The 57671-nt window shown below is 70.7% G+C and carries 54 protein-coding genes (1 of these 54 running past the window's edge); 28 read left to right on the top strand and 26 right to left on the bottom strand.

All coding sequences use genetic code 11. The features are described 5' to 3' along the window. From BGN98_RS12245 to BGN98_RS12210, 8 genes are all read left to right on the top strand, one after another. Positions 1-514: the 3' portion of a hypothetical protein gene (locus BGN98_RS12245; RefSeq protein WP_288121536.1), read on the top strand. The gene continues 98 nt to the left of window position 1, outside the view; only the last 514 of its 612 coding nucleotides appear in the window; the start codon falls outside the window, past its left edge; the stop codon is at positions 512-514. Further along, positions 514-948 (top strand): hypothetical protein, encoded by a 435-nt coding sequence (locus BGN98_RS12240; protein WP_288121535.1) that lies wholly within the window; start codon positions 514-516, stop codon positions 946-948. The genes BGN98_RS12245 and BGN98_RS12240 overlap by 1 nt, the downstream gene beginning before the upstream one ends. Before the next feature lie 5 nt (positions 949-953). Then, entirely contained in the window at positions 954-3740 is a 2787-nt protein-coding gene (locus BGN98_RS12235; protein WP_288121534.1) for a coiled-coil domain-containing protein, read from the top strand. Then, a complete protein-coding gene (locus BGN98_RS12230) occupies positions 3740-4276 on the top strand; it encodes a hypothetical protein (protein ID WP_288121533.1) in 537 nt (178 codons plus the stop codon). The genes BGN98_RS12235 and BGN98_RS12230 overlap by 1 nt, the downstream gene beginning before the upstream one ends. A gap of 58 nt (positions 4277-4334) precedes the next feature. Then, on the top strand, positions 4335-4601 hold the full coding sequence (locus BGN98_RS12225; RefSeq protein WP_288121532.1) for a hypothetical protein: 267 nt from the start codon (positions 4335-4337) through the stop codon (positions 4599-4601). Between the two features lie 97 nt (positions 4602-4698). After that, positions 4699-5394 carry a DUF3800 domain-containing protein gene (locus BGN98_RS12220; protein ID WP_288121531.1) on the top strand — a complete coding sequence of 232 codons (696 nt, stop codon included), beginning with the start codon at positions 4699-4701 and terminating at the stop codon, positions 5392-5394. 123 nt (positions 5395-5517) lie between these two features. Beyond that, positions 5518-5862 carry a helix-turn-helix transcriptional regulator gene (locus tag BGN98_RS12215; RefSeq protein WP_288121530.1) on the top strand — a complete coding sequence of 115 codons (345 nt, stop codon included), beginning with the start codon at positions 5518-5520 and terminating at the stop codon, positions 5860-5862. 284 nt (positions 5863-6146) lie between these two features. After that, complete coding sequence (locus BGN98_RS12210; protein WP_288121529.1) at positions 6147-6464, top strand: helix-turn-helix transcriptional regulator; 318 nt, start codon at positions 6147-6149, stop codon at positions 6462-6464. Between the two features lie 9 nt (positions 6465-6473). Here BGN98_RS12210 and BGN98_RS12205 read toward each other — a convergent pair whose 3' ends face one another. The 3 genes from BGN98_RS12205 to BGN98_RS12195 form a co-directional block, all read right to left on the bottom strand. Further along, positions 6474-6719 (bottom strand): hypothetical protein, encoded by a 246-nt coding sequence (locus BGN98_RS12205; protein WP_288121528.1) that lies wholly within the window; start codon positions 6717-6719, stop codon positions 6474-6476. Between the two features lie 512 nt (positions 6720-7231). Further along, positions 7232-8107, bottom strand: coding sequence for a DUF1295 domain-containing protein (locus BGN98_RS12200; protein ID WP_288121527.1), 876 nt, complete (start codon positions 8105-8107; stop codon positions 7232-7234). Between the two features lie 35 nt (positions 8108-8142). Further along, a complete protein-coding gene (locus BGN98_RS12195; protein ID WP_288121526.1) occupies positions 8143-9897 on the bottom strand; it encodes an AMP-dependent synthetase/ligase in 1755 nt (584 codons plus the stop codon). Positions 9898-10141: 244 nt separating this feature from the next. On the opposite strand from BGN98_RS12195, the gene BGN98_RS12190 reads away from it, so the two are divergent. Then, positions 10142-11557: a D-alanyl-D-alanine carboxypeptidase family protein gene (locus BGN98_RS12190; RefSeq protein ID WP_288121525.1), complete on the top strand. Its 1416-nt coding sequence runs from the start codon at positions 10142-10144 to the stop codon at positions 11555-11557. A 10-nt stretch (positions 11558-11567) separates the two neighbouring features. Here the strand turns inward: BGN98_RS12190 and BGN98_RS12185 are convergent, their stop codons facing one another. The 6 genes from BGN98_RS12185 to BGN98_RS12160 all read right to left on the bottom strand — a co-directional run bounded on the left by BGN98_RS12185 (position 11568) and on the right by BGN98_RS12160 (position 17639). Beyond that, a complete protein-coding gene (locus tag BGN98_RS12185) occupies positions 11568-12524 on the bottom strand; it encodes an alpha/beta hydrolase (protein WP_288121524.1) in 957 nt (318 codons plus the stop codon). Positions 12525-12644: 120 nt separating this feature from the next. Continuing rightward, on the bottom strand, positions 12645-13472 hold the full coding sequence (locus BGN98_RS12180) for a type IV toxin-antitoxin system AbiEi family antitoxin domain-containing protein (protein ID WP_288121523.1): 828 nt from the start codon (positions 13470-13472) through the stop codon (positions 12645-12647). 195 nt (positions 13473-13667) lie between these two features. After that, positions 13668-15041, bottom strand: coding sequence for an FAD-dependent oxidoreductase (locus BGN98_RS12175; RefSeq protein WP_288121522.1), 1374 nt, complete (start codon positions 15039-15041; stop codon positions 13668-13670). A gap of 64 nt (positions 15042-15105) precedes the next feature. After that, complete coding sequence (locus tag BGN98_RS12170) at positions 15106-16167, bottom strand: polyprenyl synthetase family protein (protein WP_204947710.1); 1062 nt, start codon at positions 16165-16167, stop codon at positions 15106-15108. A 137-nt stretch (positions 16168-16304) separates the two neighbouring features. Next, a complete protein-coding gene (locus BGN98_RS12165) occupies positions 16305-17018 on the bottom strand; it encodes a class I SAM-dependent methyltransferase (RefSeq protein WP_036287402.1) in 714 nt (237 codons plus the stop codon). A gap of 63 nt (positions 17019-17081) precedes the next feature. Continuing rightward, positions 17082-17639, bottom strand: a complete 558-nt coding sequence (locus tag BGN98_RS12160) for a DUF402 domain-containing protein (protein WP_288121521.1) — start codon at positions 17637-17639, stop codon at positions 17082-17084. Positions 17640-17710: 71 nt separating this feature from the next. Here BGN98_RS12160 and BGN98_RS12155 point away from each other — a divergent pair, with 71 nt between their 5' ends. Then, positions 17711-18973: an isochorismate synthase gene (locus BGN98_RS12155; RefSeq protein WP_036287408.1), complete on the top strand. Its 1263-nt coding sequence runs from the start codon at positions 17711-17713 to the stop codon at positions 18971-18973. 13 nt (positions 18974-18986) lie between these two features. On the opposite strand, the gene BGN98_RS12150 is transcribed toward BGN98_RS12155, so the two are convergent. The 3 genes from BGN98_RS12150 to BGN98_RS12140 are packed head-to-tail and all read right to left on the bottom strand — an operon-like array spanning position 18987 to position 22106. After that, on the bottom strand, positions 18987-19850 hold the full coding sequence (locus BGN98_RS12150; RefSeq protein WP_288121520.1) for a polyphosphate kinase 2 family protein: 864 nt from the start codon (positions 19848-19850) through the stop codon (positions 18987-18989). A gap of 41 nt (positions 19851-19891) precedes the next feature. After that, complete coding sequence (gene menD / locus BGN98_RS12145) at positions 19892-21697, bottom strand: 2-succinyl-5-enolpyruvyl-6-hydroxy-3-cyclohexene-1-carboxylic-acid synthase (protein ID WP_288121519.1); 1806 nt, start codon at positions 21695-21697, stop codon at positions 19892-19894. A gap of 1 nt (position 21698) precedes the next feature. Then, positions 21699-22106 (bottom strand): PLD nuclease N-terminal domain-containing protein, encoded by a 408-nt coding sequence (locus BGN98_RS12140; protein WP_288121518.1) that lies wholly within the window; start codon positions 22104-22106, stop codon positions 21699-21701. A 75-nt stretch (positions 22107-22181) separates the two neighbouring features. Here BGN98_RS12140 and BGN98_RS12135 point away from each other — a divergent pair, with 75 nt between their 5' ends. Further along, positions 22182-22460 (top strand): DUF4229 domain-containing protein, encoded by a 279-nt coding sequence (locus BGN98_RS12135; RefSeq protein ID WP_036287421.1) that lies wholly within the window; start codon positions 22182-22184, stop codon positions 22458-22460. Between the two features lie 30 nt (positions 22461-22490). On the opposite strand, the gene BGN98_RS12130 is transcribed toward BGN98_RS12135, so the two are convergent. From BGN98_RS12130 to BGN98_RS12120, 3 genes are read right to left on the bottom strand one after another with little or no spacing between them, the layout of a single operon-like run. Further along, a complete protein-coding gene (locus BGN98_RS12130) occupies positions 22491-23474 on the bottom strand; it encodes a 1,4-dihydroxy-2-naphthoate polyprenyltransferase (RefSeq protein ID WP_288121517.1) in 984 nt (327 codons plus the stop codon). 55 nt (positions 23475-23529) lie between these two features. Further along, complete coding sequence (locus BGN98_RS12125; RefSeq protein WP_036287426.1) at positions 23530-24690, bottom strand: AMP-binding protein; 1161 nt, start codon at positions 24688-24690, stop codon at positions 23530-23532. A gap of 17 nt (positions 24691-24707) precedes the next feature. Then, positions 24708-25619 carry a 1,4-dihydroxy-2-naphthoyl-CoA synthase gene (locus BGN98_RS12120; RefSeq protein ID WP_036287428.1) on the bottom strand — a complete coding sequence of 304 codons (912 nt, stop codon included), beginning with the start codon at positions 25617-25619 and terminating at the stop codon, positions 24708-24710. 68 nt (positions 25620-25687) lie between these two features. Here BGN98_RS12120 and BGN98_RS12115 point away from each other — a divergent pair, with 68 nt between their 5' ends. The 6 genes from BGN98_RS12115 (at position 25688) to BGN98_RS12090 (ending at position 31952) form a co-directional block, all read left to right on the top strand. Beyond that, the gene (locus BGN98_RS12115) at positions 25688-26236 is read left to right on the top strand and encodes a hypothetical protein (protein WP_288121516.1); all 549 of its coding nucleotides are present in this window, start codon (positions 25688-25690) and stop codon (positions 26234-26236) included. A 44-nt stretch (positions 26237-26280) separates the two neighbouring features. Beyond that, complete coding sequence (locus BGN98_RS12110; protein ID WP_288121515.1) at positions 26281-29202, top strand: ATP-binding cassette domain-containing protein; 2922 nt, start codon at positions 26281-26283, stop codon at positions 29200-29202. Next, positions 29199-30233 (top strand): bifunctional GNAT family N-acetyltransferase/class I SAM-dependent methyltransferase, encoded by a 1035-nt coding sequence (locus BGN98_RS12105; RefSeq protein ID WP_288121514.1) that lies wholly within the window; start codon positions 29199-29201, stop codon positions 30231-30233. The genes BGN98_RS12110 and BGN98_RS12105 overlap by 4 nt, the downstream gene beginning before the upstream one ends. 170 nt (positions 30234-30403) lie before the next feature. Next, a complete protein-coding gene (locus tag BGN98_RS12100) occupies positions 30404-30808 on the top strand; it encodes a glucose-6-phosphate dehydrogenase (RefSeq protein WP_288121513.1) in 405 nt (134 codons plus the stop codon). A 73-nt stretch (positions 30809-30881) separates the two neighbouring features. Beyond that, positions 30882-31379, top strand: coding sequence for a hypothetical protein (locus tag BGN98_RS12095; RefSeq protein WP_288121512.1), 498 nt, complete (start codon positions 30882-30884; stop codon positions 31377-31379). A gap of 9 nt (positions 31380-31388) precedes the next feature. Beyond that, a complete protein-coding gene (locus tag BGN98_RS12090) occupies positions 31389-31952 on the top strand; it encodes a hypothetical protein (protein ID WP_288121511.1) in 564 nt (187 codons plus the stop codon). Positions 31953-31976: 24 nt separating this feature from the next. On the opposite strand, the gene metH is transcribed toward BGN98_RS12090, so the two are convergent. Further along, positions 31977-35708 (bottom strand): methionine synthase, encoded by a 3732-nt coding sequence (metH, locus tag BGN98_RS12085; RefSeq protein WP_288121510.1) that lies wholly within the window; start codon positions 35706-35708, stop codon positions 31977-31979. A gap of 69 nt (positions 35709-35777) precedes the next feature. On the opposite strand from metH, the gene BGN98_RS12080 reads away from it, so the two are divergent. Together BGN98_RS12080 and BGN98_RS12075 are read left to right on the top strand one after the other, a co-directional pair. Continuing rightward, a complete protein-coding gene (locus BGN98_RS12080) occupies positions 35778-35939 on the top strand; it encodes a hypothetical protein (protein ID WP_005049813.1) in 162 nt (53 codons plus the stop codon). Further along, the gene (locus BGN98_RS12075; RefSeq protein ID WP_005049811.1) at positions 35936-36913 is read left to right on the top strand and encodes an o-succinylbenzoate synthase; all 978 of its coding nucleotides are present in this window, start codon (positions 35936-35938) and stop codon (positions 36911-36913) included. Before BGN98_RS12080 ends, BGN98_RS12075 begins: the two co-directional genes overlap by 4 nt. A gap of 6 nt (positions 36914-36919) precedes the next feature. Here BGN98_RS12075 and BGN98_RS12070 read toward each other — a convergent pair whose 3' ends face one another. After that, positions 36920-37579 (bottom strand): TetR/AcrR family transcriptional regulator, encoded by a 660-nt coding sequence (locus BGN98_RS12070; protein ID WP_005049809.1) that lies wholly within the window; start codon positions 37577-37579, stop codon positions 36920-36922. Between the two features lie 176 nt (positions 37580-37755). Between BGN98_RS12070 and BGN98_RS12065 the strand changes: the two genes are divergently transcribed. Both BGN98_RS12065 and BGN98_RS12060 read left to right on the top strand, forming a co-directional pair. Beyond that, positions 37756-40647 carry an MMPL family transporter gene (locus BGN98_RS12065; protein ID WP_005049806.1) on the top strand — a complete coding sequence of 964 codons (2892 nt, stop codon included), beginning with the start codon at positions 37756-37758 and terminating at the stop codon, positions 40645-40647. Next, positions 40644-42605 carry a YhgE/Pip family protein gene (locus tag BGN98_RS12060; protein ID WP_005049805.1) on the top strand — a complete coding sequence of 654 codons (1962 nt, stop codon included), beginning with the start codon at positions 40644-40646 and terminating at the stop codon, positions 42603-42605. The genes BGN98_RS12065 and BGN98_RS12060 overlap by 4 nt, the downstream gene beginning before the upstream one ends. Before the next feature lie 111 nt (positions 42606-42716). On the opposite strand, the gene ccsB is transcribed toward BGN98_RS12060, so the two are convergent. The 6 genes from ccsB to BGN98_RS12030 all read right to left on the bottom strand — a co-directional run bounded on the left by ccsB (position 42717) and on the right by BGN98_RS12030 (position 48295). Beyond that, positions 42717-43793, bottom strand: a complete 1077-nt coding sequence (gene ccsB, locus BGN98_RS12055; RefSeq protein ID WP_100226809.1) for a c-type cytochrome biogenesis protein CcsB — start codon at positions 43791-43793, stop codon at positions 42717-42719. 39 nt (positions 43794-43832) lie between these two features. After that, positions 43833-45602, bottom strand: a complete 1770-nt coding sequence (gene resB / locus BGN98_RS12050) for a cytochrome c biogenesis protein ResB (protein WP_005049803.1) — start codon at positions 45600-45602, stop codon at positions 43833-43835. Then, entirely contained in the window at positions 45583-46335 is a 753-nt protein-coding gene (locus tag BGN98_RS12045) for a cytochrome c biogenesis CcdA family protein (protein ID WP_005049801.1), read from the bottom strand. Before BGN98_RS12045 ends, resB begins: the two co-directional genes overlap by 20 nt. Then, positions 46332-46943: a TlpA family protein disulfide reductase gene (locus tag BGN98_RS12040; RefSeq protein ID WP_288121509.1), complete on the bottom strand. Its 612-nt coding sequence runs from the start codon at positions 46941-46943 to the stop codon at positions 46332-46334. The genes BGN98_RS12045 and BGN98_RS12040 overlap by 4 nt, the downstream gene beginning before the upstream one ends. Continuing rightward, positions 46940-47569 carry a histidine phosphatase family protein gene (locus BGN98_RS12035; RefSeq protein ID WP_288121508.1) on the bottom strand — a complete coding sequence of 210 codons (630 nt, stop codon included), beginning with the start codon at positions 47567-47569 and terminating at the stop codon, positions 46940-46942. Before BGN98_RS12035 ends, BGN98_RS12040 begins: the two co-directional genes overlap by 4 nt. Positions 47570-47638: 69 nt before the next feature. Then, positions 47639-48295: a DedA family protein gene (locus tag BGN98_RS12030; RefSeq protein ID WP_005049797.1), complete on the bottom strand. Its 657-nt coding sequence runs from the start codon at positions 48293-48295 to the stop codon at positions 47639-47641. A 77-nt stretch (positions 48296-48372) separates the two neighbouring features. Between BGN98_RS12030 and aspS the strand changes: the two genes are divergently transcribed. The 7 genes from aspS to BGN98_RS11995 all read left to right on the top strand — a co-directional run bounded on the left by aspS (position 48373) and on the right by BGN98_RS11995 (position 56927). Further along, entirely contained in the window at positions 48373-49713 is a 1341-nt protein-coding gene (aspS, locus tag BGN98_RS12025; protein ID WP_288121507.1) for an aspartate--tRNA(Asn) ligase, read from the top strand. Positions 49714-49881: 168 nt separating this feature from the next. Next, positions 49882-51012 carry an ABC transporter substrate-binding protein gene (locus BGN98_RS12020; protein ID WP_016464306.1) on the top strand — a complete coding sequence of 377 codons (1131 nt, stop codon included), beginning with the start codon at positions 49882-49884 and terminating at the stop codon, positions 51010-51012. Next, positions 51009-51917 carry an ABC transporter permease gene (locus BGN98_RS12015; RefSeq protein ID WP_016464305.1) on the top strand — a complete coding sequence of 303 codons (909 nt, stop codon included), beginning with the start codon at positions 51009-51011 and terminating at the stop codon, positions 51915-51917. The genes BGN98_RS12020 and BGN98_RS12015 overlap by 4 nt, the downstream gene beginning before the upstream one ends. Next, positions 51914-52708 carry an ABC transporter permease gene (locus tag BGN98_RS12010; RefSeq protein WP_016464304.1) on the top strand — a complete coding sequence of 265 codons (795 nt, stop codon included), beginning with the start codon at positions 51914-51916 and terminating at the stop codon, positions 52706-52708. The genes BGN98_RS12015 and BGN98_RS12010 overlap by 4 nt, the downstream gene beginning before the upstream one ends. Further along, positions 52705-53808 (top strand): ABC transporter ATP-binding protein, encoded by a 1104-nt coding sequence (locus BGN98_RS12005; RefSeq protein WP_288121506.1) that lies wholly within the window; start codon positions 52705-52707, stop codon positions 53806-53808. Before BGN98_RS12010 ends, BGN98_RS12005 begins: the two co-directional genes overlap by 4 nt. A 116-nt stretch (positions 53809-53924) precedes the next feature. Beyond that, positions 53925-55121 (top strand): mechanosensitive ion channel family protein, encoded by a 1197-nt coding sequence (locus BGN98_RS12000; protein ID WP_288121505.1) that lies wholly within the window; start codon positions 53925-53927, stop codon positions 55119-55121. Between the two features lie 87 nt (positions 55122-55208). After that, complete coding sequence (locus BGN98_RS11995) at positions 55209-56927, top strand: AMP-binding protein (RefSeq protein WP_288121504.1); 1719 nt, start codon at positions 55209-55211, stop codon at positions 56925-56927. Positions 56928-56936: 9 nt separating this feature from the next. Here the strand turns inward: BGN98_RS11995 and BGN98_RS11990 are convergent, their stop codons facing one another. The 3 genes from BGN98_RS11990 to BGN98_RS11980 all read right to left on the bottom strand — a co-directional run. Then, complete coding sequence (locus BGN98_RS11990) at positions 56937-57239, bottom strand: Dabb family protein (RefSeq protein ID WP_121189130.1); 303 nt, start codon at positions 57237-57239, stop codon at positions 56937-56939. Beyond that, positions 57236-57505, bottom strand: coding sequence for a glutaredoxin family protein (locus BGN98_RS11985; protein ID WP_288121503.1), 270 nt, complete (start codon positions 57503-57505; stop codon positions 57236-57238). Before BGN98_RS11985 ends, BGN98_RS11990 begins: the two co-directional genes overlap by 4 nt. A 94-nt stretch (positions 57506-57599) precedes the next feature. Beyond that, a partial coding sequence (locus BGN98_RS11980; RefSeq protein ID WP_288121557.1) for a 30S ribosomal protein bS22 occupies positions 57600-57671 on the bottom strand: 72 nt, incomplete at its 5' end.

The following is a 57671-nucleotide window of genomic DNA, read 5'->3' as shown; positions in this document are numbered from 1 at the left end:
CGAGAACGCCATCGCCAGCGGCGACCGCAGTGTCGCGCTCGACGACGTCGAGAACGCCGAACGCAAGTCACGGTTCGCGAAGCTCTTCGCACAGGGCCAGCAGGCTCGCCGCGACCGGTACGTCGCCGCGATGCGCATCCGCAGCATGGAGGCGCTGCGCAAGGAAGTCCACGCGACCGCTCCCGGCGCAGGAGACGCTATGACCGCTGCGCTGAAGGCCGTGGAGGCCGCGGCGCGCGATTTCACCCGTCTCGTCGAGGAACACGACGCGATCGTCTCCGACTGGCTCCGCCGCATCGACGGCTTCCGGATCGCACACGGCACCACGGAGCGCGGCATCACGAAGTTCGGCACCCCTCGCGTCGACGGCGTCCCGATCGAACTCGTCAGCGCCCCCGCCGCACTCGCGAACGTTTTCGGCGTTGCGGACAACAGCGTCAGCGTCCGTCCGGAAGGTGACGCAGCGATCGAGAGCGTCTACCGGATGCTCGATGCGATCGGTGAGGTCCGCTGATGACCGTGCAGCGCGACCAGGCGTGGCTCGCGTCCGCGACACCCGAGCAGATCGCGGCGGCCGACGCCGCTGGCGAGCTCGACGCTCTGCAGGGCCGCGCGGTGCGCACCGACCCTGCGGTCGGCACCATCCCCGGCATCCAGCGGGATCAGGCGTGGGTGGACCAGGCGACGCCGGATCACATCGCATCTGCGTTCGCCGCTGGCGAGCTCGACGCGTATCTCGGTCGCGCTCCGTGGCCGGCGAGCCTGAGCGACCCCGCGAAGCCCGCTCAGGGCCTGTACGGCGACGGTAGCGTCGTCACCCACAGCGCGACACCGCGGGGCGACCTCCCCCGCGTCACCGGCCCCGCCACGACGATCGGCACCGGCACGGACCCGAAGGACGTCGCCGACCGCATCGCCCAGCTCTTCACCGACCCGACCAAGGGCTAACGACGATGGGCGTTGACTCCGGTCCCACCACCGTCGGCTCGATCGTCGCGAAGATCCGCGCGGACCGGGCCGAGTGGAAGGCTGCGGTCGCTCAGACGAAGGAGGATGCGCGGGAGCTCGGCGCGCTCCGCCCCGACATCCACATCAACGACAACGCGGCGGCCGTCACGGCGAAGATGGCCGCGACGAAGGCCGCTGTCGACGCTGTGGACGGGAGCACCGGCAAGCTCGCCGGCACGCAGGGGAAGGTCACGGCCGCGCAGACCCGTCTCACGGCGGCGATGTCGGCCGCCGACACGGCCTACGCGCGCGCCGCGCTCGCGCAGAGGCGGCTGAACGAGCTGGAAGAGAAGGGCATCACGACGGGGTCGCGGTACGCGTCCGCGCAGCTCGCTCTTTCCGAGGCGGTGAAGCGTCTGGACTCCGCGAACGACAAGGTGACCGCGTCGGAGCTGGCTCTCGCTGCCGCCCGCGAGGTAAACACCGCCTCGACGATCAAGGCGAACGAGGCGAACAAGACGTCCGTGACCCGCGTTGGTGCAATCGCGACGGCCGTCGCCCTCCTGGTGCCGCTCCTCGCACCGGTGGGCGCGGCGACGATCGGTCTCGCCGGCGGCTTCGCGGGCATGGGCGCGGCTGGCATCGCAGCGCTGTTCGGGATCAACCAAGAGCTGAAGCGCGGCTCCGACACGGGGCAGGACTACCGCGCCGGCATCGACAGCCTCAAGGGCTCAATGGGCATCCTCGCGCAGACGTCAGCTGTGGCGATGCTCGCCTCTTTCCGTCGTGTCGTCGCCGAAACGAACTCGGCGATGCCGGACCTGAACAAGCAGGTCGGCCAGTTCTCCACCCTGCTCGGCCAGTCCGGCGCCAACGTCTTCACGGGGGCGATCAACTCCCTCCGCGTCCTGAACCCACTGTTCCTGACCGCAGGCATCTATGTCCGCACCCTCACCGAGGGCTTCAAGGCCTGGACCGAAGGCGGCGGGATCGAGAAGTTCGGTAGCTACGCCTTGGGCATGCTTCCCCGCGTCACAGACGCGCTCGGAGCCCTGACCTCCGCGATCATGCACATCCTGGAGGCCCTCGCCCCTCTGGGCACCATCGGCCTCGGCGTGCTGACCGGCATCGGTGACGCGATCAACGGAATCCCGGTCGACGTCTTGAGCTCGCTGATCGCCGGGCTCACCTGGGGTGCGGTCGCGTTCAAAGCGTGGGGGTTCGTCGCGCCGATGCTCGCGCTCATCACCGAGAAGATGGCGTACGCGGCCGGGTCGATGACGCTCCTGAACGGTGCGATCTCGATCGGCACGGGTCCGATCGGTTGGATCGTCGCGGGCCTGTCGGCCCTTGCCGGGATCCTCGCGGTCACGATGATCAAGACGGACTCCGCGGCCGACTCGATGCGTGACTACACCGCCGCCGTCGAAGCTGACAATGGTGCCATCCGTGACAACGTGCGCCTCACGGCCGTCAAGAAGCTGCAAGACGAGGGCGCGCTCGACGCGGCGAAGCGACTCAAGATTCCCCTCGAAGACGTCACCGATGCGACCCTCGGCAACGTCGATGCCCTCGCACGAGTGAACAAGCTGATCGAAGAGAACGGGCTCCGCTGGAACGACGCTCATACGTTCGCCGTCGGCTATTCGCAGGACGCGATCCGCGTGAAGGCGGCCGTGCTCGGGGAGAACACCGCCATCGAAGGGTCGGTGAACGCCGCCCAGCAGCGCACCGAAGCCACCAAGGGCATGACCGTCGCCACCCAGGCGCAGCAGCGCGCTGACGAGGCCGTGGCAGCCGCCCTGGGCATCACCGCTGGTGCGCTGCAGGACGCGCGGGCGAAGCAGGACGACAACGCCGGGGCGACGCAACGCGCCACCGCTCAGATGTACCTCCAGAACGACGCCGCCGGCCTCCTCAAAGACGCCATGGACCGACTCAACGGGAAGGTAATCAGCGCCGAGGAAGCGCAGAACCGTTTCGACTCGTCTCTGGCGAACATGGGCGCCCACATCGACAAGACCGGCAAAGACGTGAACCGCGCGACGACGTCGCTCGAGGGCATGTCCTCGGCCGCAGTCGCCAACCGGGGCGAGCTCCTCAGCTCCGTCCGCGCCGCGCAGGATGCCGCTCAGGCGTACCGCGACAACGGCGCCTCGTCGGATGAGGCCCGTCAGAAGCTCATCGACATGAAGACGGCGATCATCGAGCACGCCGTCGAGCTCGGTGAGGACCGGGATCAGGTGCAGGCGTTCATCGACAAGCTGTTCCAGATCCCCGCGCAGGTGCCGAAGACGAAGGTCGAGGTCGACGCCGACGAGGCTCTCGCGAAGGCGCAACGTGTGAAGGACCTCATCTCCAGCATCGAACGCAACATCAACATCGCCGTCCAGATGCACGGGGCAGAGAACCTCGCCACCACAGGCGGCCTGAAGCTCGCGTACGCGAACGGCGGCACCATCCGGGGGCTCGCCGGCGGCGGCACCGGTGGAACCGTCACGGGCCCCGGCACGGCCGGCTCAGACACCGCGGGGCTGTACCGCCTCGCCCGGGGTGAGGAGGTCGTCGGCAACGTGTTCGGCCAGGCGGACCGGAACCGGGCGTTGCTGAAGCAGATCAACGCCGGGTTCACCCCGTCACCCGCGACCAGCACGCCCACTCCCACCGCGACCATCACGAAGGAGGCACCCGTGATCAACATCAACGTCACCGGCACCAACCAGGAGGATCCGCGGGTGCTCTCGATGATCATCGGCGGCGAGGTCAAGCGCGTCCTGACGGGGCTGCTCTAATGGGCAACGGCTACCGCACACCAATCGGCGAGGGCCTCGACGTCTTCCGCTACAAGCTCGGCGACATCGAACGCCGTCTCATTGAGCTGGAGAGCCCGACCGGCACGAGCATAAACAGCGCGCTCCAACAGGGCATCGAAACCGCCCGCCTCGCCGTCATCCCCGTCACGCTCTACCGGCTAGACAGCCCGTTCGTGTCCTCCTCGGTGACGGAGTTCGCGCAGATCAGCACCCCCGTTCCCGACGGGTACACGCGCGCCCTCGTGTCCGTCACGGCCGCCGCCGGCCTGAAGAGCAGCCAGACCACTGGCTGGGCTACGGTCCTCGTCTCCGCAGGCATCCAAGGCGCCGCGAGGAACACGATGCGCAACAGCGTTCCCGCGGGGCTCTACGGCTCTGTGGCGACCGCAGCATCGGCAGTGCTCACGGATCTCACTCCAGGCTCTTCCATCGCGGTGAGCGCGTTCGCGTCGTTCCCAGAGGCGTATACGGTGCCGTCGGTGAGCGTGTCAGGCTCGATCCTCTTCCTCCGCTGACCGATGTCGGCGAGAGCCCATAGCCTGAGCTCGCCGCCATCCAACCGAAGGGAACACCGTGTTTGAAGCCGAGCAGGCCAAGGCGCTCAGCGCAGCGCTCGAAGACATGACCGCGCAGCTCGAGAAGATCGCTGCCGAGGAGCTGGAGCTGCACCGGCAAGTCAATCCGGGCGGTGGGCCGACGCCCATATCGCCGGACGCTGTGGCTATCTTGTCCGCGCGCATGCAGATCGTCACTCTCACCAACGCGGTGATGACGATCGGTACGACGCTCAGGGAGATCCTGAAAGACCGGATCGCGGAGCGAGACATGGGTCTCGACTGACCGCACCACCACGTGCAGCAAACTGCCCCGCCCGCGGGGCACGTAGGTGGTCCGCACGGGCCGTCGGTGTGGGGGAGGCGTCGTCTAGGGTGGGCCCGTGCTCTTCGCCTTCATAGACGAGTCCTACACACAGGACCGCTACTACGTCGCCGCTCTCGTCATCAGCGTCGACGACATCGGGCAGATGGGCGATGCCCTCAAGGAGGCCGCTGCGTACGCCGCGGGCTTCGGAGTCGAGATGGGCACCGAGTTCCACGGGCACCGCATCATGGCTGGTCGCGACGGCTGGGAGCCCATCAGGAACAAGCACCGCGCCGCCGGCCAGATATACCGGCACGCTCTCACCAAGCTCGCCACACTCCCCGCGGTCGTCTACATCCAAGGGGTGGACGTCGCACGACTCAACGCCCGATACGCCTATCCTGACCCTCCGCACCTTGTCTGCCTCCGACACGTGCTCGAAGACGTCAACACGTACGCCGCGAGCAAGGGCGAGGAGGTCATCGTGATCTGCGACCAGGTCACCGACCAGGAAGCACACTCGCGACGGTTCGGGATCTACCAGAAGATCGGCACACCGGGCTACCGGCCCAGCAAGCTCGCCCGGATCGAGCAGATGATGTTCGCCGACTCATCCGCGTCACCCGGACTGCAGTTCATCGACCTCGCCGTCTACCTCTACCGGCGGCGGGACGCACATCAGACCCAGGACGCGAGGGCGGTGAAGCTCGTCGACACGTTGTGGTGGACTCTCCGCCCTATCGTCGCGAAGCACCGCCGATGGGACCCCTGACGCACGAAAGCCCCACATGCGTGGGGCCCTCGGCGAACAACGCTCCGGGATCCGGCTCGTCGTACTCGCAATGTAGCATCCACCGCTGACAGTCAGCTAGACGCGCGCCGCGATGCGATCGTGATGACCATGCCCCCCCCCCCCACACCACGCGAACGAGCCGTAGCAGCGATCGCTCACCACCTCGCCGAAGCGCTCCTGATCGCCCTCGAAGCCGCCCAGGACCCCCGCAAGGCGCCACCCGAACCCGTGGCAGCACCGCCGACGCCGCCGGCCGCACAACGGGCGCCAGGTGCGCTCCTGACCGTCGAGGACGTCGCGGAGAAGCTCGGCGTCGCGGTCCAGACGATCTACCGGTGGCGGACGATGCGCCCCGTCCACGGACCGCAGGCGTTCAAGGTCGGCAAGTACCTGCGGTGGAAACCAGAGGTCGTGGCCGCTTGGCTGGCGACGCACACCGAAACGTAGACGCCCGCGCGTACATCGGCAGCGGTGGTGATGAGCGTCTTCAACCGCGTGTATGTCGCGGTGGACATGCCCACGGCCTCAGCAGCGATATCCCGCGACCGGTAGCCCTCTTCCGACCCTGTGCCACCGGTGGCACAGGGTGCCTTGCCCGCAAGCATCCGCTCCATCGCGGCGGGCTTCTCCATCTCTTCGATGGCCATGCCGAGCGCAGCAGCCTCGGTCGGGAGCATCGGCTTGCGAACGGTGTTCTCGTCACGCTCGGCGACGAGGCAGAGGCTAGAGGCATGACTAGTTCCTCTCGCGAACGCGCCGCCAAGGCGATCGCACAGCACCTCGCCCAGGCAATCCTCATCGCAATCGAGACGCTCGACGACAACCGCGCCAGGACGCCCGCCGCCGCCGCGGACGCTGCAGGGCGTGCGCCCGGAGCCCTCCTTGACGTCGAGGAGCTGTCCGTGAGGCTCGGCGTGCCTGCGAAGACCATCTACGACTGGCGGTCACGTCCGGTCCCATACGGGCCGCCGGCAATCAAGATCGGACGTTACCTGCGATGGAAACCCGAGGTTGTCGAAGAGTGGCTCGCGACGCGGGAGGAGGGGTGATCCGCGCCACTATCGCGCATGGTGCACAGGCTCATCGGGGAGCGATTCGACCCAGCGACGCAGCTCTTCCGGGGTGAACAGCGGCTTGGTGCCGGCGTACTTCGGCACCAGCTCGTTGCGCCTCACTGCCTGTCGGAGCATCTCATGGCTCAGGCCCACGGCGCGCGCGGCCTCGTCGTACGGCATCGCGATCCGGCCCCGCTGGAAGGCTCGCTCGAGTTCTTCGCGGATGATGCTCCGCAGATCATCAGACATGCGCTCAACGTAGCTCAGACCCACCCCATCGCCCGAGGTCGAGTCCGCACAGAGTCCGCAAGATTCTCCCGATCCTGCGCTGACGCTGACCGTGTGAGCCGTGCGCAGCCGCGCAATTCCGCGGCTCGCGCGTTCCACACCAGCGCACCCTAGCGGCGGTGCGATTCGTCAACTACCGGTAAGCCGGGCACCGGGGCGAAGCGGCTTGCTCGGCGCAGGCGATCTGCCGAGAACAGGCCGATCTGGGCCGTCTTTGCCTGCGCCGGGCAGATTGCCTGCGCCGGGGCGACGAGGCACCGGGGCGATGAGGGCGAGGGACGGCGCACCGGGGCGACCCGGCGACCCGCCCGGCACTCACCGGGTTCATCACCGGGAACCGTAAGGTTTCGGCGTGCATGACATCCGACGACGCTCACGCCGCCTGGTAGCGGCGCCCGCGGTGACCGCGGTGACCGCCGCGGGAATGCTGCTTCTCGCAGGCTGCGGGTCTCAGGCCGCGGCCGCCCGAGGCCCTACCCGCGACCGAGACCGGGCACCAGCACCGGGGTGCGCTTCTTGTACTCCTGATAGGCCGGCTCGTCACCCCAGCGCGCGTCGGCGCGCTTCTCCAGCATCGGGAGGCCGCTCACCCGCGTCAGCAGAAGGATCACGAACAGCGGCGAGATCACGGTGACCCACTGCCAGCCCACGGCCGCCGGCAGCGCGACGATCGCGACGCCGACCCAGACGAGGATCTCGCCGAAGTAGTTCGGATGCCGCGACCACGCCCAGACGCCCGAATCGATGAAGCGCCCCTTGTTGGCGGCATCCTTGCGGAACGCCGCCTTCTGCCCGTCGGCGACGACCTCGATGAGCAGGCCCACGAGCCACACCACGGCACCGATGACGATCCAGACGTCGAGCCCACCCGCGGCGGTAGCGGTGATGCCGACCCACGCGGCCGACGACGTGACGGCGACCCACAGACCCTGGATGATCCAGACCCGCAGGAACGCCAATGGGTTGATCTTGATGTCATCGAAGCGGCCGTCCGCGCCCTGCGCGTGCACCCGCACGTACAGGAACACGGACAGCCGCACCCCCCACACGACGATCATGGCGGCCAGCACCCACGCCCGCACCGAGGCCGGGGCGACGGCCGCCAGCAAGACGATCGCGACCAGTGCGAACGTCAGGCCTCCCGTGAGATCGAAGAACTTCTCGGTACACAGTAGCGCCGCCGGAATGTAGGCGACGACCTGGATCGCGAATGCCACGACGACCGCGAGCGCGAACAGCGGGATGCCGCCCCACGATGCGCCGGCGCTTCCGCCGGCGACGGCGAGCGCTGCGCCGATGCCGAGCGCGACGAGGATGGTGACGAGGATGGCGCCCGGGCGCTGTGACATGGGAGTTCTCCGGTTGTGGGGCGTAGGAGGGCGGGTCAGAGGTAGAGGGCGTCGATGGTGCCCGACTCGCGATCGAGCAGCTGACGACGCCGGATCTTCAGCGTCGGCGTCACGACCTCGCGATCCTCGGCATCCGCGAAGACGAGCGCGAACCGTCGCACCTGCTCGCTGCGCGAGACCAGCGCGTTGGCTTCGTCGACGGCCCGCTGCACCTCTGCGCGGAGGTCGGGGTCATCCAGCGCCACGGCGCTGCCGCGTGCGGCGGTGACCGCATCCTGGTCGAGCACGATGAGTGCGGTCAGATACGGCCGCCCCTCCCCCACGGTCACCGCCGAGGAGATGACGGGGTGCTCTTCGATCGCCGCTTCCCACCGCGCGGGGGCGACGGTCTTGCCACCCGACGTCGTGACGACGTCCTTGACGCGTCCCTCCAGCACGAGACGGCCGCGCTCGTCGAGCCTGCCGAGATCACCGGTGCGGAAGAAGCCGTCGACGAAGGCGTCACGGTCGTCGTCCGCGTTGCGATAGCCGGCGAACACACCGACGCCCTTCGCGAGCACCTCGCCGTCGTCGGCGATGCGCACGGTCGAGCCGGGAAGCGGCACCCCGACGGTGCCCGAGCGGATGCGACCGGGAAGGTTGCCGGTGAGAGGCGCGGTCGTCTCGGTCAGCCCGTACCCCTCGATCACCGGAATGCCCATGCCGCGGAACAGCAGCGACAGCCGTGACGGCAGCGTCGCGCCGCCCGAGAGCACGTAGCCGATGCGCCCGCCCATGAGGCCGCGGATGCGACGGTAGAAGAGGGCGTCGAACACGCGGCGACGCAGCTCCAGGCTCCACGACGACGCGGGCCTCTCGCCGTCGTCGATCTGCTCCTCACGCCGTGCAAGCTCTGTGGCGGTGCGAACCGCGGCATCCCAGACCCGCCCGAGGTGCTTGTCGGCGGCCTTCGCCCCGGCCGCCGCGGCGATCTTCTCGAGAATGCGGGGCACGACCACGAGGAAGGTCGGGCGCAGCTCCGCGAGCGAGGCGACGACCTCCGACGGCTCCGAGAGATGAGCGATGCGCATGCCGCTGGCGAGACAGATCAGCTGCAGCCCCCGGGCCAGCACGTGCGCCAGGGGAAGGAAGATCACCGTGCTGCCGTCCGCGCGCACGATGTCGGAGTACGCGGCGGCGATGTTGAGCACCTGCCCGAGGAAGTTCTCGTGGCTGAGGACGACGCCCTTGGGCGTGCCGCTCGTGCCCGAGGTGTAGACGATCGTCGCGGGCGAGGTGGGGCCGGCATCCGTGCGGGCACGCTCGAGCGCGGCGTCGTCGACGAGGCCGCCGCGAGCGGCGAGGTCGGCCAGGCCACGCGTCAGGGACAGGACGGTCGGCACCCCGGCCGCCGTCAACGCGGACCGGGAGCGCTCGTCACCGAAGAAAGCGACACGCACGCCGGCGTCGGCGACGATCGCCGCGACCTGGCTCGGCGCGGAGGAGTCGTACACGGGCACGACGACGCCTCCCGCGAACCAGACGGCCAGGTCGGCGACGGCCCACTCGTAGCGCGTCGGGGCCATGATCGCCACGGCGTCGCCGGGTCGCAGGCCGTCGGCCAGCAGCCCCTTGGCGACCGCGCTCACTTCGGCGGCAAAGGCCGCTGTGGTCACCGGCCGCCACCGTTCTCCTTCGCGCACGTCGAAGGCGACGTGGTCGGGAGCCTCGTCGACCCGACGCGTCAGCAGGTCGGTCACATTGCGGTACGCCGACAGGTCGGCAAGCGGCGCAGTCGAGACTTCTCTCACGGACGGAGCTCTCCTTCGGGATGGGCGTAGCTGCCTCTTGTTCGGAGCCGTGGCCCGATCGGATCGGGTGTCCGCTCCAAGATCCTGCCACGCTCGCGCCCGACGCCCGGATGGGTTGCCGAAACGCCCGCCGACACGGTATGGAGGCTCTCGCCGCGTGCGCGACCGGATACGCTCGCAGAGTGAGCTCCTCCGCTGTCATGCCGCGGCTCCCGGCGCGCGCCGTCACCAGACGGGGAGGCCGATGACCATGCCGCACGACGACGGGCTCGAGGACTTCGCCGACCTGATGGCCTCGGCCCCCAGCGGTGCGCCGCACGTGTCGTTGTCCGCCGAGGATGCCGAGCGCCTGCGCCGGCGTCGGCGCCGCCGCCGCCGTGGCTGGCTGATCGCCGCAGGTGTCGTGCTCGCGATCGTCGCCGGCGCCGGCGGCTACACGGCGTGGGCCCTCTCGGCGCCGTTGCCCGCGCTCGAGACGACGACACGCGTTCCGACCGTGGCGCCGGGCGCCCCGGCAGCGCTGGCGATGCCCTCCGGACGGGCCGCCGCGATCTCGGTGGTCGGCGCCGCAGGCGATCTGGGGGCGGCGGGACTGCACGCGGTGAGCGGTGACGACCAGCCCCGACCGATCGCGAGCATCAGCAAGCTGATCACCGCGCTCGTCGTGCTCGACGCTCATCCGCTGCAGAGCGCCGACGACCCCGGTCCGACGATCACGTTCGACAAGGCCGACCACGACCTGTACGACCAGTACTACGTGCTCGGCGCGACGGTGGCCGCCATGCCGACCGGCAGCTCCATGTCGCTGCGCGACGCCCTGACCACCATGCTGCTGCCGTCGGCGAGCAACTATGCCGACGCGGTGGCGATGTGGGCCTTCGGCTCCCGTTCGGGCTACGTCTCCGCGACGCGCACGTGGCTCCAGGCTCACCAGCTGAACGGAACGACGATCGTCGAGCCCACCGGCATCGATGAGCGCAACACGAGCACACCGAGTGATCTGCTCGCCATCGGACAGCTCGCCGCGGCCAATCCCGCGCTCGCCCGGATCACGTCGATGCCGTCAGCCACCGTCCCGACGGTCGGAGAGGTGGACAACACCAACGATCTGCTCGGCAGCGACGGTGTGACCGGCCTGAAGACGGGCAACCTCGGCGCCGGGACGTTCGCACTGCTCTACACCGCGACGAGCAACCCCGGACTGGGCGAACCGCTGAAGATCGTCGGCGTCTCGCTCGATGGGCAGTCGCGGGAGCAGGTGGATGCCGATGTCACCACCGCGCTGCGCAGCGTCGCCGCCGGCGTGCACCTGGTGCCGGTCGCGAAAGCGGGAACACCGGTCGGCACGGTGACGAGCCCCTGGGGCGGGGAGGCGCAGTTGGTGCTGTCACGCGACGAGAGCCTGCTCACGTGGTCCGATACGCCGATCACCGCATCGATCACGCTGACGATTGCGCCGACCGGCCAGGACGGCCAGCAGATCGGCATCGCCACGTGGACCTCCGGCGGCCGCAGTGCCAGCGTCGCGGTGGCCGTGCGCGGAACGATCGCCCCTCCCGACGACTGGTGGAAGCTGACCCACCCCTCGCTGCTCGGCGGCCCGGCGCCGTCGCCGTCGCCGAGCGTGAGCCCGTCCCCGACTCCCACCGCCGGCGGCTGAGCGGCGCGGATCAGCCCAGCGCGCCCGAGACGAGCCACCGGCGCAGCACGCCGTACGCGGCATCCCTCGGCTTCGGCGCCGACAGGAACACGTCGTGGATCGCGCCGTCGATGTGCGCGACCGTCACGAGAGAGCCGACCCGCGTCGCCGCCCGGGCGATGTCGGCGACCACCAGCACGCTGTCGGTGGAGGTCATCTCCGGCGTCCACTGCAGCGGCGTGGTCGACGCGGCCGAGAGCAGGGTGAGCACCGGGGCGTCGATCGTCAGGCCGCCGGCGACCGTGGCGTGACCCCGCATCACGGCGGCGAGCCACCCCGGATGGGTGGGAAAGCCCCGCTCGGGACGCCAGCCTTCGGGACTGTCGGGCAGGGTCCCCAGTTCGCGCTGCGCGCGCGTGTAGAAGCCGAGATCGACGACTGGGTGCGCGCCGAGAGGGTCAAAGCGTGCCCGCATCGCGATGATCGGGGCGATGGCCTGACGCCCGATCGCACCCGTCTGCAGCTCCAGCCACGGACTGTTGAGCACGACGGCGGAGGCCGCGCCGCGATGCCGTGCCGCCCAGAGGCTCAGGGTGAGTCCTCCCGTCGAGTGCCCCAGCAGCACGAGCCGCCGGCCGCGATCGTGCGTGCCCATCGCGGCGAGGGCGGCGGCGATGTCGGGATCGTAGTCGTCGAGCGTCGTGACGTATCCGGGGATCTGCCCCGGGCGCAGGCTCCGGCCGTATCCGTGCAGGTCCAGGGCGTAGAACCGGGCACCGAGGCCCGTCCAGAAGTGCGCCAGCTCCGTCTGGAAGAAGTAGTCCGACCACCCGTGCACGTACAGCACGTCCACACCGTTCAACGGTCGCAGCCACGGCATCCGCGGGAGGGATCGCACGAGGGTGGCGGGAGCGGCGTCCACGCCGAGCTCGAGCGTGAGCTGCTCGAAGCCCGGCCCGAGGATGTCTGCGACCCACTCGCCCACCATGTCGCCAGCCTATCCGCGGCCCCTCTGTGCGGGGCGACGGGGATAGCGGAGGAGATTTCCGTTCGGGAGGACGGATGCCGCGGCAGCGACCTCCCGACGCGGCATCTCCTCCCGGGCGGTTCAGCGCGCGAGGTGGAGTCCCTGGGCGACCGCACGCATGAGCACGTCCTGCACCTGCTCCCACTGATGGATCACCTGTCGATAGCCGACGCGGATCACGTGATACCCGAGCAGCATGAGGGCGGCATCGTGCGCGTTGTCGGCATCGCGCTGCGCTCCGACATGGTGGCCGCCGTCGATCTGCAGGACGAGCCGCTCGCCGATGAGCAGGTCGACGCGGTGGCCGGCGATCCAGATCTGGCGCCGCAGCGACAGACGCATCCACCGCAACCGGGGCACGACGATCGTCTCCAATCCCGAGTCGGACCAGACCTCCGCCGCCGCGAGCACACGGCGCGCACAGGCCGGAAGGCGAAGCCGTGCCAGCGCCGGGGCGCTGACCTCTTCCTTCCGCAGAGCCGACTCCCACACCGCCAACGCGACCTCGAACGGTTGGCACGCGGCGACCGCAGCGAGCACGTTCTCGGGAGCATCGACCAGTGCATCCGGATGCCGCGGCACCACCGGCCGCGCCCAGTGCACGACCGCGGTGGCCGTCGGCGCCCTCCCGGCGTGAGCGTGAGCGGCGACGTGAACGCGCGCGTCGTCGTCGTGCACCCACCAGCCGCGCCGGCGCGCCTGCGTCACGCACGAGATCACCACGCCCGACCGTGCCGCCGCGGTCAGGTGCGGGTCGGCATCCGGTACGGCCAGCCAGCCGCGAGCCACGCGCACCAGCTCCCGCCGCGCCACCGCGCGGTCGAGCGCACCGCGCCCGTATCCGGCTCGAGCGATCCGATCGCTGCGGACCACGCCTCCGCGTGCACGGGCCCACGTCGCGGCATCCATGTGCGACATCGTGACCCGAGCCACAGCCGGCGACCCCGCGCGCCGCGGCATCCGTGCACAACCTGTCGCCTCGCCCCGCTGGGGAGGAGTCGAAGCAGGCCCACCCGTGCGCGCCAGCGGAGGAGATTTCCGTTCGGGAGGACGGATGCCGCGAAAACGACCTCCCGACGCGACATCTCCTCCCGAACCGACGGCTTACTCGCCGCGCGAGACCCGGACCATCTCGTCCCGGTCGACGACCTTGATGCGCGCACGCTCGTGCGGGGCGCCGAGAGCGACCTCGTGCTCGTCGAGGCGGTGCCACCCGTCCAGATCCGTCCAGGCGACGCCGCGCTCGGCCAGCAGGGCGGGGATCGCCTCCGGCGACGGGTCGGCGGGCTGCCACCACGACGCCTGGTCATTGATGAGGTGGCTGATCGTCTCCATCGCGTCCGACTTCGTGTGCCCGATGAGTCCGACCGGGCCGCGCTTGATCCAGCCGGTCGCATAGACGCCGGGCACGCGCTCGTTGGAGTCCTTGTGCAGCACCTGACCCTCGTGATTGGGGATCACGCCGTGCTTCTTGTCGAACGGCACGCCCGGCAGGGGCGATCCGAAGTAGCCGACGGCGCGGTACAGCTGCTGGATCGGCACCTCGCGCAGCTCGCCGGTGCCGATGACGCCGCCCTGACCGTCCGGACGGGTGCGCTCGTACACGAGAGCGGCGACGCGGCCGCTGTCGTCGGTCTTCACCTCGACGGGCTTGGCCCAGAAGTGCAGGTGCAGCCGGCGCGACGCCGCGCCTCCGGCGTTGTTGACGCCCGGCCGCTGACGCCACGACTGCAGCACCCGGTCGATGACCATGACCTGCTTGTTGCTGGCGACCGCGGTGCGCGACGCCTCGTCGTAGTCGAAGTCCTCGTCGTAGACGACCATGTCGACGTCGCGCAGCTCGCCGAGCTCGCGCAGCTCCAGCGGCGTGAACTTCACCTGGGCGGGGCCGCGTCGACCGAACACGTGCACGTCGGTCACCTGCGAAGCCTCCAGCCCGGCCTGCACATTCGCGGGGATCTCGGTGACGAGGAGGTCTTCGGCGTGCTTGGCGAGCACACGCGCGACGTCGAGCGCGACGTTGCCGTTTCCGATCACGGCGACGGATGCCGCATCCAGCGGCCACTCGCGCGGGAAGTCCGGGTGGCCGTCGTACCAGCTGACGAAGTCGGCCGCGCCGAACGAGCCGGCCGCATCGATGCCGGGGATGTCGAGGTCGGCATCCTTGATCGCACCGGTGGCGAAGATGACGGCGTTGTAGTGCTGCTTCAGGTCGTCGAGGGTGAGGTCCTGACCGAAGCGGACGTTGCCGAAGATGCGGATGTCACCGCGATCGAGCACGTCGCGAAGGGCGGTGATGATCCCCTTGATGCGGGGGTGGTCGGGGGCGACGCCGTAGCGCACGAGTCCGTAGGGAGCGGGAAGGTGGTCGAACAGATCGATCGAGACGTCGAACTTGCGCTCGGCCTTCAACAGGATGTCCGCCGCGTAGATGCCGGCGGGGCCCGCGCCGACGATGGCCAGCCTCAGCTTGGTCATGGGTGTGTCCTTCGTGTTCATCCGGTCGTGGGGCGAGGGCCGGCAGGCCCGGGTCGAGACGCGATCAGCTGGAGCGGTCGACGATGACGTGGGCGAGTTTGACCAGCGCATCGCGCACGGGACCGGCCGGAAGCGGATCGATCGCCGCGATCGCGGCATCCGCCCACTCGTACGCCTTCGCACGGGTCTCGGCCGTCACGGCGTGCGTACGCAGCTGCTGCATCGCCTCATCGAGGATCGCGGGGTCTGCCCCGTCGGCGATGCGCGCCACGCCGTCGTCGATCGTGGCCTTCAGCGCGCGCGAGGCCGGGTCGGCGGCCCGGGCGAGAAGCAGGTAGGGCATGGTCGGCACGCCGGCGCGCAGGTCGGTACCGGGGACCTTGCCGGTCTCGGTGGGATCGTCGGAGAGGTCGATGACGTCGTCGAGCAACTGGAAGGCCACGCCGACCTTCTCGCCGTACTCCAGCGCGGGACGGCGGTACTCCGACGGCGCGTCCGAGAACAGGATGCCGGCCTGAGCGGATGCCGCGATCAGCGATCCGGTCTTGTCGGCCAGCACCTGGAGGTAGAACTCGACGGGGTCCTCACCGGCCTGAGCGCCGACCGTCTCGTGCATCTGTCCGAGGACGAGACGCTCGAACGTGTCGGCCTGCAGACGGATCGCGCGTTCGCCGATCTGCGCCATGAGCTGGCTGGCGCGCGAGAACATGAGGTCGCCGGTGAGGATGGCGACGTTGTTGCCCCAGACGGCGTGGGCGCTGGGCACCCCGCGACGCACGTCCGCGCCGTCCATGACGTCGTCGTGATAGAGCGAGCCCAGGTGGGTCATCTCCAGGGCCGTGGCACCCGTGATGACGTTCTCTGTGGTGCCTTCGCCCAGCTGCGCGGTGAGCAGGGTGAGCATGGGCCGCACCCGCTTGCCGCCTGCCTCGTAGAGATAGCGGGTCGTGGCATCGGCGAGGGCGTCGCTGACGCGCAGCTCACGGGCGAGGGTGTCCTCGACGCGGTCGAGGCCGTCCTCGACGACGGCGAGCAGTTTGCGCATCCGGGGACCGGCGAGCACACGCTCGGCCAGACCGAGGTTGGCCGTCAATCGCGCACCGGCAGCGGAGGAGCTCGCAGTCACCCTCCCAGCCTACCCGCGGCCGTCGCACCCGCGGTCGCGGAGGCCGTTTCGACTCGGGTGCTGCGCGCCCTCGCTCAACGACCGGGAGTCGCTGTCTCGCCCGCTCGGTGAGCGAGGGCAGCGAGTCGAAACGGGGCTCAGACGAGCGGCTTGACCGCGCGGTGCAGCGCGACGATGCCGAAGGTGAGGTCGCGGTGGGCGACGCGGGTCCAGCCGGCGTCGCGGATCCACGACGAGAGCGTCACCTGGTCGGGCCAGTCCTTGATCGACTCGTTGAGGTAGTCGTACGCGTCGGCGTTCGAGCTCACGCTGCGCGCCACCGTCGGCAGGATCCGGTCGTTGTAGAACCGGTAGAGGCTCGCGAACGCGGGGTTCTGCGGGTGCGAGAACTCGCACACCAGCAGCATGCCGCCGGGGGCGGTCACCCGCAGCATCTCGGCGAGCGCCTTCTTCGGGTCGTTGACGTTGCGCAGGCCGAACGAGATGGTGACGACGTCGAACTCGCCGTCGGCGAACGGCAGCGCCATCGCATCGGCTTCGACGAAGGTGACGTTGGGCACGTGTCCGTGACGACGGCGGCCCTCGGCGATCATGCCCGGCGAGAAGTCGCCGGCCACCACCTCTGCGCCGCTGCGCGCCAGGGCGACCGAGCTCGCGCCGGTTCCGGCGGCGAGGTCGAGGATGCGCTGGCCGGGCCGCGGGGCAATGGCACGCGTCGTGGCGATGCGCCACAGCCGGTCGTTGCCGAGGCTCAGCACGGTGTTCGTGCGGTCGTAACCGGCGGCGACCTCGTCGAACATGCCGCTCACGCGGGACGGATCCTTGCCCAGGTCGGCGCGGTGTTCACTCACCCTTCGATCCTAGGCGCGCTCGCGGCAGCGCGGCAGCGCGGCGGCGCGGCAGCGCGGCGGCTCTCAGCGATGAGGCAGCGCCGCGAGAACGGCGAGCCAGCGCGCCGCCGTCGCCTGGTCGTACGGCGCCCGCTCGGCACGGACCTCGACCTCGAGCTCGAGGGCGACGCGTTCGAGGCGCTCGACGATGTCCAAGGGATACCCGTACTGCACGCGATGCTCGTCCCACTCGTCGCGGTCGTCGATCCAGGTGCCGCGGCCGTCGCGGGCACGCACGACGTCGAGATCCATGTCGATGCCCGTGGGGCTCGGGATGCCGGCGGGGTCCGCCGCGGCATCCCATCGCAGATCCCACGCCACATCGATGTAGATCGCGATGCGCGGGTGGGTCGCGTTGAGGGTGGCGGCGTATTCGCCGCTCGGCGGGATCAGGGTGACGTTGTCGCCGTCGCTGACCGTGTCGACGCCCGGTCGGGCACTGCGCCAGCCGTCGCGCTGACCGACCCAGTCGCCGTGGACGTCGCTGCCGAGATACACGCACTCGTGCTCCCAGTGCGGCGCGCCGTCCCACTTGCGCCAGCGGAAGACGAGCGGGGTGCCGGGCGCGGGTCGATCGGTCATGGCGGGAGCCTAACCCGCCCTCACCTTCGGCGCCCGGCTGCGGCGTGCGCCCGGCGGATTAGGCTGATCGGGTGAGTTCCGCGCCGCTCTTGCCACCCCGCCTGCGCATCGTGAGCCGGGAGATCGCCGCGATCGACGACCTGCTCGAATACGCCGACCCGGCCAACCCCCTGGTGTGGGCGCGACGGGGATCGTGGCTCGTGGGCGTCGGCTCGGCGCTGCGCATGGAGGTGCCGGCGGCGGATGCCGCGACCCTCGCCGACCGCTGGCGCGCGGTTGCGGCGGCGGCGACGGTGGACGACCACGTCGGCGTTTCCGGCAGCGGCCTGATCGCCTTCGGCGCGTTGCCGTTCGACGTGCAGTCGGCCGCGACCGCGGTGCTGACGGTGCCGCGGATGACGATCGGCACGCGCGACGGCCGCACCTGGGTGAGCTGGGTGCTGCCCGACGACGGCGCCCCCGAGCCCGACGAGCCCCGCGCGATCGGCTACGGCCCGCACTGGTCGGCCGCGGTGGGACCCGGCGCGCTGACTCCGGAGGGCTATCAGGATGCGGTCCGTGCCGGGCTCGCCGCCATCGCCGCCGGAGAGGTCAGCAAGGTCGTGCTCGCTCGGGAGCTGGCCGGCACGGTTCCCGCCGGCGCCGACCTGCGCCGACTCGCACGCTCGCTCGCCTCCGCGTACCCCGACACGTGGGTCTACGCCGTGCACGGGCTCATCGGCGCGAGCCCCGAAACGCTCGTCACCGTCTCGGGCGGCCAGGTGACCGCGCGCGTGCTGGCCGGCACCGTCGCGCGGGGGTCGGGACCGGATGCCGATCGCGAGGCGGCGCTGCGCCTGGCGACGAGCGCCAAGGACCTCGCCGAGCACCAGTACGCCGTGCGCAGTCTCGTCGACGCCCTCTCGCCGCACGCGAGCGCGCTGGCGGCCGCGGAGCAGCCGTTCACTCTCGCGCTGCCGAACGTCTGGCACCTCGCGACCGATGTGGAGGCCACGACCGCCCCCGAGACCTCCGCCCTCGACCTGCTGGGGGTGCTGCACCCGACGGCGGCCGTCGCGGGAACGCCGACGGCCGCCGCCCTGGCCGCGATCCGTCGCATCGAGCCGTTCGACCGTGGCCGCTACGCCGGACCCGTCGGGTGGGTCGACGCGAACGGCGATGGCGAGTGGGCGATCGCGCTGCGCGGGGCCCAGTTCGATCTCGCGGCGGCGGATGCCGACGGCATCCCGTTCCGCGCGCACGCCGGCGCCGGGATCGTCGCCGGCAGCGACCCCGAGGCCGAGATGCTCGAGACCCGCGTGAAGTTCCGCCCGATCGTCGACGCCCTGGCGTAGGGCGCGCCCGGGGTCAGCTATCGGCGAGGCGTTTCTTCTCGGCCGCGACGTCGAAGTCGGCGGCGGGCCAGTGCGGATCGATGTCTTCGAGGGCATCCAGCAGGAGCGCCTGGACGGCCAGACGCGCGTACCACTTGCGGTTCGCGGGCACGACGAACCACGGGGCTTCGGGCGTCGAGGTGCGCTCGAACACCGTCTGGTAGGCCGCCATGTACTCGTCCCACAGGCGGCGCTCATCGACGTCACCGGGGTTGTACTTCCAGTGCTTGTCGGGCCGCTCCAGCCGCTCCCCCAGCCGGCTCTTCTGCTCGTCGGCGGAGATGTGCAGCATCACTTTGACGATGCGGATGCCGCGATCGACGAGCCCCTTCTCGAAGGCGACGATGGCGTCGTAGCGGCGCTCGATCTCGTCGGCAGGCGCGAGCGCCCGCACCCGGCCGATGAGGACGTCCTCGTAGTGCGACCGGTCGAACACCCCGATGAAGCCGGGTGCGGGCACACGCTTCTCGATGCGCCACAGGAAGTCGTGCGCGAGTTCCTCGGGCGTCGGCTTCTTGAACGCGGCGAGCGCGACGCCCTGCGGATCGACCGATCCGACCACGTGGCGGACGATGCCGCCCTTGCCCGCGGAGTCCATCGCCTGCAGCACCAGCAGCACTGCCGGAGCGCCCTCTTCGACACGGCTCTGCGCGTAGAGGCGCTCCTGCAGCTCATCGAGCTCGTCCGCACCCGCCTCGAGGTCGCTCTGTCCCTGGTCTTTGTCGCCGTCGTAGCCCGGAGTGGATGCCGGATCGAGGTCGGCGAGACGGAAACCCGGGCCGGCGCGCAGGAGGTCGGCGGGATCGGCGTTCCAGTTCTTCTGGCTTTTCGCGGTCATCCCCACATCATGGCGCGGGCAGGCGGATAGGGCCAGGACGTTCAGCGAGCGAGGGCGACTTCGATGATCTGTCGCCCGACGACGCGGGCGGTGAGGGCCTGGTCGAGCTCGGCGCGCGTGGCGACGCGCACGTACTCCCAGCCGTATGCGGCGGCCAGCGGGGCCAGATCCACGTCCTGCGGCGTGTAGAGCACGCGTTGCATGGCGTCGGGCCCGGCGATCTCGGCGACCTCGAGGCCGTCGAAGATCGTGCCCCCGCCGTCGTTGCCGACGACGACCTGCAGCCGCGGCGCCGTCTCGCCGACCGGCAGCAAGAGCGCCCCCACGTCGTAGAGGAACGCGAGATCTCCGGTCAGCACGCGGGTCACGCCGACGTCGCCGCCGGCCTGGCTCGCGATCGCGATCCCCATGCAGGTTGCGATGGTGCCGTCGATGCCGGCGAGACCGCGGTTGGCGTGGACCGGCACCTTCTTGCCGGCGAGCACGCCGTCAGCCACACGCACGAGGCGCGACGAAGCGAAGAACAGGCGGTCGTGCGGCCAGGTCGCCCGCCACACGGCATCGACGAGTCCCGCGCGGTCGATCCGGGCGCGCGCGACGGCGAGCTCGGACGCGATGGCGCCGAGGCGTTCGGCCGGCACCGCAGACGACAGCGCGGCGGCATCCGGAGCCGGCGGGGCGAGATCGACGGCCGCCGCGCGCGAGGCCCGCATCCAGGCGCCGAACCAGTCGCGGTCCATGTCGCCGACGGCGGCCACGACGGCGTCGACGGAGACCGAGACGCCGTTGAGGTTCAGGGGCTCTCCCGGCCCGCGCACGGCGAGCACCTCGACCTCGGCACGCGACAGCAGCGCCGTGACCTCGCGCGTGAGCGTCGGATGACCGAAGACGACGGCGCGCTCGATGCGGCCGCCGAGCTCCGGGTCGCGCAGCAGCCCGCGGTAGCCGTGGACGACGTTACGGCCGAAGCGGGCGCCGCTGACGATCTCGGCGATCAGCGGCCAGCCGCCCGCGTGCGCGAGCGCCTCGGCAGCGGGGCCGGCATCGGCCCCGGCGATCACCACGGTGCGGGGGCCACGCACCAGCACGTGCGGATCGACCTCCGGGTCGGCGGGATGGTTCGCCTCGCCGATGCCGCCGCCGCCCTGGTAGAGCGCTCCCGACGGCTCGGTCGCGCTCAGCTCGTCGCCGGCGACGTCGGGGCCGAGCGCGGGCGCGGGAAGGTCGAGCTCGGTCGTGCCCAGCCACGACGGCAGCACACCGGCGAGGGGCTCACGCAGCGGCAGGTTGAGGTGCACCGGTCCGGCCTGCCTCGTGCCCGCGCCGAGGGCGGCCGCGACCGCGTCCTCCGCGACCCGGCGGAGCATCATCGACTGCTCGCCGGTGCCGTCCGCATCGAGCGCGTCGGGCACGGGCAGGTCTTCTTCCAGACGCATGTTCGGCGCGAACATTCCGGGCTGGCGCGTCGTCTGGTTGGCGCCGACGCCGCGTAGCTCGGGAGGACGGTCGGCCGTGAGCAGCAGCAGGGGCACGCCGGCGTGATGCGCTTCGAGAGCCGCGGGCAGCAGATTCGCGACCGCGGTGCCGGAGGTGCACACGACGGCGGCGGGCATGCCGGACTCGCGGCCGATGCCGAGCGCGGTGAAACCGGCGACGCGTTCGTCGATGCGCACGTGCACGCGTACGTCGCCGCGACTCTCCAGCTCGGCGGCGACCAGGGCAAGCGCCTGAGAGCGCGAGCCGGGGCTGACGACGATGTGGGCGACCCCGAGTTCCGCCAGGCGTCCGAGCAGGGCGGCCGCGGCATCCGTCGCCGGTGCACGACCGGCGAGAGCGCTGTCGTCCATGTCAGGCGACGCTGCCGCGACGGTGCTCGTCCGGGTCGTCGTCGCCGCTCACCGGCGGATGCGGTTGCGGGCCGCGGTCGGGATCGGGCCCCTCGGCGTCGAGGGCGGCGAGCTCCTCTTCGAGGCGACGGATGCGCTCGTCCTGATCGGCGATCGAGACGCTGCGCAGGCTCCCGAGGAAGTCGGGGTTGTCGTCGGGTGCGCGGAAAGCGTTCTGGGGCCGCGCTCGGCCGCGACCGACCACGAACCACATCAGGCCGCCGATGACCGGAAGCAGCACGACGATGACGATCCACAGCGGCTTGCTGACGCCGCGGTGACGCGTGGGCGGCTGCAGGGCGCAGTCGACGATGCTGTACACCCAGAAGGCGATCAGCAACAGCGCCAGAGGCAGCAGAATGCGCACCACCCTTCCATCTTAGGCGGCGCGAACACTGCGAGATCCGAGGTCGGCGGCGCGACGCCGCGCGCGTAGGCTGGACGCATGCGTGTCCGTTCGGCCCTCGTCTACACCGTCCTTCGTTTGCTGGTGTTCGTCGTGCCGTTCGCGATCATGATGCTCTTCCCGATCATGCGCGAGTATTACTGGCTGTCGGCGATCTTCGCCGCGCTCATCGGGCTCAGCCTCTCGGTGCTCTTCCTGCGCCGCCCGCTCGACGATCTGACCGCAGGTCTCGCCGCGCGGCGCCGCACCCGCCGCGACCGCGACGAGGACGCCGAGGATGCCGCGGCCGACCAGGTCACCTCGACGCCCTCGGAGTGAGCTCCTCGGCCGCCCCGCGAGGGCGTGTGCTCAGCCGGTGAAGGCCCAGTAGAGCAGCAGCGACAGGGCCAGCGAGGTCAGCGAGGTCAGCCCCAGCGCGACGACCAGCTCGCGCGGTGCGCGGTACGTCCAGACGATCAGCACGGCGCACGCCGCGGGGATCAGCGCGAGCATCGCCAGCCATGCCAGCGGGTAGAACACCGCGAGGATGGCGACGAGGGCGAAGGCGATGACGACGAGCACCGTGAACAGCACCTGCGTGGCGCGCCGACCGATGCGCACGGTGAGGGTGCGCTTGCCGGCGAGACGGTCCTGATCGATGTCCCGGAGGTTGTTCGCCAGCAGCACGGCGCAGGCCAGCAGGCCGGCGATCACGCCGCCGAACCAGCTCTCTTGCGGGACCGTCCCGATCTGCACGAACGTGGTGCCCACCGTGGCGACGAGGCCGAAGAACACGAAGACGAACAGCTCGCCCAGTCCCGCGTAGCCGTAGGGTCGCTTTCCGCCGGTGTAGAACCACGCGGCGACGAGGCAGGCCGCCCCGATGAGGGCCATCCACCAGTAACCGGTACGGATGATGATGGCCATGCCCGCCACGGCCGCGATGGCGAAGAAGACCAAGGCGACCGTGAGAACGGTGCGCGGCTTCGCCCGACGCGAGGCGGTGAGGCGGGCGGGGCCGACGCGGTGGTCGTCGGTACCGCGGATGCCGTCGCTGTAGTCGTTCGCGTAGTTGACGCCGATCTGGATCGCCACCGCCACGACCAGGCAGCACAGGGCCAGCACCCAGCGCAGCGGCGTCCCGTCGAGACGAGCCGCCCCCGTGCCGATGACCACGGGCGCGACGGCGAGCGGGAGCGTCCGCAGGCGCGCGGCGCCGATCCAGTCGCGCGCGGTGGCCCGTGTCACGTGCGCGGGATCGCCCGACACACGCGCGCGCTGCGGATTGCCGCGCGGCTTCTGCTTCGCGTGATGCGCCGCGCGCGACTTCTTCTTCCGGGTGCTGCCTGCCACGCCAGAATCCTATGCCCGGATGGGCATAGATCCGCTGTGACGCCGGCGGCCCGCATCAGCGGCTGTCGCCGGAGCTCTCCGCCCACGTGCGCGCGAGCGCCGTGAGGGCGGCCCGGTCGGGCTTACCGCTGGGGAGCGTCGGCAGTCGCGGCACCCGAAGGATGGCACGCGGCCGCGCCGGGGCGCCGAGCTCATCGCCGACGAGGTCGCGGACGGCCGGCAGGTCGGCATCGACCGGTGCATCCGACGATGAGGCGCCGACCGCGACGACGATCGACGCCTCACCCCAGCGCTCGTCGGCGACCGGCACCACGACCGCGTCGACGAATCCGGGCAGGGTGCGGACGATCCGCTCGACACGGTCGAGCGAGACGTTGACTCCACCCGACACGATGACGTTGTCGCGGCGGCCGGTGACCGTCAGCCGACCGTCGAAGCGACCGGCGTCGCCGGTGCGGTACCAGCGCACACCCGCGTCGTCGCGCACGAACGCGGCGGAGGTGCGCTCCGGCTCGCCGAGGTAGCCGTCCGCGAGTGTCGGCCCCGACACGTGCACCTCCCCGTCGACGATGCGCACGCCCACGCCGTCGAGCGGGATGCCGTCGTACACGCAGCCGCCGGCCGTCTCACTCGATCCGTACGTGCGCACGATACGGATGCCGGCCTCGTTCGCGCGCGCGGCGAGCGCCGGCGGCAGGGCCTGCCCACCCACGAGCACCGCCGCGAAGCCGGCGAGCGCGCGGCATCCGGCGGGCTCGTCGAGAAGCGTCTGCAGCTGTGCGGGGACGAGCGAGGTGAACGTCGGCACCCGCTCGCCCCCGCGACTGGACGCCATCGAGGATGCCGCCGCCACGAACGACGCGGTACGAAACGGTCCCGCGACGACAGCAGGCTCGTTGCCTGCGACGAGCGCGCGCACCAGCACCTGCACACCGGCGATGTAGCCGGGAGCCAGCGCGAGCAGCCACGATCCGCTGCCGATGCGCGCGGCCGTCGCCATCGCCGACGCCGTCAGCGCCGACCGGCTGAGCGCGACGGCCTTCGGGTAGCCGCTGGAACCGGACGTGGTGACCACCACCGCCGTCCCGGCCGGCACCTCCCGAGGCAGGTCGTCCTCTCCGCCGAGCGCGATCGCGGGCCCGGCGCCGAGCACCGCCGAGCGCAGACCGCGCAGCACCGCGCGGGCATCCGTCGCGTCGACCCTCTCCAGGCGCACGTTCGTCTCCGGGGAGGTCAGTAGTGGTACGGGTACGGCGACCAGTCGGGATCGCGCTTCTGTAGAAAGGCATCGCGGCCTTCGACGGCTTCGTCGGTGCCGTACGCGAGTCGGGTCGCCTCCCCCGCGAACACCTGCTGACCCACCATCCCGTCATCGATCGCGTTGAACGCGAACTTCAGCATGCGGATCGCCGTCGGCGACTTGCCGAGGATCGTCCGCGCCATCGCGACCGCCTCGCGCTCGAGTTCCGCATGCGGCACGACGCGATTGACCGCACCCATCTCGTAGGCACGGGCGGCCGAGTACTCCTCGGCGAGGAAGAACACCTCACGGGCGATCTTCTGGCCGACCTGGCGGGCCATGTACGCCGAGCCGTAACCCGCGTCGAACGATCCGACATCGGCATCCGTCTGCTTGAAACGGCCGTGCTCGGCGCTCGCGATCGACAGGTCGCACACGATGTGCAGCGAGTGCCCTCCGCCCGCGGCCCACCCCGGGATCACCGCGATGACGACCTTCGGCATGAAACGGATGAGGCGCTGCACCTCGAGGATGTGGAGGCGACCGGCGCGTGCCGGGTCGGGAGCGGTCGCGTCGTCGGCGGCGTACGTGTAGCCATCGCGACCGCGGATGCGCTGGTCGCCACCCGAGCAGAACGCCCAGCCGCCGTCCTTCGGGCTCGGACCGTTGCCCGTCAGCAGCACGACCCCGATGCGCGGGTCCTGGCGGGCGATGTCGAGGGCGCGGTAGAGCTCGTCGACGGTGTGCGGGCGGAAGGCGTTTCGCACCTCGGGACGGTCGAACGCGATGCGCGCGATGCGACCGTCGCGCGAGACGTGCGCCGTGATGTCGGTGTACGCGTCCGCACCCGCAGCGAGCATCCACTCCGCGGGATCGAACAGCTCGGAGACGAAGGAGTCGGTCACCCGCCCAGCCTACGCGCGGGGGCCGTGATCCGGCCGGGACGCACCTGCCGCTCCCCTACGCTGGAGCGGTGACGTCGACTCCCCGCATCCTGACCCTGCTCGCCGCCGGCACCCTCGCGCTCGGCCTGTCCGCCTGTGCGTCGACCGGCAGTGCGCAGCGCGCCGAGACCGAATCGCCGACGCCGGCGCAGACCATCGTGGCCGACGCCTGCCCGACGGGGAAGGGCGTCACTCTGGCCGTCGACTCGTCGGCGCTGACGGGCGGCTCGTCTCAGTCCTGGTGCTTCCCCACGATGGACAAGGTCGCGGTGGCCGACGTCGTCGCCGCCGCGGGTCTGAGCATCGAGGGCACGAAGCAGTACGGCGACCAGGTCGTCTGCCGCGTCAACGGGCTGCCCTCGGCATCCGCTCCGGTCGGCTCGGCGCAGGACCCCGCGTACATCGAGAAGTGCGACGCCATGCCCGCGGCGTTCGCCTACTGGGCCCTGTGGACCAAGCCGGCCGACGGAGCCTGGGACTATGCGCAGGAGGGCCTGTCGACGCTGACGGCACAGCCCGGCGAGAGCGTGGAGTTGCTGTTCACCCTCGACGGCGCCCCCGCTGCACCGGCGGCGTGAGCACCACTGCCGCTGATCGCTGCCGACGCGCGTAATCTCGGCGCGTGAGCTTCCGCCCCGGTCCCCTGCGCGCCGCCCTCGCTCTGGCGGTCGGCTTCGTGGCGGTCCGGGTCGTGTACCGGGTGCTCTTCCACGGCGTGGACGGCACCGGCGCGGTGCTGCTGCCGCTGCCGGTGTGGCGACTCGCTCCGCCGCTCGCCCACGTTCGGATGTTCGGCCCGGTCACGGCCGACGGGCTGGCGACGGCCGTGGTCGGCGCACTGCCGATCGCGCTGACGATCATCGTCTTCGGGGTGCTCAGCGCACTGCTCGATCTGCCGCGACTGCTCGCGCGCGGGGCGCGGCGCGGTCCCTTCCAGGGGCTCGCGCGGGCGCTGTCGATCGCGTGGGCCACGCTTCCGGCGCTCGCCGATGCGGCACGCACGGCCCGGCGCGCGCAACGCCTGCGCGGCGAGCGCGGGTTCGGCGCGGGGGTGCGCATCCTCGCGCCGGTGCTGGAGGCGACCATCGAGCGTGCCACCGCCGTCGGCGCGTCTCTGGAGCTGCGCGGCTACGCAGGTCGCAGGATCGAGGGCGACTGCCGCTCTCCGATCGCGCACGGACCTCTCGCGCTCGGGTTCGGTGACGACACCGTCCTGACGATCGACGGGTCGAGCGTCGGGGCGGATGCGGTGAGCGACGGCATCCGCAGCGGCTCGCTGACGGTGCTCACCGGCGCCACCGGCTCGGGCAAGACCACCCTGCTGCGTGCCCTGAGCGGGCTGCACACCCATCTCGACGGCGGGTGGCTCGACGGCGGCCTGTCGATCGCGGGGCACGATCGCGCCGACACGCCGCCGCGCGACCTGTCGCGGCTCGTCGGCGTGGTGCTGCAGAACCCCCGCGTCGGGTTCGTGACGACGAACGTACGCGATGAGATCGGGCTGGCGCTGGAGCTGCGCGGGCTCGCCCGCGTGCTCGTCGACGAGCGTGTTCGCGACGTCGCCGGGCGGGCGGGTGTCGCCGGACTGCTCGACCGGCCGCTGCGGGAGCTCTCGGCCGGCCAGGCGACGCTCGTCGCCATCGCCGCCGCCATCATCGAGCAGCCGGTGCTGCTGCTCGTGGATGAACCCCTCGCCGACCTCGACCGCGCCGCGCGCTCCCGGATCGTGACGCTGCTGGGCGCACTCGCGCACGAGGCCGGCATGTGCGTCATCGTCGCCGAACACCGCGGCGCCGAGCTCACCGGCGTCGCGGACGTATGGCTGCATCTCACCGCGGCGTCCGCAGCGACGCCCGCGACCGTCACCACCCGACCCGCGCCGTTCACAACTCCGGAGTTTCCGCCTCCCCTCCCCGTCGAAGGGCCGTCGCGGGCCGCGACCGCTACGGATCTCCGGAGTTGTGAACCGGCGCTCTCGACGCGGGTGACCGTCCGCTACGGGCAGCGCCTGGCCGTCGACGATGTCGCCGTGACGCTGCACCCGGGCGAGGTGGTGGCGCTGGTCGGGCCCAACGGAGCCGGCAAGTCGAGCCTTCTGGTCGCCCTCGCCACGGGCGCGCACGCTCGCGACGTGCGGCTGGTGCCCGACGACGCCGACGCGCTGTTCGTGCGCGACACGGTCGCCGCGGAATGTCGCCGCGCCGACCGGCGGGCGCACCTGCCGGTCGGGACCACCATCGCCCGCGTGGCCGCGCTGCTCGGACGCGGCGAGCGGGCCCGGCTGCTGGGGCCTCGGCATCCGCGCGACCTGTCCGCAGGCCAGCGGCGGTGCCTGGCGCTCGCGATCCAGACGGCAGCGCGCCCCCGCGTGCTGCTGGTCGACGAACCGACACGCGGACTCGACCACGACGCACGGCGGATGGTCGATACCGCCGTTACGCGCATCGCGGCGGCCGGGACCGCCGTGTTCGTCGCGACCCACGACTCCGTGGTGATCTCCCGCGCCGACGTGGTGCTCGGCATGGACGCCGGTCGTCTGTCCGCCATGGGCACCGCCTCCGCCCCCGCGACCGCGCCTGCCGCCGCGCCGGGCGAAGACCGCGGCGCCAGGCATCGACCGCGTGCCGAACTCCTCCACTCCGCGCGCGCGCATCCCTCGGAGGCGGCGAGAACCTCCGAACCGGACGAGATCGGAGGAGTTCGGAACACACGAGCGCGGACCACCGCCCGGGCACCGCGGCCACGCCCCGCGCTGACCGTCGCGCTGGTCGCCGCGAACGTCGTCGCCGCTGCCGCGTTTGTCTGGCCGCTCGCCGCGACCGCCCTCCCCGCACAGGCGCAGGCCGCCATCGGTCCGATCGCGCTGGCCCTCGCTCCCCTGGCAGCACTCGCCACCCTCGCGGCGCTCGACACGACAGTCCGCTCGGCGCAGACGCTGGCGCTGCTGGCGGTGCTCGCCGCCATCGGCGCAGCCGTCCGCATCGCGAGCACCGGCGTCGGCGGCGTGGAGGCGCTGTTCGTGCTCCTCATCCTCGCCGGCCGCGCCTACGGCGCTCGTTTCGGGCTGCTGCTGGGCGCGGCATCCGTGGGGCTGTCGGCGTTGCTGTGGGGAGGCGTCGGGCCGTGGCTGCCGTTCCAGATGTTCGCCTGCGCGTGGGTCGCGGCCGGCGCGGGGCTCCTGCCGCGACGGGTGCGCGGCGGGGCGGAGATCGCGATGCTCGTGGGATACGGCGTCGCCGCCGCGTACGCGTTCGGACTCATCATGAACATGTGGTTCTGGCCGTTCGCCGTGGGCGCCGGAACGTCGATCTCGTACGTTCCCGGAGCGCCACTGCCTCAGAACCTGGGCACCTTCCTCGTCTACTCGTTCGTGACATCGACCGTCAGCTGGGACACGGTGCGCGCGCTCACCACGACCGTCGGGATCTGTCTCGTCGGTCGCGCCGTGCTGCGCTGCCTGCGCCGGGCGAAGCCGGTGGCAGCCGCGCCACCACAGGGCCCCGGCGCACGCCCTCGGAGTGCTCTCGCTACAGTCGAATCGTGACGGCAACGGTGCGGCGTTTGACGGCCGAGGAGATCGACACCGACGGATTCCTCGCCCTGCTCGGGGAGGCTGCGGGTCTCGACACCGACGCCCTCATCCGCATCCGCGACGTCGAGCTGCCCACCATGACCGTCGTCGGGACGGTCGACGGCAGCGTGCTCGGCTTCGCCGCGTTCGGCGCCGACACGCACGGCGAAGACCGCACCGATCTGCACTACATCGCCGTCGCACACGAGGCACGCGGAACGGGGCTCGGCTCTCGTCTCGTGGATGCCGCGCGCCGCGTCGACCCGACGCGACCCCTCTATGCGAGCACCGATGACGACGCCGTGGACTTCTACCGTCGCCTCGGCTTCGTCGTCGCAGACGCGCCACGCGACCCGCGCTGGCCGACCAGACAGCGCTACGACTGCCTCCTGGACCCTCTGGGGGAGCCGGCCGAGCTCACGCTCGACGCGTACCGCGCGCACGCCCGGCGCTACGCGCAGCGCACGCCCGCGACGCCATCGCCGCTCGTCGCCGAGCTCGCCGCACGGCTGCCCGTGGGTTCGTGCGTGCTGGAACTCGGCAGCGGCCCGGGTCGCGACGCCGACGCGCTGGAAGCGGCCGGTTTTGCGGTCGATCGCACGGATGCCGCGGCATCCTTCGTGGCCATGCAGCACGACGCTGGTCATCGCGCACGGCTGCTCGACGTGCGCGATGCCGACTTCGGCGGACCGTACGACGGGGTCTTCGCCAGCGCCGTCCTGCTGCACGTGGCGCGACCACGACTGGGCGGCGTGCTGAGCCGCGCGCGTATGGCGACGAGACGGGGCGGCGTGATGATCGCGTCATTCAAGAAGGGCGATGGCGAGCACTGGTCGGACGCGAAACTCGAGGTGCCCCGACACTTCGTCCTCTGGCGTGAGGATGCTCTCGCCGACGCGTTCGTCGCCGCCGGCTGGACCGACGTCGAGGTGCGGGATTCGTCCTCACCGCACGCAGCAGAGGCGTGGATCACGGTCACGGCGCGCAACGGAAGCCGCGACTGATCCTCACCGTCGGGTCGGAGGTGATCCGCGTCGGCGACCTCTCCGCCGAGACCCTGAAGGCAACCGCTTCTGCGTCGTCGCGGCCGGTGAGGCGGGGCACGCGCATCCACCGGCGTGGGAGAATGGGGCACGGCGTGATCCACCCGAGGATGCCGCCGGAAGGACGAATCGTGCAGATCAGGAACTCCTCGGACTGGCGCGATGCCCTCCCCTTCGAGCTGCCCGTCGCCGCAGCCGAGGCCGTGCCCGGCGATGCCACGCGATGCTCCGGCTGCGGTCCCACGAGTGAGCCGTGGCCGCGCGAGGCGTTGTGGGTGGTGAAGCACCGGCATCCGACGAACCCCGCCGGCTTCGTGCGGTTCTACTGCTCCGACCACAAGCCGGCCGCGAAGCTCGCACCCGCCGCCGCGGTACCCGAACGCGCTCGCCGCACGCGCGCCGCCGCCGGCTCGGCGGCGCCGCGCAAGGCGCCCGCACCGATCATCCCCGAGCGCGAGGCCGCGCTCTGCCCCGACTGCTTCGTGCAGGTGCCCGCCACGGGCGTGTGCGGCATGTGCGGCGCCCGCGTCGGCTGACACCCGGCCGCCGAGCTTCGCCGTTCGCGCGGGGAGGATGCCGTCGTGGCGGCATATCCGGCAAGATGACGGCATGGATGCGCATCAGCGGCGAAACCTCGCCCTCGCCGTCGCCGGAACGGTGCTCGTGGTGGCCTACGCCGCCTGGGCGGCGGTCCACATCCTGATCGTGAACCCGCTCGCCGCGATGCCCGGGTACACGGTCGGGGAGATCCACGACGCGATGACAGCGGCCAGACAGTGGTCGGGCCCGCTCCGCGTCTACATCACCCTCGCGATCGGCCCCCTCCTCGCGATCGCCGCGCTCATCGTCACCGTCCGCCGCCGTGACCTCTCCATCACCTCGGTCGCGAGCGTCTACCTCGCACTCATCGTGCTCGGCGCCCCCGGCTACTTCTGGGCATCGTTCGACATCGGCATGGGGATGGCCGACACGTTCCAGATCAACGGCGGCGATTACTCGCCGTGGGCCGGACCGCTGTACGCCCTGAGTTTCGCGGCGCTCATCGCGCTGATCGCCGTCGGAGCGTCGGTCCTGCTCCGCCGCCGGACCCCAGCCGCGGGCCGCTAGCATCGCGGAATGGTCGTCCTGCACCGCCTCACCCCCGACGCGGATGCCGCCCGCACGGCGGTCCTGCTCCCTGGGCGCGGCTACACGGCGCAGGCGCCCCTGCTTCACTGGAGCGGACTGATGCTCGCCGAGACGGGCTGGAACGTGCACGCCGTCGCGTGGACGGATGCCGCAGCCGACGATCCGGCCGCGTTCGGCCGCCGAGCCTGGGCAGACGTGACAGCGCTACTCGAGGGCGTCCCCGACCTCGTCGTCGCCAAGTCGCTGGGCACCTTCGCCGCACCGCTCGCGATCGCCGCCGGCATCCCGGGTGTCTGGCTCACCCCGTTGGTGCATCACGACGTCGTCGCGCAGGCGCTGAACGCGGCATCCGAGGATCACCTCGTCGTGGCGGGAACAGCGGATGCCGCCTGGCGCCGCGACCGCATCGACGGCACTCGGGCGCACGTCGCCGAGGTCGCCGATGCCGACCACAGCCTGCTGATCCCCGGCGATTGGCGCGCGTCGTACGCCGCCCAGCAGACGGTGTTCGCCCGCATCGCCGCCCACGTCGCCGCCCTGCCGCAAAGCTGAACGGCGACGGATGCCGCGCCCCGTTCAGACCGAGAAGTAGGTCGCCTCGGGGTGGTGGAACACGAACGCGTCGGTGGACTGCTCGGGGTGCAGCTGCAGCTCTTCGCTGAGCTCGACGCCCATCCGCTCCGGACGCAGCAGCTCGACGACCTTGCGGCGGTCCTCCATGTCGGGACAGGCCGGGTAGCCGAGCGAGAACCGCGCGCCGCGGTAGTCGAGCGTGAACAATCCCGCGGTGTCGGCCGGGTCTTCCGCGGCGAAACCGAGCTCGGCGCGGATGCGGGCGTGCCAGAACTCGGCGAGCGCCTCGGTCAGCTGCATGACCAGCCCGTTCAGCTCGTAGTAGTCGCGGTAGCGGTCCTCCGCGAACATCTTCGCGGTCACGGCGTCGATCGCCGCTCCGGCGGTCACGAGCTGCACCGGCAGGACGTCGATCTGTCCCGACGCGCGTGAGCGTACGAAGTCGGCGAGGTTCAGGTGCCGGTCGCGGCGCTGGCGCGGGAAGTGGAAGCGCAGCCGGTCGGCTCCGAGCGCGCCGCCCGACCCGCCGTCCGGCGCCAGCAGTCCCGCCCGCCCGAGCAGGCCGGTCGGGTCGTCGCCGTGGTGCAGCACGACGATGTCATCGCCCTCCGACACGACCGGGAAGTACCCGTAGGCGACCGAGGCGTCGAGCATGCGCTCGGCGAGGATGCGGTCGAGCCAGTACCGCAGGCGCGGCCGGCCCTCGGTCTCGACGAGCTGCTCATACGACCGTCCGCCCTCGCCGCGGCCGGGCTTCAGCCCCCACTGCCCCATGAAGGTCGCCCGCTCGTCGAGGAACGCGGCGTAGTCGGCGAGCGCGATGCCGCGGACGATGCGCGTCCCCCAGAACGGCGGGGCGGGCACGGGATTGTCGGATGCCACGTCCGACCGCGCCGGCATCGCCTCGGGCTCGGTGAGGGTCAGACGCGACCCCGCCGCATGGATGCGCTTCTTCAGCGGCGGCAGGCCGACGGCATCCGGTGCTTCGCCGCGCGCGATCCGCACGAGCGGCTCCATGAGGGCGAGCCCCTCGAACGCGTCCTTCGCGTAGCGGACCTCGCCCTCGAAGAGCTCCGCGAGATCCTGTTCGACGTATGCGCGGGTGAGAGCCGCGCCGCCGAGGATGACCGGCCACCTCGTGCCGAGGCCTCGGGCCATGAGCTCCTCGAGGTTCTCCTTCATCACGACGGTCGACTTGACGAGCAGCCCCGAGAGCCCGATCACATCGGCGTCGTGTTCCTCGGCGGCGGCGATGATGTCGGCGATCGGCTGCTTGATGCCCAGGTTGATCACCGTGTAGCCGTTGTTGGTGAGGATGATGTCGACGAGGTTCTTGCCGATGTCGTGCACGTCGCCGCGGACGGTCGCCAGCACGATCGTGCCCTTGCCGGCCTCGTCGGTCTTCTCCATGTGCGGCTCGAGCAGGGCGACCGCGGTCTTCATCACTTCGGCGGACTGCAGCACGAACGGCAGCTGCATCTGGCCCGATCCGAACCGTTCGCCGACGACCTTCATGCCCTCCAGCAGGTGGTCGTTGATGATCTGCAGCGGGCTGAGCGGCGCGGCATCCGCATCGCCGGCGCGCGCCAGGTCGAGGTCGGCCTCGAGACCCTTGAGCTCCCCGTCGATGATCCGGCGCTCGAGTCGCTCGCCGACCGGGAGCGCCGCGAGCTCTGCGGCGCGCTGGTCGCGGAGGGCCGCCGTGTCGACCCCGGCGAACAGGTCGAGCATCGTCGCGAGCGGGTCGTAGGTGAGGGCCCCGTCGGCATCCCATTCACGCCGATCCCAGACGAGGTCGAGCGCGACCTTCCGCTGCTCGTCGGGGAGGGAGGCCAACGGCACGATCTTCGCGGCGTCGATGATGCCGCTGGTCAGCCCCGCCTGCGTCGCCTCGTGCAGGAACACGGAGTTGAGCACCGAGCGGGCGGCGGGGTTGAGCCCGAACGACACGTTCGACACACCGAGCGTCGTGTTGATGCCCGGGTACTTCGCCACGAGGCCGCGGATCGCCTCGATGGTCTCGATCGCGTCGCGACGGGTCTCTTCCTGGCCGGTCGCGATCGGGAACGTGAGGCAGTCGACGATGATGTCCTCGACCCGCATGCCCCACGCCCCGACGAGCTCGTCGACGAGCCGCGACGCGATGCGCAGCTTGTCCGCCGCGGTGCGCGCCTGACCCTGCTCGTCGATCGTCAGGGCGATGACCGCGGTGCCGTGCTCCTTGACGAGCGGCATGATGCGCCCGAAGCGGGATGCCGGGCCGTCGCCGTCCTCGTAGTTGACGGAGTTCACGACGGGCCGCCCGCCGATCAGTTCCAGCCCCGCCTGGATGACGGCGGGCTCGGTCGAGTCGATCACGAGCGGAAGAGTGGATGCCGAGGCGAACCGCGACACGACCTCGCGGATGTCGTCGACCCCGTCGCGGCCGACGTAGTCGACACACACGTCCAGCAGATGCGCGCCGACGCGGATCTGCCCACGTGCGATCTCGACGCAGTCCTCCCACCGGCCCTCGAGCATCGCCTCGCGGAACGCCTTCGACCCGTTCGCGTTGGTGCGCTCCCCGATCGCGAGGTGGCTGGCATCCTGCCGGAACGGCACGTGCTGATACAGCGACGCGACGCCCGGCTCGGTCTCGATCGCTGACGCCAGCGAGACACCGTTCTCGCGCCGAGACACCGGTGCACTCTCGGTGTCTCGGTGCCCCGGCGGTGTCTCGCGGTCAGGGGTGCGGGTCGCCACGGAGAGCCGGCCCACCCGGTCCACGACCGCGGCGAGGTGCTCGGGCGTGGTGCCGCAGCATCCGCCGATGAGCCCGATCCCGAACTCGCGGACGAACTGCTCGTGCGCGGTCGCGAGTTCCGCCGGTGTCAAGGGATAGTGGGCGCCGTCGGCGGTCAGCACCGGCAGCCCGGCGTTGGGCATGCACGCGATCGTCACGGACGAGTGCTTCGAGAGGTGGCGCAGGTGCTCGCTCATCTCGGCCGGTCCCGTCGCACAGTTCAGCCCGATCGCATCGACCCCGAGCGGTTCCAGCGCGGTCAGCGCCGCCCCGATCTCGGAGCCCATGAGCATCGCGCCCGTCGTCTCCACCGTCACCTCGACGAAGATCGGCAGCCGGATGCCGCGGGCCACGATCGCCTGCTTGCACCCGTTGATCGCGGCTTTGGTCTGCAGCAGGTCCTGGCTCGTCTCGACGAGGAACGCATCGGCGCCGCCGTCGATGAGGCCTTCCGCCTGGAGCGCGAACGTCTCCTTCAGATGGGCGTAGGTGGTGTGGCCGAGGCTCGGCAGCTTCGTCCCGGGCCCCATCGACCCGAGCACCCAGCGCATCCGTCCGTCGACCGCCTCGGCCGCCTCGGCGCGCTCGCGCGCGATCCGCGCGCCCGCGGCGGCGAGCTCCGTGATGCGGTCGTCGATGCCGTAGTCCGACAGGTTCGACCAGTTAGCCCCGAACGTGTTCGTCTCCACGGCATCCACGCCGACGGCGAAGTAGGCGTCGTGGATCGCACCGACCACATCGGGACGTGTGACGTTGAGGATCTCGTTGCAGCCCTCGAGGCCGTGAAAGTCGGTGTCGATCTGCAGATCGTGGCGCTGCAGCATCGTTCCCATCGCGCCGTCGGCGATCACGACCCGCTCCGACAGGGTGTCGAGCAGCGCCTGTGCGCGGGCGGTGCGGGGCACACCGTCGATGTCGAGCGCGAAGCGGGCGGCGGCGATCGAGGCGGTCACCGCCCGATTCTACGGTCACCGCCTTCTGTGCGGCGGCGTCGTGTGACAAGGTGGATGAAAGGAGGCATCATGTCGATCCGAACGATCTTCACCCGCATCCGCGACGCCGTGCTCGGCCCGCCCGAGACCCACGATCAGCGCAACGCGCGAAAGCCCAGCCGCGAGCAGGAGATGCTGCACGCCCAGCACCTCGCCGTCAGCCAAGCGCGTTACGTGAACTTCATTCCGTGACGACGCCGTCCGTCGACGATCTCCTCTCGACGGCGCACGTGGTCTCACTCCCCCTCGTCACGCGCTTCCGCGGTGTCGAGCACCGCGAGGCCGTGCTGGTCGAAGGCCCCGAAGGATGGACGGAGTTCTCGCCGTTCCTCGAGTACGACGACGCGGAAGCCGCTGTCTGGCTGGCGGCCGCGATCGACTACGGCTGGCAGCGCCAGCCCGAGCCGGTGCGCGATCGAGTTCCGGTGAACGCGACCGTCCCCGCCGTGGCGGCGGCGGACGTGCCTGCGCTGCTCGCCCGCTTCGACGGCTGCCGCACCGCGAAGGTCAAGGTCGCCGAGCGCGGGCAGACGCTCGCCGACGATGTCGCGCGGGTGCGCGCGGTGCGGGCGGCGATGGGTCCCGAGGGTCGCGTGCGAGTCGACGCGAACGGCGGCTGGAACGTCGATGAGGCCGAACATGCCGCCCACGCCCTCGCCGGGTTCGACCTGGAGTACCTCGAGCAGCCCTGCGCGTCGGTCGCCGAGCTCGCCGAGCTGCGCGAGCGCCTCGCCGACTGGGACCTGCCCATCGCCGCCGACGAATCGGTGCGCAAGGCGGCGGACCCCCTCGACGTTGCGCGCCGGGGCGCCGCCGACCTGCTCGTCGTCAAGGCGCAGCCGCTCGGCGGGGTCGCGCGCGCCCTGTCGATCGTCGCCGACGCGGGCCTTCCCGCGGTCGTCTCCAGCGCCCTCGACACGAGCATCGGCCTAGCGATGGGTGTGACCTTGGCGGCCGCGCTCCCTGAACTGCCCTACGACTGCGGCCTCGGTACGGCATCGCTGCTCGCCGCCGACGTCACGCGCGCACCGCTGCGGCCCGTCGACGGCAGCCTGCCGCTCGGGCGTGTGACACCGGATGCCGCGCTTCTGGCCCGCCACGCGGCATCCCCCGATCGTCGCACCTGGTGGCTCGAACGCCTCGAGCGCTGCGCCGCGCTGATCTAGGAGCGTTTAGGAGCGGAAGACCGCGGCGCCGCCGTCGGCGACGATCGCCGGCACGAGGGCTTCGATACGGCGACGAAGGTCGTCCGTGATGCGACCGGAGGACTTGCCCTCCAGGGTGGCCGTCGTGCAGGTCTCATTCGAGACGTCCAGAAGCACGCGCGCCGCATCGGGGATCGGCATCCGGAGCGTGAGCCCGTAGGTGGCGACGATGTGCTGGAGAAAGCCCTCGATCCGCTCGAGTACGCGTCGCTGCAGCGTGAGGAAAGCGTCGGCCAGACGCTCATCGCGCAGAGCCTGGGCGCGGATCTCGGTCAGCAGGTGGGGGTCCATCTCCTCACCGAAGGGCGCTCCGAGGTGACCGACGAGATCGGAGATGTCGATCTGGCCATCGGGTGAGAGGCGCTGCACCCGGCTCTCCACCGCGTCCAGCTTGGCGTCGGACAGGCGCGTGACGAGCGCCAGGAACAGCTCATCTTTGGACTCGAAGTTCGAGTAGAACGCGCCGCGCGTGAAGCCGGCCCGTTCGCAGATCGCCTCCACGGAGGCGGCGTCCATGCCGACCTCCGAGAAGACCTCGTGGGCGGCATCCAGCAGGCGAGCGCGGGTCTGCTCCCGGCGTTGGCTGGGCGGGCGGCCGGCATCCGTGCGGTCGGCGACGTCGGTCACTGTCCCTCCCTCCGTTGACGACGGCGGCGCCGCCGTCGCTGTCGCGTCTCAGTTCACATCGAGTGCTCAGGATTGCGCGAATCCCTGCTCTTAGGATACATCTGTGTATCGGATACAGCGGTGTATCGAACATTCCCTGTCCGTCACTGTCCCGAACGTCTGAACCGGAGCACCCCGTGTCCACACTTCTGTTTTCGCTCGGCCGCTGGTCGTACCGCCACTCCTGGCGGGTCCTCATGTCGTGGCTGCTGCTGCTGGGCGTGATCGGCGGCGCCGTCGGGGTGGGTGTCGCCACCGGCGCCGTGAAGGGGTTCGACAACTCCTTCTCCATCCCAGGGACCGAAGGGCAGGAGGGCCTGGAGCTTCTCAACCGCACCTTCCCTCAGGCCGCCGGCACCAGTGCGCAGTACGTGATCGTGGCGGCGCCCGGTCAACACGTCGACGACGCGCCCTACAACGACCAGATCGCGACGACCGTCACCGATCTCGGAAAGCTCGACGGCGTGCTGGCGGTCACCGATCCGTTCAACAAGAACGTGACCGGCATGGTCAGCGACGACGGCCAGGCCGCGCTCATCCGCCTGCAGTTCGAGGGCAGTGTCACCAACGTCCCCGCCGCCACGAAGACCGCCCTTCAAGACATGGCCACGAGTCTCGGCACGGCGCTCCCGGCCGGGTCGACGGTCGTGGTCGGTGGTGATCTGTTCTCGACCTCGCTGCCCAGCCTGTCGGTGACGGAGATCATCGGCGTGCTCGTGGCGCTGTTCGTGCTCATCATCACGTTCCGATCGCTCGCCGTCGCGTGGTTCCCCCTCGTCAGCGCGATCATCGGGGTGGTGCTCTCGGTGGTGCTGATCTTCGCCTCGACGGCCTTCGCGACGGTGTCCTCCACGACGCCGATGCTCGCGATCATGCTCGGGTTGGCCGTCGGCATCGACTACGCGCTGTTCATCGTCGCGCGACATCAAGACCAGGTGCGCGCCGGTATCGATCCCGAGGAGTCCGCCGCGCGCGCGACCGGGACGGCCGGCTCCGCCGTCATGTTCGCCGGTGTCACGGTGCTGATCGCCCTCGTCGGTCTGGGTTTTGCCGGCATCCCCTTCCTCACCACGATGGGTCTGGCCGCCGCGGGCGCCGTCGCCGTCGCGGTCGCCGTCGCCGTCACCCTCACCCCGGCGCTCCTCGGCTTCGCCAAGGGCCGCGTCGCCGGCTGGCCGCGGGGTCTGGGGCGCGGCATCCCGTTCGGGCGCCGCCGCCGCGCGGCGCGCACGCGGGGGGATGCCGAGGACAGCGCCGCACCGGCGGCGTCGGCAGCTTCGAAGAAGACGAACCCGTGGGTGGCGCTCGTGACCCGGCATCCGGTCGTCAGCGCCCTGTCGGTGATCCTGGTGCTCGGCATCGCGGCGATTCCCGCGTCGAGCCTGCAGCTCGCCCTGCCGAACGCGGGAATGCAGCCCGCCTCCAGCGAAGCGCGGCAGGCCTACGACCTGACCGCCGAGCACTTCGGGCCGGGCGCGAACGGACCACTCATCCTCGCCGGCACGATCGTCACCTCGACCGACCCACTGACGCTCATGGCGGACCTGAAGGCCGACGTCGAGAAGATCCCCGGCGTGAAGACGGTCGCCCTCGCCACTCCGAACCAGACCGCCGACACGGGTCTCGTCCAGATCGTGCCGACCACGGCACCGGATGCCCCGCAGACGGCCGACCTCGTGCGGGAGCTGCGCGCCCACCACGACGAATGGCTGCAGAAGTACGGCATCGACCTCAAGGTCACCGGCTTCACGGCGATCGCGATCGACATCTCCGACCGCCTGGGGGCCGCCCTGCTGCCGTTCGGCCTTTTCGTCGTCGGCCTGTCGTTCATCCTGCTGATGATCGTGTTCCGCTCGATCTGGGTGCCGCTGAAGGCGACCCTGGGCTACCTGCTGTCGATCCTCGCCGCATTCGGCGCCGTCGCGGCGGTGTTCGAGTGGGGCTGGCTGGCCGACGCGCTGCACGTGACGCGCACCGGTCCGGTGATCAGCTTCATGCCGATCATCCTCATGGGCGTGCTGTTCGGGCTCGCGATGGACTACGAGGTCTTCCTCGTCTCCCGCATGCGCGAGGACTACGTGCACACCCGACGCGCTCGCGGCGGACGGGCCGATCGGCAGACGGCCGTCGGGGCGGTGCGCAGCGGCTTCACGGCGTCGGCGCGCGTGGTGACCGCCGCCGCGGTCATCATGTTCGCGGTCTTCGCGGCCTTCATCCCCGAAGGCGATACGTCGATCAAACCGATCGCGCTCGGACTCGCCGTCGGCATCGCCGTCGATGCCTTCCTCGTGCGTATGACGCTCGGACCGGCGATCATGGCACTGCTGGGCGAGAAGGCATGGTGGATGCCGAGGTGGCTCGACCGTGCACTGCCGCACTTCGACATCGAGGGCGAGGCCGTCGAACGCGAGCTCGCACTGACCGCGTGGCCGGAGCCCGACTACACCGGCGCGCTGGCCGCAGACGACCTGTCCGTCCGCGTCGAGGGCGGCAAGGGGGTCGGCGACATCACGCTGTTCCGCACCTCCTCCATCCGGCTCGAGCAAGGCGGCACGCTCCTGGCGACCGCGGCCGATCCGCGCGCCGGTCGCGCCTTCGTCCTCACCGTCGCGGGCCGAGTCGACCCGAGCGAAGGACGCCTGCGCGTCGCGGGTCACCTGCTGCCCGGACGCGGCGCCTGGGTGCGCGCGCACGTCGGTGTCGCACTGCTCGACGGCGCCGCCGCGCCCCTCACCGAGCTGCGCCGGGCGCTCGCCGGCGGAACCACGATGGTCGTCATCGACGGTCTCGACACCTTGACCGGCGCCGACCGCGATCAGGCTGCCGCGCTGCTGCGCGACGCACAGGAGCGCGCCGCCGCCCGCACCACCCGCAGCGGTGCTCCCGTCCATCCGCTCACCATCGTCGCCTCCGCCCGTCGCGAGGGCCCCGCCCTCGACGTGCTCGCCGACGCCCACCGCCAGAGCGTGACCGCGCTGGCCCTCACCACCGGCACCGCCGACTCTCCCACGCAGGTGATCTCCGCATGACTCTCTCCCTCGAACGCGCCCGCTCCCGTCGCCCCGTCACCTGGCTCACGCTGCTCGGCGTGCTCCTGCTGCCCGTGCTGATCGGCGGCATCCTGCTCGCGGCGCTCTACAACCCCACCGAGCGCCTCGACAACGTGCGCGCCGCGATCGTGAACAACGACAAGCCGGTCACGATCAACGGGCAGACGGCTCCGCTGGGCCGCCAGCTCACCGCGGGTCTGGTGGAAGGCTCCCCCGATGTGCCCAGCAACCTCGACTGGGTGATCTCCAACACCGACGACGCGGCCGCGGGCCTCGCCGACGGCAGCTACGACGCGGTGGTCACGATTCCGGAGAACTTCTCCGCCGCCGCGACCTCGACCGCACCGGGGAAGACGCCCGAGAAGGCTACGATCCAGGTCCAGACCGCTCCGGACGGCCGCGTCGTCGACGGCGCGATCACCGCGACGATCACGCAGACCGCGGCATCCGTGTTCGGCAGCGCCGTGTCACAGCAGTACCTCACCAACGTGCTCATGGGCTTCACGAACCTGCACGACCAGCTCGGTCAGGCCGCCGGCGGTGCCGACCAGCTCGCCAGCGGCGCGCAGCAGGCGGCCACCGGCGCCGCTCAGCTGCCCAGCGGTGCGACCGCTCTCGCCTCGGGCGCAGGTCAGCTCGGCACGGGGGCGAGCGACCTGTCGTCGGGTCTCGACAAGCTGGCGACCGGGGCCACAGGCTCCGCAGCCGGAGCCGGTCAGCTCGTCGACGGGCTGAACCAGCTGTCGGCGCAGTTCACCGCCACGACTCCGAACACTCTCGGCGGCACGGTGTCGACCACGGCGCAGTACGCGTCGGCGGCGGCGACGGCGACGCAAGAGCTCGCGGCGAAGTACCAGAAGCAGCTCGTGGAGAACGCCTGCAACCCGGCGTCGCCGGTGCAGACGCCCACCTGCGCCGCGCTGCTGACGTTGGCGCCGGACGTCCAGAGCTCCGCGACGAACGCCGGCTACGCGGCGGGGTACGCGAACGGCCTGAAGAACGAGGCCGTCCCCGAGGCGGTGAAGGGCGTGAACCAGCTCGCCGGAGGGGCGCAGTCGCTGCAGTCCGGCCTCGGCCAGCTCGCCGGCGGCATCGGCCAGGCCGCCACCGGCGCCACCGGGCTGTCGACGGGCGCCTCGCAGCTCGCCGACGGAGCTTCGCAGCTCGCCGACGGCGCGACCCAGCTCAGCACCGGTGTGAACCAGCTCGCCACCGGATCCAGCTCGCTGGCGCAGGGCCTGGACTCTGCGGTCTCGCAGATCCCGACGTACTCGCAGCAGCAGGCCGACGCGACCGCCAAGGTCGTCGCGAACCCGGTGAGCGCGGACGGCATCGGCACCAACCTCTTCGGCGCCTCCGCGATCCCGCTCCTGGCGATGCTCGCGCTGTGGTTCGGCGGCCTCGGATCGTTCATCGCGCTTCAGGCCGTGCCGCGGCATGCGCTGAGCTCGCGGCGGCCGTCCGTGCTTCTGGCGCTGCGCAGTCTCGCCCCGGCCGCCGGCATCGGGGCAGCCCAGGGCCTGCTCGTCGCGGGTGTCGCCCAGATCGCGGCGAACTACGACGCCGGCACCTGGTTCGCCTTCGCGGGTCTCGCCGTCGTCGCGGGCGTCTCGTTCGCGGCGGTCAACCAGGCGCTCGTCGCGGTCTTCGGGGGCGCGGGCCGCTGGATCTCGACGCTCGTGGGGGTGCTCGCGGTGGCGACCGGCATCGTCTCGACCATCCCCGGCATCCTCGCCTCGGTCGCCGCAGTCATGCCCACCGCCCCCGCCTACACCGCGCTGCTGGCGGCGATCACGCCCGCCGGCGGGCTCGGTGCGGGACTCGCCGGCATGATCGTGTGGGCGGCGCTGGCGTTCGTCGCGACGACGATCGCGGTGACCCGCCGCCGGACGGCGAACACACGGGCGCTGCTCGCCGCACCCCCCGCCCTGGCCTGACACCCCGCCCACCGGACCCGCGAAGGGTTGAGTTGGCGCGGGCGCCGGAAAGAGTCCCCCGGATGCCGGCGCGCGCGCCAACTGAACGCGCGCGCCGGCGGCGGCGCGGGCTCAGTTCAGGCCGCTGTAGACGTGCAGGCCTTTGAAGAAGAGGTTCACGATCGTGAAGTTGAACATCACCGCGGCGAAGCCGACGATTGACAGCCACGCCGAACGGGTGCCTCGCCAGCCGCGGGTCGCCCGCGCGTGGATGTAACCGGCGTAGAGCACCCAGATGACGAAGGTCCACACTTCCTTCGTGTCGAAGCCCCAGTAGCGTCCCCACGCGTCGTTGGCCCAGATCGATCCGGCGATGAGGGTGAAGGTCCAGAAGATGAAGCCGATGATCGTGAAGCGGTAGGCCAGCGCCTCCAGGACGTCGCCGGCCGGCAGCGTACGCAGGAAGCGCAGGCCGCGGCGACGCGGCGCGGCGGCGACGGCCTCGTCCGATGCGGACAACGCCGCGATCGCCAGCCGCTCCCGGCGGGTCTGCATCAGCTGCAGCACCGACAGCGCGAAGGCGAGCGCGAACAGGGCCGTCGCGAGCGACGCCACGAACACGTGGATCACGAGCCACACGCTCTTCAGCGGATCCGAGAGGGGAACGACGGCGGTGTAGAACCAGATCACGGTGCCGCCCAGCAGCACGACGACGAGCCCGGTGATGAAGGTGCCGAGGAAGCGCAGGTCGTACTTGAACAGCACGACCAGGTAGACGGCGACGATCAGCATCGTGCCGGTGAGGGCGAACTCGTACATGTTCGACCACGGCACGCGGCCCGAGGCGACGCCGCGCAGCACGTCGCCGGCGACGTGGAAGAGGAAGCCGAGCACCGTCAGCGACGTGCCGATGCGCGCCCACAGGTATCGCGTGCGACGAGCCAGCGGCGCCTCCAGCTCCGCCTTGGCCGCCTGCTGCTCGGCCCGCATCTCATCGAGAGACCCGCCGCGCGCGGTCGACCCGGATGCCGAGATGCCCGCGACCGCGCCGACCAGCTCGCGCTGCTTCGCGGCATCCTTCTGCTGAATGGCGATGTCGGAGCGGCGTCCGAGGTCGATCGCGTAGGCGATGAACGCGAGCGCGTAGATCGCGACCGCGGTCCAGACGAGGAGCCGGGAGATTTCGTCGAGAGGGAGGCCGTCGGGCATGACCATCAGTCTACGTCGGCGTGCTGTGGGCCGGACCGGTCACGACCGGCCGGGGCCGCCAGCCCGACCCTCGGATGCCGCGACCGCTTCGCCCGCCGACCCGGCCGTGCCCGCGGCATCCATCGCGGCGCCGTGGTCGCGGACGAGGTCGGCGACGGCCACCGCGATCGCGGGGTCCTCCCCGCGCGCGAGGCCCGCGTACTCCAGGTGCACGACGCCGTCGCCGGGCGTCGCCTTGACCCACATGCGCCGGCGCGGGATGAACAGCGCCGCGAGCAGCCCCGTCAGGGCGACGATCGCGAAGCCGAGCACCCACGGCGCGCCGACGTCGCGGTGGATCGACAGGGACACGTAGCGCTTGACCTGCTCGCGGGCCCCGCTGGCGGTCGCGTCGTCGAACGTGATCGTGCCGAGACCGTTCGGCAGATCGACGGTCTGCCCCGGCGCCAGCTCGAGCGAGGGGACGTCGATCTTGCGGCCCGTCAGCTGCGTCATGCCGCTGACATCCAGCGCGTAGACGTTGCGGGGCGTGCCGTCGTCGATGCCGAGGTCGCCCGTGTACACGTCGAGGGTGAGCAGCGGGTTCGCCAGCGACGGGTACGCCGACGTCAACGCGCCCGAGTGCAGTTTTGCCGCCGTCGGATAGAAGAACCCGACGAGACCGACCTGCTGCGACAGCCCGTCGGGAATTTTGATGACGCCGAGCGAGGTCATCGTCGCGCCCTGCGGCAGGAACTCGACGTCCTCGTGCAGCACGACGTCGCCCGCGGGGTTTCGCACCGTGATGGTCGGCGCGTAGCCGTTGCCCATGAGGTAGACGCGGTCGCCGGCCATGTCGATGGGGTGGTTGACCCGCACGGTCCGCTGCTGCGGGTCGTGGCCCGGCTCGCGGGTGGTGAGGTTCGCGGCGAAGTCGCCGGCCTGTCCCTGGCCCGCCTCCCCGACCGGCACATAGTTCACGTCGAAGCTGTCGAGGGTCAGCGAATACGGCGGCAGCGCGTTCGTGTCGACGAAGCGCCCGGGGTTGAACGAGGTGTAGCCGAGGCCGAGGGAGTTGACGAAGCTGTCGCCCTCGACGATGACGGTCTGGCCCGTATAGGTGAGGCCGCCCCCGACGCCGACCGAGATGAGCACGCCGACGAGCGCAGCGTGGAAGACGAGGTTGCCGGTCTCACGGGCGTAGCCGCGTTCGGCCGACACGGATGCCGTCGCGGGCCGCTTCGCCGTCGCGGCGGTGTCATAGCGCTCGACGCGGTAGCCGGCCTTGCGCAGCTGGGCCTGAGCGAGCTCGACCGCGGCGACGGCGGCCGCCTCGGCATCCTGCCCCGGGGCGACGATGCGCTCCGCCTCGGCGTGGTCGTCCAAGCGCGACATGCGCGCGGGCGTGCGCGGCGGACGGGCACGCAGGGCATTGAAGTGGTGCTTGGTGCGCGGGATCACGCAGCCGATCAGCGAGATGAACAGCAGGATGTAGATCGCCGAGAACCACACCGACGAGTACACGTCGAACAGCTGCAGACCGTCGAGGATCGGGAACAGGCCCGGGTTGTCGGTCTTGTACTGCAGCACGCCGTTGGGGTCGGCGGTGCGCTGGGGCACGATCGAACCCGGAATCGCCGCGATCGCGAGCAGCAGCAGCAGCACGAGCGCCGTGCGCATGCTCGTCAGCTGCCGCCAGCCCCACCGTAGCCAGCCGATCACGCCCAGCTGCGGCTGGGCGATGGCGGCGGCGGGCGTCGCGGCATCCGCGTGGTCGGCCGGACGCAGCGGATCGCTGGTGCCCGTGCCGTCAGAGCGGGAGTTCGACACCGCCGATCACCCCCGTGAGCTGCGACATCGCCGCGGTCCAGAGCCCGGTGACCATGAGCAGCCCGAGCACGATCAGAAGCACGCCGCCGATGATGTTGACGACGCGGATGTGGCGACGCAGGAACGCCACCGAGCGGGTCGCCCACCCGAAGCCCACCGCGAGCAGCAGGAACGGGATGCCGAGACCCAGCGAGTACGCGACGGCGAGCAGCACCGCGCGGGTCGGGTCGGCCTGGGTGAGGGAGATCGAGAGGATCGCCGCGTAGGTCGGGCCGATGCACGGCGCCCAGCCGATGCCCATCGCCACGCCCAGCAGCGGCGCGCCGACCAGTCCCAGACCGCTGCGCACCTGCGGCTTCATCGTGCGCTGCGCGAAGCCGAACAGCCCGAGGAAGACGAGGCCCATGATGATCACGACGACGCCTAGCACGCGGGTGAGCACCTCGCCGTACTGGAGGAAGAAGCGGCCGAGGGTTCCGGCGAGCACCCCCATCGCGACGAAGACGACCGTGAACCCGGCGATGAACAGCACCACCCCCAGCAGCAACCGGCCGCGGCCGGTGCGCGTCGGACGACCGCTGCGGCTGCCGGCTCCCCCGGAGGCACCGCCGAGGAACCCGAGGTAGCCGGGCACGAGCGGCAGCACGCACGGCGACAGGAACGACACGAGACCCGCGAGCATCGCGATGGGGATCGCGAGCCAGAGCGCGCCGCTGAAGACGACGTCGCTCACGTGGTCTCCGCGACGACGTCGTTGATGATCGTCTTGAGGATCGACTCGCTCTCGACGCGGCCGATGAATCGCGCCGCGACGCGGCCCTGCCGGTCGAGCACGAGGGTGATCGGCACCGACTGCAGCGGCGTCCAGGAGGCGAACGCGAGCTTGAGGTCGGCGTCGTCCTTGGCGAGCAGCGACGGGTAGGTGATGCCGTACTTCTCGTCGAACGCCTTCGCGCCCTCGGGCCCGTCGTAGATGTTCACACCGAGGAACTCGGCACCGGCCGGCTGCACCGCCTGGTAGGTGCTCTCGAGCGTCGGCGCCTCCGCGCGGCAGGGGCCGCAGTTGGCGTACCAGAAGTTGAGGACCAGCACCTTGTCGACGTAGTCGGCGTTGGTGACGGTGGCCCCGTCGACCGCGGTGCCGCTGAACGAGACCGCACCGCCGCGGTCGGCGGGCGCGATCTCCTGCACGCTGCCGTCGCCGGAGATGTAACCCTTGCCGTCGCCCTGCTTGTACTGGTTGGCGAGGTCGTCATTCGCGCTGCTGCATCCCGCCAGGCCCGCGCCGAGCGCGAGGGCGAGAAGGGATGCCGCGACGCGAGCGATCGTCCGATGCTTCATACCGCTCCCACATCCACCGCGTGAGCCGTCGAGGCCGGCTCGGCGTAGTCGACTTCGCGCCAGCCGCTGCCGGCGCGCTCGAAACTGGTGATGCTCGAGAGGGCACAGCGGCGCTTGCGCGGGTCGTGGCGCAGCGGCTGACCGGCCACCGACAGATGCGTGACCCAGATCGGCAGCTGGTGGGAGACGATGACGACGTCGCCCCCGTCGGCATCGTTCCAGGCTTCGTTCATCGCGGCATCCATGCGGGCGACGACCTCGGCGTACGGCTCGCCCCAGCTGGGGATCTCGGGGCGCGCGAGGTGTCGCCAGTTGAGGGGATTGAGCACGGCACGTGTCATGCGCTTGCCCTCGAAGACGTTGGTGGGTTCGATGACGCGCTCATCGATGATCGGGTCGAGCGCGAAGGCCTCGGCGAAGGGCTCCGCCGATTCCTGGGTGCGCTGCAACGGCGAGGCGTAGAGGGCGCTCACCGGCCGGCCCGACCCCTGCACGTAGGCAGCGGCACTGCGGGCCATCTCGCGCCCCGCGGCACTCAACCGGAAGTTCGGAAGTCGCCCGTACAGCACCCGCCCCGGGTTGTGGACCTCGCCGTGGCGCACGAGGTGGAGGCGGTCAGCGGGCACCCCGTCAGTCTACGCGGGGCAGATCTGTGGCCGGGCTGAGAGCGGACGACGGTCCCGGGCGGCGGACGTTCAGGCCGGGTCGCTGTCGGCCGCCACGCCCCGCGCCTGCCGCACGCGGTTCACCGTGAACCAGACCAGCGCCGCGGCGGCCACGCCGATCACCGCGTACTGCAGCACGCCCGCGTACTCCTCGACGATGTGCCACTGATCGCCCAGCAGATACCCCGACAAGACGAAGACGGCGTTCCAGATGAACGATCCCGCTAGCGTCAACAGGCCGAAGCGCCAGAGCGGCATGCGGGTGACACCCGCGGGGATGGAGATGAGACTCCGGAAGATCGGGAGCATGCGTCCGAAGAACACGGCTTTGCCCCCGTGGCGCTGGAACCACGCGACAGTGCGGTCGACGTCATCGACCTTCAGCAGCGGCATCCGTCGCACGAGCGCGCGGAGGCGATCGATGCCGAGCCCCGCGCCCAGGGCGTAGAGCGCGAAGGCGCCGACGACCGAGCCGGCGGTGGTCCACGCCAGCGCCTCGAACAGCGTGAACGACCCGCGGGCGGCGGCCAGGCCCGCCATCGGGAGGATGACCTCGCTGGGAAGCGGTGGGAACAGGTTCTCGAGGGCGATCGCCAGCCCCGCGCCGGGAGCGCCGATGAGGTTCATGAGGCCGACGACGGCGTCGACGAGGGTGGTGAGCCAGGAGCCGTCCGATGCCATCGCCATACAGCGACGGTAGCGAGGGCGGGCGATGAGAACCTGGGCGGATGCCGGGACACCCCACCCACGTAGACTGGTGCCTCGTGAGTGAACGCACCCTCGTCAGCCAGCTGCAGTCCCGCGAAGACGGCACCGTCTCGGTGTCCGGATGGGTGGAGACCGTCCGCGATCAGAAGAAGGTGCAGTTCGTCATCCTCCGCGACGAGACCGGCGCCGTCCAGCTCGTGAACCCCGCGACCCGTACCGACCCGGACGGGGCGGAGCAGGATGCCGCGGCTCTCGCGCTCACCGCGCTGATCTCGGAACTGTCCACCGGCACCTTCCTGACGGTCACCGGCGAGCTCAAGCACGACGAGCGCGTCAAGCTCGGCGGCGTCGAGATCAAGATCGCGACGCTGGAGATCGCCGCCGCGGCGTTGCCCGAGACGCCGATCGCCGCCGACAGCGGCCTCGACAAGCGCATGGACTGGCGCTTCATCGACCTGCGTCAGCGCCGCAACAACCTCGTCTTCCGCATCCAGACGACGCTCGAGCACGCGATGCGCACCTACTGGGTGGAGCGCGACTACGTCGAGATCCACTCCCCCAAGCTCATGTCGACTCCCGCCGAGGGCAACGCCGAGCTGTTCGCTCTGGAGTATTTCGGCGACCAGACGGCCTACCTCGCGCAGAGCCCGCAGCACTTCAAGCAGATGGCCCAGGCCGCCGGCTTCGGCAAGGTGTTCGAGATCGGCGACGTCTTCCGCGCCGACCCGAGCTTCACGAGCCGCCACGCGACCGAGTTCACCTCGATCGACGCCGAGATCAGCTGGATCGACTCGTACGAAGACGTCGCGGCGATGCAGGAAGAACTCCTCGCGGCCGCCTTCCAGGCCGTCAAGGACAAGCACGGCGACGAGATCGCCGAGCTGTTCGGCATCGACGTCGTCGTGCCGGCGCTCCCCTTCCCGCGCATCCCGCTCGCCGAGGCGCGCGAGATCGTCAAGGCCCGCGGCTACGACATCCCCCGCACCGACGGCGACCTCGACCCCGAGGGCGAGCGTCAGATCTCGGCGCATGTGCGGGAGACCTACGGGCACCAGTTCGTGTTCATCACCGACTACCACCCCGAGATCCGCCCGTTCTACCACATGCGCAACCCCGAGACCGGGCTCACGAACAGCTACGATCTGCTGTTCCAGGGCACCGAGATCACCACGGGCGCGCAGCGCGAGCACCGCATCGAGGTGCTCGAAGCACAGGCGCTCGAGAAGGGCCTGTCGCTGGAGGGGCTCGAGCACTACCTCGACTTCTTCCGCTACGGCATCCCGCCCCACGGCGGCTTCGGCATGGGCCTCGCGCGCGTGCTGATGCTCATGCTCGGCCAGGACTCGATCCGCGAGGTGACGTTCCTCTTCCGCGGGCCGACGCGCCTCGCCCCCTGACCGACAGTCCGCGGTGACGTCCCCCCGCGACCCGCAAGACGTCACCGCTCCGTCACCGGCGGTTCACCGCCGCTCCGAATGCTCGACACGGCGCAGCCGTACGTTCCTCGCATCCCCCTCGCGCCGCACGCATCGTCGTGCCCGCGGGGATGACCCGAGAGGAACAGCATGTCCCGAACCCTTGCGCGCCGCACGATCGCGGTCACGGCCGTCGCAGCCGTCGCAGCCCTCGCCCTCAGTGCGTGCGCTGGCACGTCGGAGGCCGCCACCAGCGGAGGCACCTCGGCATCCGCCGCGACGAGCGTCGCCGATTTCGGCACCTTCGCCGACCTGGAGAAGGCCGCCAAGGCAGAGGGCCAGCTCAACGTGATCGCACTGCCGCACGACTGGGCAAACTACGGCGAGATCATCTCGCTGTTCTCGCAGCGCTATCCCGATATCACCGTCAACGAGCAGTCGCCCGACGCCTCGAGCGCCGAAGAGATCCAGGCGGCCAAGACGAATGAGGGCCTCGACACCGCGCCGGACGTGTTCGATCTGGGCCTGTCGGTCACCCTCCAGAACACCGACCGCTTCGCTCCCTACAAGGTTCAGACGTGGGCCGACGTGCCCGACACCCTGAAGGATCCGTCCGGCCTGTTCGTCGGCGACTACGGCGGGTACATGTCGATCGGCTACGACTCCTCCAAGTTCCCGGCCCCGACCAAGCTCACCGATCTGCTCAGCCCGACCTATAAGGGCGCGGTCGCGCTCAACGGCGACCCCACCCAGGCCGGAGCGGCCTTCGCGGCGGTCGGAATGGCCACCGTGCAGTCCGGCGGAACGCTCGACGACTTCCAGCCCGGCATCGACTTCTTCAGCTCGCTGCAGAAGGCCGGCAACCTGCTGAAGGTCGACGTGACGACCTCCACGGTGGCCAGCGGCGAAACACCCGTAGTCTTCGACTGGGACTACCTCAACGCGGCACACCGCAAGGACAACCCGAACTGGAAGGTCGTCGTCTTCGACGGCACCGGCTACGCCGGCTACTACAACCAAGCCATCAACAAGACGGCTCCCCACCCCGCGGCAGCCCGCCTGTGGCAGGAGTTCCTCTACAGCGACGAGGTGCAGAACCTCTGGCTCAAGGGTGGCGCCCGCCCGGCCCGCATGGCCGCGATGACCACGGCCGGCACCATCGATGCGACCCTCGCCGCGGCGCTGCCAAAGGCTCCGGCCGACACGGTGGTTCCCACCGAGGCGCAGTCCAAGGCCGCCGGCACGCTGCTCGGTCAGAAGTGGGCGACGGCTGTCCAGTGACCGTCGTCACCACGGCGGGGGTGGATGCCGCGGCATCCGCATCCACCCCCGCCCGTCGCGGTTCGTGGTCGTGGCTGGGCCTGGTTCCGTTCGCTGCCTACGTGCTGCTGTTTCTCGCATTGCCCTCGGTACTCGCGGTCGCTTCGGGGTTCTTCGATCGCCGCGGCGCGTTCACCTGGGACAACATCACGGCGCTCGGCGATCCATTGATCGTCGAGACCTTCGCCAACTCGGCGGGCCTGTCCCTGCTGACCGCGGTCATCGGCGCACTCGCGGGCGCACTGGTCTGCTACGCGATGCTCGGCCTTCATCCCGAAGGCCTCGTGCGCTCGGCAGTGGATGCCGCGGCCGGTGTGCTCGCGCAGTTCGGCGGCGTCATGCTGGCCTTCGCGTTCATCGCGACGATCGGCCTGCAAGGCGTCGTCAGGTTGTTTCTGCTCGACGCGTTCGGCATCGACATCTTCGCCAACGGCACCTGGCTGTACGACCTGCCGGGATTGGTCCTGCCGTACATCTACTTCCAGATCCCGCTCATGGTCATCACGTTCATGCCAGCCCTCTCGGCGCTGCGTCCGCAGTGGGCCGAAGCGACGCTCACGCTCGGGGGCTCGCGCCGCGCGTTCTGGAGCTATGTCGGCATCCCCGTGCTGGCGCCCTCCTTCTTCGCGAGCCTGCTGCTGCTGTTCGCCAATGCGTTCTCGTCGTACGCCACCGCGGCCGCCCTTGCCAGCCAAGGAGCCGAGATCGTGCCGCTACGCATCCGCAGCGCGCTGACGAGCGAGACGGTGCTCGGGCGCGAGAACCTCGCCGGCGCGCTGGCCCTCGGGATGATCGTCGTGGTCGGCATCGTCATGTTCGTCTACTCCGCTGTCCAGCGGCGCGCAGCTCGGTGGTACCAGGCATGAATCGGCTCACCCCTTCGCCCCTCACCCGCGCGATCGTCGGCATCGTCGTCGGAGCGTTCTTCGCGATCCCACTCGTCTCGACCCTGATCTACACGTTGCGGATGCCGGATGGCAGCCTCTCGTGGAGCCGATGGACGGGCCTATTCGATCCGCACACCGTCGCCGCCCTCAAGCCGCTGTGGACGGGCCTGGGTAACTCCCTCGTGCTCTGCGTGGTGACGGTGGCCATCGTGCTGCTGCTGCTGGCGCCGACGATGGTGCTGGTCGCGCTGCGCTTTGCCCGGTTGCGGCGGGCGTTCGAATTCGCCGTCCTGCTGCCCATCTCGATCCCGGCGATCGTGCTGGTCGTGGGTCTGGCGCCGATCTATCAGCAGATCGGCCGGCTGTTCGGTACCGGCGCGTGGACGCTGGCGTTCGCCTACGGCATCACCGTGCTTCCCTTCGCCTATCGCGCAATCCAGGCGTCGATCGACGCCGTCGATCTCCGCACGCTCGCCGAGGCGGCACGGTCGCTCGGCGCCGGCTGGACAGCCGTGATCGTGCGGGTGCTCGCGCCCAACCTGCGACAGGGGCTCCTGGCGGCGTCGCTCATCTCGATCGCCGTCGTGCTCGGCGAGTTCACCATCGCCTCCCTGCTCAACCGTCAGGTCTTCCAGACCGCCATGGTGGTCGTGCAGAAACAAGATCCCTATACCCCCGCGATCTTCACTCTGCTGGCGCTCGTGCTGGCCTTCACCCTCCTGCTCCTCATCGGCCGTGCCGCGCGCGGCACGCGAAAGGCCCGTCCATGACCATCAACCGAGCCCTCCCCCGCACCGCCGACAACCTGCTGCTCACCGGGGCCGGCACCGGCACGCGCGTGCAGCTGCAGAGCATCGTGAAGAGCTTCGGTGGGACACGCGTACTGCACGGGGTCGACCTCGACGTCGCTCCCGGAGAGTTCGTCTCGCTGCTCGGACCGTCGGGATGCGGTAAGACGACGGCCCTCCGTGTGCTCGCCGGTCTCGAAACCGCCGACAGCGGATCGGTGATGCTGGGCGGCCGCGACGTCTCGCGTGTGCCCACGAACAAGCGTGACATCGGCATGGTGTTCCAGTCGTACTCGCTGTTCCCGCACCTGCGGGTGCTCGAGAACACCGCTTTCGGGCTGCGCCGGCGAGGAGTCGCCCGCGCCGCTGCGGCGGCGCGGGCCGCCGCAGCGCTCGAGCTCGTCGGCCTCGCGAACCTGGCCGACCGCTTCCCGCATCAGCTGTCCGGCGGCCAGCAACAGCGTGTCGCGCTCGCCCGCGCTCTCGTCACCGAGCCGCGCGTGCTGCTGCTGGACGAGCCGCTGTCGGCGCTCGATGCCAAGGTGCGCGTCCAGCTGCGCGATGAGATCCGCCGTCTGCAGCTGCGCCTGGGCATCACGACGGTCTTCGTCACGCACGACCAGGAGGAGGCGCTGGCCGTATCCGACCGCATCGCCGTCATGGACAGCGGACGCATCGAGCAGATCGGAACGCCGGAAGATCTGTATCTGCGCCCGCAGACGCCCGCCGTCGCCGCCTTCGTGGGGCTCTCCAGCGCCCTTCCAGGGCTCGCCACCGGTAGCAGCGTCACGGTGTGGGGCACGCGCCTACCCATACAAGGCGACCCGGCCGAGGGTCCGGTCGAGGCGCTCGTACGCCCGGAGAACGTCCGCGTGGCACCCGACACGTCGTCCGCATCCGATGCCGGCGTCAGCGCACAGGTCGAGGAGAGCACTTTCCTGGGCAGCTTCCGGCGGACGGTGCTGCGTACCACCGACGGCATCATGGTGCACGCCCAGCATAGCGCCGAGGAGCGGCTGGAGTACGGCCAGCGCGTGCGGGTGAGACTGGTTCCCGCGCCCGTCACCGTGCGGCGGGTCTGAGTGCCGGACGCCCGCGGACCTCGACATCCACCGACCGACTGACAGTCCGCACCGGATTTGCCTCGCGCCCCGGCGCCGCGCCTAGCCTGGATGCTCCCCCACCGAAGGAGACCTCCATGTGGGACAACTGGCTCGAACTCGCCATCGCCGTGGCCATCGCGGTGGTCGCCGCGCTGCTGTTCACCGTCGCGATCACGCTGATCGTTCGCCTCATGGCACGGCGCGCCGACTGGCCGACGCGCCTCATCCGGCACGGCCGCCGGCCGTTCCGCGTGCTCATCCTGGTGTTCGCGCTGTGGATCGCGGTCGCGGTGGTCGCTCCCGGTGACGCCACGTGGATGCCGCTGGTCAGCCAGCTCTTCACGATCGCCTCGATCCTCGCCAGCGCCTGGCTGCTCGCCGGTCTGGTCGCCTTCGCCGGCGACGTCGCGCTCGGCCGCTATCGCATCGACGTCCCGAACAACCGGGTCGCCCGGCGGATCAGGACCCAGGTTCTCATCCTGCGCCGGCTGGCCATCGCGTTGATCGTCATCATCGCGATCGGTGCGATGCTCCTGACCTTCCCCGCCGTCCGCGCCGTCGGCGCGAGCGTGCTCGCCTCGGCCGGCATCGCCTCGGTCGTCGCGGGACTGGCCGCGCAGTCGGTGCTGGCCAACATCTTCGCCGGCGTGCAGCTCGTCTTCAGCGACGCGCTGCGCGTGGACGACGTCGTCGTGGTGGAGGGAGAGTGGGGCCGGATCGGGGAGATCACGCTCAGCTACGTCGTCGTCGACATCTGGGACGACCGCCGGCTCGTGCTTCCCTGCACGTACTTCACCACCAAGCCGTTCCAGAACTGGACGCGCACCGGCAGCGAGCTGCTGGGCTCCGTCGAGCTCGACCTGGACTGGCGCGTGTCGCCGGCGCGCATGCGCGAGGAGCTCGCGCGGGTTCTCGAGCAGACCCCGCTGTGGGACCGGCGCGCGTCTGTTCTGCAGGTCACCGATGCGACGAACGGATTCGTCCGCGTGCGGGTGCTGGTCACGGCGATCGACGCGCCGACGCTGTTCGACCTGCGCTGCCACGTACGCGAGCACCTGGTCGACTGGGTGCACCGTGAGACGCCCGGGGCTCTCCCTGTGCAGCGTGTGCTGATCGAGGATGCCGAGACCCCGCCGGCCGCATCGGCACAGCACGAGACCGCCCCCGACACCGGCTCGACCGGACTGTTCACCGGATCCCCCGAGGCGGAACAGCGCGCCCGCGCGTTCACGCAGGCGATCCCGATCGTCTCCGGCGCTGCCGACGACGACGGCTCCGAGCGCCCCGCCTGACGAGTTCCGACAGCGCGTCGCCGGCGTCGCATACCGCCGGACGGATCGCTCAGGGCGTAGCCTGACCGAGTGCCTCACGCGGATGACATGACGACTTCCCCCATCCGACCCGCCACCGACGCCACCGAGAAGGTGCGCGCCGCACGCGATCACCTGCTCGCGCACCGCGACGACTACGACGGCGCCGTGTCCGGCTTCGCCTGGCCGGAGCTGTCCGCCTTCAACTTCGCACTGGAGTGGTTCGACGTGGTAGCCGGCGAGCACCCCGACCGCGCCGCCGTCACGATCGTCGACGCCGACCTCACGGCGCGCTCGTGGAGCTACGGCGAGCTCTCCCGCCGCTCCGACGCCGTCGCCGTCTGGCTCGCACAGCAGGGACTCCAGCGCGGCGATCACGTCATCGTGATGCTCGGCAACACGATCGAACTGTGGGAGGTCATGCTCGGCCTCACCAAGCTCGGCGCCGTCGCCATCCCCACCACGACTCTCCTCTCGTCCGACGATCTCGCCTACCGCATCGCGCACAGCGGCGCCCGCGCGGTCATCGCCCCGAGCGAAACGGCGAGCGCGGTGGATGCCGCGACCGCCGGCATCCTGCGCATCGCCGTCGGCGCCGGTGCGCCGGCGGACTGGGTCTCGTTCGACGGCTCGCACACGGTCACGGCGGTGTTCGTCCCGTCGGGGCCGACGCCGGCCGACGACCTCAATCTGCTGTACTTCACCTCCGGCACCACCTCCGCCACCCCGAAGCTCGTGCGCCACACGCACGTCTCCTACCCGGTGGGCCACCTCTCGACACTCTGGTGGCTGGGGCTGCGCCCCGGCGACGTCCACATGAACATCTCCTCGCCCGGCTGGGGAAAGCACGCCTGGAGCAACTTCTTCGCGCCTTTCCTCGCCGAGGCGACGGTGTTCGTCTACACGTACGATCGCTTCGACGCCGCCACGCTCATGCAGGTGATGGACACCCACCAGGTGACCACCTTCTGCGCCCCGCCGACGGTGTGGCGGATGCTGATCCAGGCCGACCTCGGCCTGCTCACGAAGCCGCCCCGCGAGCTGCTGGGGGCCGGGGAGCCGCTGAACCCCGAGGTGATCTCGCGGGTGCGCGCCGCCTGGGGCCCGACGATCCGCGACGGATACGGTCAGACCGAGATGACGTGCGCGATCGGAAACTCACCGGGCCAGGTGGTCAAGGACGGGTCGATGGGACGGCCTCTGCCCGGCTACCCCGTTGTGCTCGTCGATCCCGAGACCGGCCAACGCGGCGTGGGCGAGGGCGAGATCTGCCTCGACGTGTCCACGCCCATCCTGGGGCTCATGGACGGGTATCACGATGCCCCGGAGCGCACCGCTCGTGCCCTGCACGACGGGCTGTACCACACCGGCGACATCGCGTCCCGCGACGAGGACGGCTACCTCTCGTATGTCGGGCGCAGCGATGACGTGTTCAAGGCCTCCGACTACAAGATCTCGCCGTTCGAGCTCGAGTCGGTGCTGCTGGAGCATCCGGCGGTCGTCGAGGCCGCCGTCGTCCCGAGCCCCGATCCGCTTCGCCTCGCGGTGCCGAAGGCCTTCGTGCGCTTGAGCGCAGCGGCCACCGGCGACCCGCGCGCCGCTGCCGGCGAGATCTTCGCGCATGCGCGCACCCGCCTGTCGGCCTACCAGCGCGTGCGTCGGCTGGAGTTCGTGGAGGAGCTCCCGAAGACGATCTCGGGCAAGATCCGCCGCGTCGAGTTGCGCGCGGCCGAAGCCGCATCGGTCGAACGGCCCGCCGGCGAGTTCAGCGACCGCGACTTCCGCTGAGGCGCCGGCTCAGATCTCCACGTCGACGGCGACCCGCTCGGCGCGGATCGTGCCGATGAACGCCGCGACGTCCTCGTGGGCGGGGTGCACCTGATACGCGTCCAGACCCGCGACGTCGTCGAAGTCGGCGACGAGCACGAGATCCCAGTTCTGGCCGGGGAAGAGGATGTTGGCGCCCGCGCTCATCGCCCGCAGCGTCGGCACCACGCCCGCGAGGGCGTTGAGCCTGCGGGCCGCTTCCGCGGCGTGCGCGGCACGGTCGGCCGCATCGGCGGCGGCCATGCGGAAGGCGACGACGTGGCGAAGGGTCATCGAGGGGTGTCCTCTCGGTCGGGGGCGGCGAGCGCGGCACGAAGGCGCTCGGGCGAGAGACGCCAATGGGCGTGCAGGCGATCGTCGATCAGGACGACGGGGATCTTCTCCCACCACTGCGCGTACAGCGCGGGGTCATCCGTGATCGACAGCTCCTGGACGTCGACGGCGTCTTCGGGCAGGTCAGCGACCACGCCCTCCACGATCTCCCGTGCGACATCGCACAGGTGACAGGCCGGTTTGGAGATGATCGTGAGGGTGGTCACGGCATCCATTCTGCCGGAGAACACGAAGCGCCCGTCCCGGATCGATGATCTCGGAGACAGGCGCTCGGTGTCGTTTGCAGCGTGCCGCGACGAATTACTTCTTGTTGCGGCGCTGGTGGCGAGTCTTGCGAAGCAGCTTGCGGTGCTTCTTCTTCGCCATGCGCTT

Origin of the sequence: Microbacterium sp. 69-7 (assembly GCF_001897985.1) — a bacterium.
In the GTDB taxonomy this organism is placed as follows: domain Bacteria; phylum Actinomycetota; class Actinomycetes; order Actinomycetales; family Microbacteriaceae; genus Microbacterium; species Microbacterium laevaniformans.
This window is presented reverse-complemented; position numbering and strand designations above follow the sequence as displayed.

Bases quoted from the DNA above. Each gene is read 5' to 3' on its own strand.
- BGN98_RS12175 (WP_288121522.1), bottom strand. From the start codon at position 15,041: ATGACCAAGCTGAGGCTGGCCATCGTCGGCGCGGGCCCCGCCGGCATC.
- BGN98_RS12210 (WP_288121529.1), top strand. From the start codon at position 6,147: ATGACTAGTTCCTCTCGCGAACGCGCCGCCAAGGCGATCGCACAGCAC.
- BGN98_RS12160 (WP_288121521.1), bottom strand. From the start codon at position 17,639: ATGACCGATCGACCCGCGCCCGGCACCCCGCTCGTCTTCCGCTGGCGC.
- BGN98_RS12090 (WP_288121511.1), top strand. From the start codon at position 31,389: ATGGTCGTCCTGCACCGCCTCACCCCCGACGCGGATGCCGCCCGCACG.
- BGN98_RS12005 (WP_288121506.1), top strand. From the start codon at position 52,705: ATGACCATCAACCGAGCCCTCCCCCGCACCGCCGACAACCTGCTGCTC.
- BGN98_RS12215 (WP_288121530.1), top strand. From the start codon at position 5,518: ATGACCATGCCCCCCCCCCCCACACCACGCGAACGAGCCGTAGCAGCG.
- BGN98_RS12180 (WP_288121523.1), bottom strand. From the start codon at position 13,472: ATGGATGCCGCGACGTGGGCCCGTGCACGCGGAGGCGTGGTCCGCAGC.
- menD (WP_288121519.1), bottom strand. From the start codon at position 21,697: ATGGACGACAGCGCTCTCGCCGGTCGTGCACCGGCGACGGATGCCGCG.
- ccsB (WP_100226809.1), bottom strand. From the start codon at position 43,793: ATGCCCGACGGCCTCCCTCTCGACGAAATCTCCCGGCTCCTCGTCTGG.
- BGN98_RS12060 (WP_005049805.1), top strand. From the start codon at position 40,644: ATGACTCTCTCCCTCGAACGCGCCCGCTCCCGTCGCCCCGTCACCTGG.
- BGN98_RS12230 (WP_288121533.1), top strand. From the start codon at position 3,740: ATGGGCAACGGCTACCGCACACCAATCGGCGAGGGCCTCGACGTCTTC.
- BGN98_RS12040 (WP_288121509.1), bottom strand. From the start codon at position 46,943: ATGAAGCATCGGACGATCGCTCGCGTCGCGGCATCCCTTCTCGCCCTC.
- BGN98_RS12135 (WP_036287421.1), top strand. From the start codon at position 22,182: ATGCGTGTCCGTTCGGCCCTCGTCTACACCGTCCTTCGTTTGCTGGTG.
- BGN98_RS12030 (WP_005049797.1), bottom strand. From the start codon at position 48,295: ATGGCGATGGCATCGGACGGCTCCTGGCTCACCACCCTCGTCGACGCC.
- BGN98_RS12010 (WP_016464304.1), top strand. From the start codon at position 51,914: ATGAATCGGCTCACCCCTTCGCCCCTCACCCGCGCGATCGTCGGCATC.
- BGN98_RS12185 (WP_288121524.1), bottom strand. From the start codon at position 12,524: ATGGTGGGCGAGTGGGTCGCAGACATCCTCGGGCCGGGCTTCGAGCAG.
- BGN98_RS11995 (WP_288121504.1), top strand. From the start codon at position 55,209: ATGACGACTTCCCCCATCCGACCCGCCACCGACGCCACCGAGAAGGTG.
- BGN98_RS12095 (WP_288121512.1), top strand. From the start codon at position 30,882: ATGGATGCGCATCAGCGGCGAAACCTCGCCCTCGCCGTCGCCGGAACG.
- BGN98_RS12200 (WP_288121527.1), bottom strand. From the start codon at position 8,107: ATGTCACAGCGCCCGGGCGCCATCCTCGTCACCATCCTCGTCGCGCTC.
- BGN98_RS12205 (WP_288121528.1), bottom strand. From the start codon at position 6,719: ATGTCTGATGATCTGCGGAGCATCATCCGCGAAGAACTCGAGCGAGCC.
- BGN98_RS11990 (WP_121189130.1), bottom strand. From the start codon at position 57,239: ATGACCCTTCGCCACGTCGTCGCCTTCCGCATGGCCGCCGCCGATGCG.
- BGN98_RS12235 (WP_288121534.1), top strand. From the start codon at position 954: ATGGGCGTTGACTCCGGTCCCACCACCGTCGGCTCGATCGTCGCGAAG.
- BGN98_RS12020 (WP_016464306.1), top strand. From the start codon at position 49,882: ATGTCCCGAACCCTTGCGCGCCGCACGATCGCGGTCACGGCCGTCGCA.
- BGN98_RS12190 (WP_288121525.1), top strand. From the start codon at position 10,142: ATGACCATGCCGCACGACGACGGGCTCGAGGACTTCGCCGACCTGATG.
- BGN98_RS12080 (WP_005049813.1), top strand. From the start codon at position 35,778: ATGTCGATCCGAACGATCTTCACCCGCATCCGCGACGCCGTGCTCGGC.
- BGN98_RS12240 (WP_288121535.1), top strand. From the start codon at position 514: ATGACCGTGCAGCGCGACCAGGCGTGGCTCGCGTCCGCGACACCCGAG.
- BGN98_RS12000 (WP_288121505.1), top strand. From the start codon at position 53,925: ATGTGGGACAACTGGCTCGAACTCGCCATCGCCGTGGCCATCGCGGTG.
- BGN98_RS12150 (WP_288121520.1), bottom strand. From the start codon at position 19,850: ATGACCGCGAAAAGCCAGAAGAACTGGAACGCCGATCCCGCCGACCTC.